The sequence below is a fragment of the Actinomadura geliboluensis genome (genome assembly GCF_005889745.1).
GTDB classification, from domain to species: domain Bacteria; phylum Actinomycetota; class Actinomycetes; order Streptosporangiales; family Streptosporangiaceae; genus Spirillospora; species Spirillospora geliboluensis.
Window position 1 is genome coordinate 1 of the sequence record NZ_VCKZ01000008.1, and the last position, 55,148, is coordinate 55,148.

General features: G+C 73.6%; 54 protein-coding genes. 17 read left to right on the plus strand and 37 right to left on the minus strand.

The features are described from left to right. Positions 1–980, plus strand: a 980-nt coding sequence (locus ETD96_RS02540; RefSeq protein WP_420884729.1) for an Lhr family helicase, incomplete at its 5' end; no start/stop codon positions are given. Positions 981–1,029: 49 nt separating this feature from the next. On the opposite strand, the gene secA2 is transcribed toward ETD96_RS02540, so the two are convergent. After that, positions 1,030–3,351, minus strand: a complete 2,322-nt coding sequence (gene secA2 / locus ETD96_RS02545) for an accessory Sec system translocase SecA2 (RefSeq protein WP_138633482.1) — start codon at positions 3,349–3,351, stop codon at positions 1,030–1,032. A gap of 240 nt (positions 3,352–3,591) precedes the next feature. Here secA2 and ETD96_RS47435 point away from each other — a divergent pair, with 240 nt between their 5' ends. Then, on the plus strand, positions 3,592–3,726 hold the full coding sequence (locus ETD96_RS47435; RefSeq protein ID WP_268843210.1) for a hypothetical protein: 135 nt from the start codon (positions 3,592–3,594) through the stop codon (positions 3,724–3,726). Between the two features lie 88 nt (positions 3,727–3,814). Here ETD96_RS47435 and ETD96_RS02550 read toward each other — a convergent pair whose 3' ends face one another. After that, the gene (locus ETD96_RS02550; protein ID WP_138633365.1) at positions 3,815–5,041 is read right to left on the minus strand and encodes an ROK family transcriptional regulator; all 1,227 of its coding nucleotides are present in this window, start codon (positions 5,039–5,041) and stop codon (positions 3,815–3,817) included. Positions 5,042–5,294: 253 nt separating this feature from the next. Between ETD96_RS02550 and ETD96_RS02555 the strand changes: the two genes are divergently transcribed. The 7 genes from ETD96_RS02555 (at position 5,295) to ETD96_RS02585 (ending at position 12,293) form a co-directional block, all read left to right on the plus strand. Then, complete coding sequence (locus ETD96_RS02555; protein ID WP_138633368.1) at positions 5,295–6,566, plus strand: extracellular solute-binding protein; 1,272 nt, start codon at positions 5,295–5,297, stop codon at positions 6,564–6,566. A gap of 21 nt (positions 6,567–6,587) precedes the next feature. Then, complete coding sequence (locus ETD96_RS02560; protein ID WP_138633370.1) at positions 6,588–7,559, plus strand: carbohydrate ABC transporter permease; 972 nt, start codon at positions 6,588–6,590, stop codon at positions 7,557–7,559. Further along, positions 7,556–8,398 (plus strand): carbohydrate ABC transporter permease, encoded by an 843-nt coding sequence (locus ETD96_RS02565; RefSeq protein ID WP_171068821.1) that lies wholly within the window; start codon positions 7,556–7,558, stop codon positions 8,396–8,398. The genes ETD96_RS02560 and ETD96_RS02565 overlap by 4 nt, the downstream gene beginning before the upstream one ends. Then, a complete protein-coding gene (locus ETD96_RS02570) occupies positions 8,395–9,861 on the plus strand; it encodes a glycoside hydrolase family 3 protein (protein WP_240807137.1) in 1,467 nt (488 codons plus the stop codon). The genes ETD96_RS02565 and ETD96_RS02570 overlap by 4 nt, the downstream gene beginning before the upstream one ends. A gap of 120 nt (positions 9,862–9,981) precedes the next feature. Continuing rightward, positions 9,982–10,446, plus strand: coding sequence for an RrF2 family transcriptional regulator (locus ETD96_RS02575; RefSeq protein WP_138633373.1), 465 nt, complete (start codon positions 9,982–9,984; stop codon positions 10,444–10,446). Positions 10,447–10,449: 3 nt separating this feature from the next. Beyond that, positions 10,450–11,232: a DNA-formamidopyrimidine glycosylase family protein gene (locus ETD96_RS02580; protein WP_138633376.1), complete on the plus strand. Its 783-nt coding sequence runs from the start codon at positions 10,450–10,452 to the stop codon at positions 11,230–11,232. A gap of 170 nt (positions 11,233–11,402) precedes the next feature. Then, the gene (locus tag ETD96_RS02585) at positions 11,403–12,293 is read left to right on the plus strand and encodes a LysR family transcriptional regulator (RefSeq protein ID WP_138633379.1); all 891 of its coding nucleotides are present in this window, start codon (positions 11,403–11,405) and stop codon (positions 12,291–12,293) included. A gap of 120 nt (positions 12,294–12,413) precedes the next feature. Here ETD96_RS02585 and ETD96_RS02590 read toward each other — a convergent pair whose 3' ends face one another. The 4 genes from ETD96_RS02590 to ETD96_RS02605 form a co-directional block, all read right to left on the minus strand. Beyond that, positions 12,414–12,881, minus strand: coding sequence for a Dps family protein (locus tag ETD96_RS02590; protein ID WP_138633382.1), 468 nt, complete (start codon positions 12,879–12,881; stop codon positions 12,414–12,416). Between the two features lie 130 nt (positions 12,882–13,011). Next, entirely contained in the window at positions 13,012–13,365 is a 354-nt protein-coding gene (locus tag ETD96_RS02595; RefSeq protein ID WP_138633385.1) for a helix-turn-helix domain-containing protein, read from the minus strand. 111 nt (positions 13,366–13,476) lie between these two features. After that, positions 13,477–14,772: a CinA family nicotinamide mononucleotide deamidase-related protein gene (locus tag ETD96_RS02600; protein WP_138633388.1), complete on the minus strand. Its 1,296-nt coding sequence runs from the start codon at positions 14,770–14,772 to the stop codon at positions 13,477–13,479. A gap of 487 nt (positions 14,773–15,259) precedes the next feature. Continuing rightward, positions 15,260–15,772, minus strand: a complete 513-nt coding sequence (locus ETD96_RS02605; RefSeq protein WP_138633391.1) for a DUF1990 family protein — start codon at positions 15,770–15,772, stop codon at positions 15,260–15,262. Between the two features lie 87 nt (positions 15,773–15,859). Between ETD96_RS02605 and ETD96_RS02610 the strand changes: the two genes are divergently transcribed. Further along, positions 15,860–16,645 (plus strand): MOSC domain-containing protein, encoded by a 786-nt coding sequence (locus ETD96_RS02610; protein WP_138633394.1) that lies wholly within the window; start codon positions 15,860–15,862, stop codon positions 16,643–16,645. A gap of 3 nt (positions 16,646–16,648) precedes the next feature. Here the strand turns inward: ETD96_RS02610 and ETD96_RS02615 are convergent, their stop codons facing one another. From ETD96_RS02615 to ETD96_RS02650, 8 genes are all read right to left on the minus strand, one after another. After that, a complete protein-coding gene (locus ETD96_RS02615; RefSeq protein WP_138633397.1) occupies positions 16,649–17,239 on the minus strand; it encodes a CDP-alcohol phosphatidyltransferase family protein in 591 nt (196 codons plus the stop codon). Next, complete coding sequence (gene rimO, locus ETD96_RS02620; RefSeq protein ID WP_138633399.1) at positions 17,236–18,648, minus strand: 30S ribosomal protein S12 methylthiotransferase RimO; 1,413 nt, start codon at positions 18,646–18,648, stop codon at positions 17,236–17,238. Before rimO ends, ETD96_RS02615 begins: the two co-directional genes overlap by 4 nt. Positions 18,649–18,726: 78 nt before the next feature. Then, the gene (locus tag ETD96_RS02625) at positions 18,727–19,479 is read right to left on the minus strand and encodes a helix-turn-helix domain-containing protein (RefSeq protein ID WP_138633402.1); all 753 of its coding nucleotides are present in this window, start codon (positions 19,477–19,479) and stop codon (positions 18,727–18,729) included. Between the two features lie 139 nt (positions 19,480–19,618). Beyond that, on the minus strand, positions 19,619–22,285 hold the full coding sequence (locus ETD96_RS02630) for a DNA translocase FtsK (protein WP_138633405.1): 2,667 nt from the start codon (positions 22,283–22,285) through the stop codon (positions 19,619–19,621). A 122-nt stretch (positions 22,286–22,407) separates the two neighbouring features. Beyond that, positions 22,408–24,093: a ribonuclease J gene (locus tag ETD96_RS02635; protein ID WP_138633408.1), complete on the minus strand. Its 1,686-nt coding sequence runs from the start codon at positions 24,091–24,093 to the stop codon at positions 22,408–22,410. After that, positions 24,090–25,028, minus strand: a complete 939-nt coding sequence (gene dapA, locus ETD96_RS02640; RefSeq protein ID WP_138633410.1) for a 4-hydroxy-tetrahydrodipicolinate synthase — start codon at positions 25,026–25,028, stop codon at positions 24,090–24,092. The genes ETD96_RS02635 and dapA overlap by 4 nt, the downstream gene beginning before the upstream one ends. Before the next feature lie 155 nt (positions 25,029–25,183). After that, positions 25,184–25,405: a hypothetical protein gene (locus ETD96_RS02645; protein WP_138633413.1), complete on the minus strand. Its 222-nt coding sequence runs from the start codon at positions 25,403–25,405 to the stop codon at positions 25,184–25,186. A gap of 138 nt (positions 25,406–25,543) precedes the next feature. After that, on the minus strand, positions 25,544–26,599 hold the full coding sequence (locus tag ETD96_RS02650; protein WP_240807139.1) for a glycoside hydrolase family 18 protein: 1,056 nt from the start codon (positions 26,597–26,599) through the stop codon (positions 25,544–25,546). 217 nt (positions 26,600–26,816) lie between these two features. Between ETD96_RS02650 and ETD96_RS02655 the strand changes: the two genes are divergently transcribed. Continuing rightward, positions 26,817–27,023 (plus strand): hypothetical protein, encoded by a 207-nt coding sequence (locus ETD96_RS02655; RefSeq protein WP_138633416.1) that lies wholly within the window; start codon positions 26,817–26,819, stop codon positions 27,021–27,023. Here the strand turns inward: ETD96_RS02655 and ETD96_RS02660 are convergent. Beyond that, positions 27,013–27,933: a DMT family transporter gene (locus tag ETD96_RS02660; protein WP_138633418.1), complete on the minus strand. Its 921-nt coding sequence runs from the start codon at positions 27,931–27,933 to the stop codon at positions 27,013–27,015. The two genes, ETD96_RS02655 and ETD96_RS02660, sit on opposite strands and share 11 nt — an antisense overlap. On the opposite strand from ETD96_RS02660, the gene ETD96_RS02665 reads away from it, so the two are divergent. Beyond that, positions 27,932–29,323 (plus strand): aminotransferase-like domain-containing protein, encoded by a 1,392-nt coding sequence (locus ETD96_RS02665; RefSeq protein WP_138633421.1) that lies wholly within the window; start codon positions 27,932–27,934, stop codon positions 29,321–29,323. The genes ETD96_RS02660 and ETD96_RS02665 overlap by 2 nt on opposite strands. A 48-nt stretch (positions 29,324–29,371) precedes the next feature. Here ETD96_RS02665 and ETD96_RS02670 read toward each other — a convergent pair whose 3' ends face one another. Next, positions 29,372–29,731, minus strand: a complete 360-nt coding sequence (locus ETD96_RS02670) for a VOC family protein (RefSeq protein ID WP_171068822.1) — start codon at positions 29,729–29,731, stop codon at positions 29,372–29,374. Continuing rightward, a complete protein-coding gene (locus ETD96_RS02675) occupies positions 29,728–30,006 on the minus strand; it encodes a hypothetical protein (protein WP_138633424.1) in 279 nt (92 codons plus the stop codon). Before ETD96_RS02675 ends, ETD96_RS02670 begins: the two co-directional genes overlap by 4 nt. A 124-nt stretch (positions 30,007–30,130) precedes the next feature. Between ETD96_RS02675 and ETD96_RS02680 the strand changes: the two genes are divergently transcribed. From ETD96_RS02680 to ETD96_RS02695, 4 genes are all read left to right on the plus strand, one after another. Then, on the plus strand, positions 30,131–30,688 hold the full coding sequence (locus ETD96_RS02680) for a CGNR zinc finger domain-containing protein (protein WP_138633427.1): 558 nt from the start codon (positions 30,131–30,133) through the stop codon (positions 30,686–30,688). A 39-nt stretch (positions 30,689–30,727) separates the two neighbouring features. Beyond that, complete coding sequence (locus ETD96_RS02685; protein ID WP_138633430.1) at positions 30,728–31,267, plus strand: GNAT family N-acetyltransferase; 540 nt, start codon at positions 30,728–30,730, stop codon at positions 31,265–31,267. Between the two features lie 81 nt (positions 31,268–31,348). Further along, a complete protein-coding gene (locus tag ETD96_RS02690) occupies positions 31,349–33,001 on the plus strand; it encodes an MFS transporter (RefSeq protein WP_240807140.1) in 1,653 nt (550 codons plus the stop codon). A 34-nt stretch (positions 33,002–33,035) separates the two neighbouring features. Beyond that, positions 33,036–33,902, plus strand: a complete 867-nt coding sequence (locus ETD96_RS02695; RefSeq protein ID WP_138633433.1) for a 1,4-dihydroxy-2-naphthoate polyprenyltransferase — start codon at positions 33,036–33,038, stop codon at positions 33,900–33,902. Here ETD96_RS02695 and ETD96_RS02700 read toward each other — a convergent pair. Both ETD96_RS02700 and ETD96_RS02705 read right to left on the minus strand, forming a co-directional pair. After that, a complete protein-coding gene (locus tag ETD96_RS02700; RefSeq protein WP_138633436.1) occupies positions 33,866–34,876 on the minus strand; it encodes a hypothetical protein in 1,011 nt (336 codons plus the stop codon). The two genes, ETD96_RS02695 and ETD96_RS02700, sit on opposite strands and share 37 nt — an antisense overlap. 74 nt (positions 34,877–34,950) lie before the next feature. Next, positions 34,951–35,625, minus strand: coding sequence for a uracil-DNA glycosylase (locus tag ETD96_RS02705; protein WP_138633439.1), 675 nt, complete (start codon positions 35,623–35,625; stop codon positions 34,951–34,953). A 113-nt stretch (positions 35,626–35,738) separates the two neighbouring features. Here ETD96_RS02705 and modA point away from each other — a divergent pair, with 113 nt between their 5' ends. After that, complete coding sequence (modA, locus tag ETD96_RS02710; RefSeq protein WP_138633442.1) at positions 35,739–36,518, plus strand: molybdate ABC transporter substrate-binding protein; 780 nt, start codon at positions 35,739–35,741, stop codon at positions 36,516–36,518. Positions 36,519–36,534: 16 nt separating this feature from the next. Here modA and ETD96_RS02715 read toward each other — a convergent pair whose 3' ends face one another. From ETD96_RS02715 to rimP, 18 genes are all read right to left on the minus strand, one after another. After that, positions 36,535–37,374: an SCO6745 family protein gene (locus tag ETD96_RS02715; protein WP_138633445.1), complete on the minus strand. Its 840-nt coding sequence runs from the start codon at positions 37,372–37,374 to the stop codon at positions 36,535–36,537. Positions 37,375–37,478: 104 nt separating this feature from the next. Then, entirely contained in the window at positions 37,479–38,015 is a 537-nt protein-coding gene (locus tag ETD96_RS02720) for a transglutaminase-like domain-containing protein (protein ID WP_138633447.1), read from the minus strand. After that, positions 38,015–38,752 carry a 4-hydroxy-tetrahydrodipicolinate reductase gene (dapB, locus tag ETD96_RS02725; protein ID WP_138633450.1) on the minus strand — a complete coding sequence of 246 codons (738 nt, stop codon included), beginning with the start codon at positions 38,750–38,752 and terminating at the stop codon, positions 38,015–38,017. Before dapB ends, ETD96_RS02720 begins: the two co-directional genes overlap by 1 nt. 37 nt (positions 38,753–38,789) lie before the next feature. Further along, the gene (locus tag ETD96_RS02730; RefSeq protein WP_138633453.1) at positions 38,790–39,413 is read right to left on the minus strand and encodes an FMN-dependent NADH-azoreductase; all 624 of its coding nucleotides are present in this window, start codon (positions 39,411–39,413) and stop codon (positions 38,790–38,792) included. Between the two features lie 90 nt (positions 39,414–39,503). Further along, positions 39,504–39,875, minus strand: a complete 372-nt coding sequence (locus ETD96_RS02735) for a phage holin family protein (protein WP_138633456.1) — start codon at positions 39,873–39,875, stop codon at positions 39,504–39,506. Between the two features lie 93 nt (positions 39,876–39,968). Continuing rightward, positions 39,969–41,288: a M16 family metallopeptidase gene (locus ETD96_RS02740; protein WP_138633459.1), complete on the minus strand. Its 1,320-nt coding sequence runs from the start codon at positions 41,286–41,288 to the stop codon at positions 39,969–39,971. A 91-nt stretch (positions 41,289–41,379) separates the two neighbouring features. Beyond that, on the minus strand, positions 41,380–43,725 hold the full coding sequence (locus tag ETD96_RS02745) for a polyribonucleotide nucleotidyltransferase (protein WP_420884730.1): 2,346 nt from the start codon (positions 43,723–43,725) through the stop codon (positions 41,380–41,382). Between the two features lie 282 nt (positions 43,726–44,007). Further along, positions 44,008–44,277 carry a 30S ribosomal protein S15 gene (rpsO, locus tag ETD96_RS02750; protein WP_021599383.1) on the minus strand — a complete coding sequence of 90 codons (270 nt, stop codon included), beginning with the start codon at positions 44,275–44,277 and terminating at the stop codon, positions 44,008–44,010. A 223-nt stretch (positions 44,278–44,500) separates the two neighbouring features. Continuing rightward, on the minus strand, positions 44,501–45,445 hold the full coding sequence (locus ETD96_RS02755; RefSeq protein WP_138633462.1) for a bifunctional riboflavin kinase/FAD synthetase: 945 nt from the start codon (positions 45,443–45,445) through the stop codon (positions 44,501–44,503). A 96-nt stretch (positions 45,446–45,541) separates the two neighbouring features. Next, positions 45,542–46,210, minus strand: a complete 669-nt coding sequence (gene trhA / locus ETD96_RS02760) for a PAQR family membrane homeostasis protein TrhA (RefSeq protein ID WP_240807142.1) — start codon at positions 46,208–46,210, stop codon at positions 45,542–45,544. Between the two features lie 168 nt (positions 46,211–46,378). Beyond that, positions 46,379–47,251 carry a tRNA pseudouridine(55) synthase TruB gene (gene truB, locus ETD96_RS02765; RefSeq protein WP_138633465.1) on the minus strand — a complete coding sequence of 291 codons (873 nt, stop codon included), beginning with the start codon at positions 47,249–47,251 and terminating at the stop codon, positions 46,379–46,381. A gap of 15 nt (positions 47,252–47,266) precedes the next feature. Next, positions 47,267–48,427 carry a DHH family phosphoesterase gene (locus tag ETD96_RS02770; RefSeq protein WP_240807144.1) on the minus strand — a complete coding sequence of 387 codons (1,161 nt, stop codon included), beginning with the start codon at positions 48,425–48,427 and terminating at the stop codon, positions 47,267–47,269. Continuing rightward, positions 48,424–48,906 carry a 30S ribosome-binding factor RbfA gene (gene rbfA, locus ETD96_RS02775; RefSeq protein WP_138633469.1) on the minus strand — a complete coding sequence of 161 codons (483 nt, stop codon included), beginning with the start codon at positions 48,904–48,906 and terminating at the stop codon, positions 48,424–48,426. Before rbfA ends, ETD96_RS02770 begins: the two co-directional genes overlap by 4 nt. A 260-nt stretch (positions 48,907–49,166) precedes the next feature. Further along, a complete protein-coding gene (locus tag ETD96_RS02780; protein ID WP_138633510.1) occupies positions 49,167–49,463 on the minus strand; it encodes a DUF503 domain-containing protein in 297 nt (98 codons plus the stop codon). 224 nt (positions 49,464–49,687) lie between these two features. Continuing rightward, positions 49,688–52,747, minus strand: coding sequence for a translation initiation factor IF-2 (gene infB, locus ETD96_RS02785; protein ID WP_138633473.1), 3,060 nt, complete (start codon positions 52,745–52,747; stop codon positions 49,688–49,690). 108 nt (positions 52,748–52,855) lie between these two features. Then, on the minus strand, positions 52,856–53,197 hold the full coding sequence (locus ETD96_RS02790) for a YlxR family protein (protein WP_338072529.1): 342 nt from the start codon (positions 53,195–53,197) through the stop codon (positions 52,856–52,858). Then, positions 53,163–54,212, minus strand: a complete 1,050-nt coding sequence (gene nusA / locus ETD96_RS02795; protein ID WP_138633513.1) for a transcription termination factor NusA — start codon at positions 54,210–54,212, stop codon at positions 53,163–53,165. The genes ETD96_RS02790 and nusA overlap by 35 nt, the downstream gene beginning before the upstream one ends. Before the next feature lie 25 nt (positions 54,213–54,237). Further along, positions 54,238–54,849, minus strand: a complete 612-nt coding sequence (gene rimP / locus ETD96_RS02800; protein WP_138633479.1) for a ribosome maturation factor RimP — start codon at positions 54,847–54,849, stop codon at positions 54,238–54,240. Positions 54,850–55,148 lie beyond the last annotated feature (299 nt).

The following is a 55,148-nucleotide window of genomic DNA, read 5'->3' on the forward strand; positions in this document are numbered from 1 at the left end:
TCACCCTGACGCCCGTGCACCAGGCGGTCCTGGACGCCCTCGGCGACGGCGGCGCCCACTTCTTCCGCACGCTGTCCGACCGGGTGAACGCGGACGTCACCGCGGGCGACGCCGACCTCGTCACCGCCGTGTGGGACCTCGTGTGGTCCGGGCACCTCACCAACGACACGATGGCGCCGCTGCGGGCCGCGCTGGGGTCCGGCCGCCCGACGCACCGGTCCCGGACGACGCGGCGCGGCCGGCCCGTGCTGCCGTCCCGGACGGGCCCGCCGACGGTCGCCGGGCGCTGGTGGCCGCTCCCCGCGCGGGAGGCCACCGCGACGCTGCGCTCGCACGCCCTCGCCGAGGCGCTCCTGGAGCGGTACGGCATCGTCATCCGCGGCGCCGTCGCCGCCGAGCGCACCCCCGGCGGCTTCTCCGCCGTCTACCCGGTGCTGCGCGCGTTCGAGGAGACGGGCCGCTGCCGCCGCGGCTACTTCGTGGAGGGCCTGGGCGCCGCCCAGTTCGCCCTGCCGGGCGCCGTCGACCGCCTCCGCGCGCTCCGCCCGTCGTCCGCTCCCCCGGACGACATCTCCGCGCTCTGGGAGACGCCCCGCAGACCCGACGTCCGCGCCCTCGTGCTGGCCGCCGCCGACCCCGCCAACCCGTACGGGGCGGCGCTGCCGTGGCCGGGGCGCGACGACGAGGTCGCGAGCGGCCACAAGCCGGGCCGCAAGGCGGGCGCGCTGGTGGTGCTCGTCGAGGGCCGCCTCGTCCTCTACGTCGAGCGCGGCGGCCGCACCCTGCTCACCTGGGACGACGACCCGGACGTCCTGCAGCCGGCGGTGGACGCGCTGGCGCTGGCCGTCCGCGAGGGGGCCCTCGGCAAGCTGACCGTCGAGCGCGCCGACGGCGAGTCGATCAACGACTCCCCGCTGGCCGCCGCCCTGGAGTCGGCGGGCTTCCACCCGACCCCCAGGGGCCTGCGCCTGCGCACCTGACCCCGGATCGGCATCGCGCCCGCCCCGGCGGTCCGGGTCGCCGGCTCGGTCAGCGGCGGCGCTTGAACATGGCGATCAGGCCGCGGAGGGCGCGCTCGTCCATGGAGCCGAACGGGTTGTCGTGGACGAGGTAGGTCCAGGTCGCGGAGGGGCGTTTCAGGCCGGCGGCGTCGAGGTCGATGCCGTCCTCGGTGGCGGTGAGGCCCTCGAAGGCGGCGACGGCCCGCGCGCGGGCGTCGCCGAGGAGGCGCTTGCCCGCCGGGACGGCCTCCCGGTTGAACTCCACCAGCGGGTCGAGGCCGCGGCCGAGGGAGCGCAGGTGGATGCCCTCGCGCAGGTCGGCGAGGAAGGCCAGGTGCTCGGCCCAGCAGCGGTCCAGCTGGTAGAGGACGATCTGGCGGGCGGCGGCGGCCACCGCGTCGGCGCCGGCGGTCTTGGTGAGCTCGGCGTGCTTCGCGGGCGCGGCGTCGGCCATCGCGCGGTCGGCGGCGTCGCCGTTCAGGACGGCGTCGCGTTCGGTGAGCAGCTCGCGGCGCTGCAGCCCGATGAGGTGGTTGTAGCGCCAGGTGTTGCGGTGCAGTTCGAGGTCGACGCCTTCGGCGACGCGCTGGGCGTGGCCGACGATCCAGTGGGCGCCCTTGTCGGTGATCAGCCCGTCGTCGCCCGCCGGGGCCCTGCTCGTCTCGTCGGGGGCGTAGCGGGTGACGAGGTCGTCCTGGAGGCTGGTGAAGAAGACCGAGGCGCCGGGGTCGCCCTGCCGGCCGGCGCGGCCGCGGAGCTGGCCGTCCAGGCGGCTGCTGTGGTAGCGGCCGGTGCCGATGACGAGCAGGCCGCCCGCCTCGGCGACCCGGTCGTGGTCGGCACCGGCCGCGTCGGCGGGCGCGGTGCCGGGCGCGGCGGACGGGCTGCCGCCGAGGCGGATGTCGGTGCCGCGGCCCGCCATCTGGGTGGAGACGGTGATCGCGCCGTACGCGCCCGCCTCGGCGATGATCGCGGCCTCCTCGGCGTCGTTCTTGGCGTTGAGCACGACCCGGTCGAGCCCGGCGCGGGCGAGGCTGCGGGCGAGCCGCTCGGACTCGGCGACGTCGCCGGTGCCGACCAGGACCGGGCGCCCGGCGGCGTGCGCGGCGGCGATCTCCTCGACGATCGCGACCTCCTTGTCGGCGGCGGTCGCGTAGAGCCGGTCGGGCCGGTCGTCGCGGACGCAGGGCCGGTTCGGCGGGACCACCGCGATCTGCAGCCCGTAGAACTCGGTGAGCTGGCCGGACACGGCCATCGCGGTGCCGGTCATGCCGCACCGGACGGGGTAGCGGCCGATCAGCTCCTGCACGGTGATCGAGTCGAGGATCTCGCCGCTCGGGGACGCTTCGAGGGCCTCCTTCGCCTCGACCGCGGCCTGCAGGCCGTCCGGCCAGCGCTGCAGCAGCGCGACCCGGCCGCGCGACTCGCTGATCAGCTTCACGGCGCCGTCGCGGACGATGTAGTCCACGTCGCGGTGCAGCAGGACCTCGGCGTGCAGGGCGACGTTGACGGCGGTGAGGGTGCGCAGGTTCTCGGGGGCGTACAGGTCGAGGCCGAGGACGCGCTCCACCTCGCGGGTCCCGGCGGCGGTGAGCTGGACGTTGCGCGCCTCGTCGTCGGTGGCGTAGTGCAGGCCGGGGCGCAGCCGCCGGGCGAGGTCGGCGTACCGGGGGTCGGCGGCGTCGAGGTCGGCGGCCCCGGCGAGGACGAGCGGCACCATGGCCTCGTCCACGAGCACCGAGTCGGCCTCGTCGATCAGCGCGACGGACGGCGCGGGCAGCACGGCGTCGCCGGCGTCGGTGACGAGCCGGTCCCGGAGGAGGTCGAACCCGACCTCGCTGACCGGTGCGTACGTCACGTCGGCCCGGTAGGCGGCCCGGCGCTCGTCCGGCGTGGACGACTGGCCGACCCAGGCGACCGTCACGCCCAGCATCGCGTAGAGCGGGCCCATCCACTCGGCGTCGCGGCGGGCCAGGTAGTCGTTGACCGACATCGCGTGGACCCGGCGGCCGCGCAGCGCGTACCCGGCGGCGGCGAGGGCCCCGGACAGGGTCTTGCCCTCGCCGGTGGCCATCTCGGCGACGTGCCCGGACAGCAGCGCGAGCGTCCCGATCAGCTGGACGTCGTACGGGCGCTCCCCGAGCGTCCGGCGGGCGGCCTCCCGGCCGAGGGCGCACAGCTCCGCGAGGTCCTCCTTCTCGCGGAGGGCGGCCGCGGCCGCGGTCAGCTCGCTGTCGGACAGCTCCCGGACCCGCGCCTCGCGGGCGCCCGCCTGCTCCACCAGGGCGCGGAAGGGCGCCAGGTCGACGCTGCCGGGCTTCTGGACGAGCCGCCGCAGCCGGTCACGCAGCGCCACGGCGGGCCCCTGGTTCTTCGCTCACGGTTCCCCCAACGGCGGGTACGGGACGGTCGTTCCCCTCCATGATCCCAGGGGAACCCCGCCCGCGGACCAGGGTGATCTCCACTGTTGGTCTGACCTCGAATTCATTCCTCGGACGGATCCCGCGGCCCCCTCTCCTTTGAGAGCATGAGGGCATCACGGGGTTTGCGGTGGCCGAGGGGAAGCGCCACCGCGGAACGGGGTTTCGCCATGACACCTACGGCTCGGAAGGCCGCCGCGCTCCGGCGCAAGAGACAGATCATCAGCCAGACCGTCATCGACCGCGCGCTGAACGACCCGCGGCGCCACAAGGAGGCCGCCGTCGCGGCGGCGGCCGCCAAGTAGGCCCCGAACAGGCCGTAACGCGAAGTGCCCCCGCCGGAAGGCGGGGGCACTTCGCGTTACGCACTTCGCGTTTCACCGGAGCGCGCCGCTAGGACGCGCCGTCCGCCGAGAACACGTCGTCGCGGGCCTGCTGCAGCGCCGCGTACAGGGCGCCGCGCAGCACGGGGTTGCCCTCGACCTCGGTGACGGCGACCTCGGGGCGGGTCGGGCTGATCCGGCCGACGATCCGCTCGATGCGGGTGGCGAGGGGCCGCCCGCCGGCCCGGCCGAGGCTGCCCGACAGCACGACGAGCCCCGGGTCCAGCACGATGTTGACCGAGGTGACGCCGTAGGAGATTCGGTTGGCGAGCGCGTCCAGGAACGCGCCGCCGAGCGCCTCGTCGGCGGCGGCCGCGCTGACGCAGTCGAACGCGGTGGCCTCGGTGATCCCGTGCTCGTGGGCGAGGGCGCGGACCGCGTCCGCGCCGACCAGCGCGCCGTAGCCGCCGGCGAGCGTGGGGATGCCCCAGGTCGTCGACTCGGTGACGCCCTGCTCGTCGCGCGGGCCGCGGCGGGCGGCGCCGAGCGGCAGCGGCGCGCCGGGCACCGGCAGGTAGCCGATCTCCCCGGCGCCGCCCCACCGGCCGCGGTGCAGCCGGCCGCCGAGCATGACCGACAGGCCCATGCCGCGGTCGAACCACATCAGCGCGAAGTCGTCGGCGTCCCGCGCCGAGCCGTAGGCCCGCTCGGCGATCGCGGCGAGGTTGACGTCGTTCTCTATGGTCACCGGCCGGCGCAGGTCGGTCTTCAGCGCGGCGAGGACGCCCTCGTGCCAGGACGGCAGGTCGAAGGAGAACTGGACGTCGCCGGAGCGGGGGTCGACGACGCCGGGCGTCCCGATGACGAAGGCGCTCAGCTTCGACACCGCGACCTTGGCGGAGCGGCACGCCTTGACGACGGCGTTGTGCACGACCTTCACCGGCTCGTCGGCGCCGTTCGGGTCGACGGTCACCTGGGCGGTGAGCTGCCCGGTGATGTCGGCGACGCCGGCGGTGACGCCGTCCGGCCCCACTTCCAGCCCGGCGACGTAGGCGCTGGACGGGACGACGGCGTACAGGGCGGCGTTGGGCCCGCGCCCTCCGGCCTGCTCACCGACGACCGAGACCAGCCCGCGCTCCTCCAGTCTCGACAACAGCTGGGATGCGGTTACCTTCGATAGCCCGGTGTGCTCGCCGATCTGCGCACGGGTCAGCGGGCCCTGCTCGACGAGCAGGTCCAGCGCCGCGCGGTCGTTGAGCTCACGCAGCAGCCTCGGCGTTCCCGGGCGTCTGGCCATGCCGGCCCCCTCGATGTCTCAATCCGCTAACGAGCAGTTTTGTTTAGGAAAGTTTCTTGTTAGTTTACGCCCAAGCGCCGACCGGTCCGGTACCCCGGACCGGGGGCGCGCGCAGTGCGCGGACTGGCGAGCAGGGCGCCCGCGAGCGATGCGAACGCGAGGTGGGCATGGCCAGGACCCTAAAGGGTCCGGGCCGTCTCCCTCGCACGCAGGCCATAAGGCCGCGCGAGGCGATGCCGGAAAGGAACCCCCAGTGAAGTACATCAAGGTTGCGGCCGCGGCGGCCGCGATCGCCCTGGCCGCCACGGCCTGCGGCGGCGACGGCGACAAGAAGGACGAGGCCGGCGCGGGCAAGGACCCGGCGCAGCTCAAGGTCTGGATGATGGGCGAGGGCACGCCCGAGCAGACCAAGTTCCTCGACACGGTCGAGACCGAGTTCAAGCAGAAGCACCCGAACACCGACGTCCAGATCAAGTACGTCCCCTGGCCGCAGGTCGCCACCACCTTCCAGAAGGCGGCGGCGGGCGGTGAGGGCCCGGACGTCACCGAGCTCGGCAACACCGACGTCCAGTCCCACATCGAGCAGGGCAGCCTGGCCGAGGTCACCGACGAGTTCAACGGCTGGGCCGACGGCAAGACCCTGAACAAGACGGCGCTCGAGAACGACACCTCGAACGGCAAGATCTACGCGGTGCCGTGGTACGGCGGCGTCCGCGGCGTCTGGTACCGCACCGACTGGTTCCAGGAGCTCGGCATCCAGCCGCCGAAGAGCTGGGCCGACCTGACCGCGGCGGCCAAGAAGGTGCAGGACTCCAAGAAGGTGCCCGGCATCGGCATCCCGAGCGACCAGACCAACGCCCTGCTGAGCTTCATCTGGGGCAACAACGGCGAGGTCGCGGTCAAGGAGGGGAGCGCCTGGAAGGGCCAGCTCGACCAGCCCGCGGCGGTCGAGGCGGCCACGTTCTACGCCGGCCTCGTCGCCACCGAGAAGGTCGCGCCCGAGAAGTACATCGGCAAGAACGAGCTGGAGGGCCCGCAGCGCGACTTCGCGCTCGGCAAGCTCGGCATGTACATCGACGGCAGCTGGGCGCTCAAGGAGATGAAGAAGATCTCCGAGAAGGACGCCGACAAGTGGGGCGTCTTCCCCATCCCGAGCAAGGCCGGCGGCAACGCCCCGGTCATGGCGGGCGGCTCCGACGTCGCCGTCTGGAAGGACAGCAAGGCCAAGAAGGCGGCGTTCGACTACATCACCGTCCTGAACAACGCCAAGAACGCCAAGGCGTGGGCCGACTACAGCGGCTTCTCGTCCATGCGGTCGGACGTGAAGTTCTCCGACCCCAAGCTGGAGGTCTTCACCGACATCGCCGGCAACACCAAGTTCCCGCCGATCGGCGCCGGCTGGGCCGAGTTCGAGCAGGCCAAGAAGGTGCTGCCGAACACGGTCAAGGCGATCATGCAGGGCAAGAACGCCGACGAGGAGATGAAGAAGGCGAACGAGCAGGCCAACACGCTGCTGAACCCGTAGTCCAGGCTGATCGGAACGTCCATGCTCGACACCGCCCCCGCGGTGGGCAGAGCGCCCGGCCGGAGGTCCTCCGGCCGGGCGCGGCCCCGCCGCCGGCCCCGCCTCGGGCCCTACCTGCTGATCGCGCCGACCGTGCTCGTGATCGCCGTCCTGATGTTCTGGCCGATGATCCAGATCGGGGTCATGTCGTTCCAGAAGGTCGGCAACCGCCAGCTGCGCGGCGAACCGGCCGAGCAGGTGGGGACCGAGAACTTCGACAAGATCCTCAATGACCCGTTCTTCTGGCAGACCCTCCGGCACACGGTGCTGTTCGCCGTCGTCGCGGTGAGCCTGACGCTCCTCGTCGGGACGCTCGTGGGCCTGCTGCTCAACAAGCTCGGCAAGAAGATGTCGGGCTTCGTCGCCGGCGGCGTCATGGTCGCGTGGGCGACCCCGCCGGTCACCGCCGCGATCATCTTCAGCTGGCTGTTCGGCACCACCGGCGGCCTGGTCAACTGGTGCCTGGACCTGCTGCCGGACTTCCTGGTCGGCGGCGGCTGGGCCGACCACAACTGGTTCGCCACCCCGCTGTCCACCTACACCGTGCTGACCGTCTGCGTCGTGTGGCAGGCGTGCCCGTTCGTCGCCGTGTCCGTCCTGGCCGGGCTGAAGAGCGTGCCCGGCGAGCTGTACGAGGCGGCGCGGGTGGACGGCTCCGGCCCGTGGCGGACGTTCTGGAGCATCACCTACCCGATGCTCAAGCCCATCTTCATGGTGCTGCTCGTCATGTCGATCATCTGGGACTTCAAGGTCTTCACCCAGCTGTTCATCATGTCCGGGCTGGCGAACCGGGACGCGTTCAACCTGTCGCTCTACGCCTACTCCGAGGCGTTCGGGTCGCTGAATCCGAAGCTCGGCATGGGCTCGGCGATCGCGCTCGTGCTCACGTTCATCCTGCTCATCGTCACCGCCCTGTACGTGCGGGTCATGGTCCGACAGGGAGAGACGCGATGAAGCCCTCGCTGCCGCGCAGGATCCTGCTGAACGGGACGGGGATCCTCGTCTTCCTCATCGCGGTGTTCCCGGTCTTCTGGATGGCGTCCACCGCGTTCAAGCCGAACACCGAGATCTTCAGCACGACGCCGAAGCCGCTCCCCGCCCATCCGACGCTGGACCACTTCGACCTGGTGCTGAACGGCGGCATCGCCGAGGTCTCCTTCTGGGAGTACTTCCGCAACAGCGCGGTGCTCGCCCTCATCACCGTCCTCGCGTCCGGGCTGCTCGCGCTGATGGCGGCCACCGCCGTCGCCCGGTTCCGCTTCCGGTTCCGGACGACCTTCCTGGTCATGCTGCTGGTGGTGCAGATGGTGCCGCTGGAGGCGCTGGTCATCCCGCTGTTCCTCGACCTGAAGCAGCTCGACCTGCTCAACAGCCTCGGCGGGCTCGCGCTCGTCTACATCGGCTTCGCCGTGCCGTTCGCCATCTGGATGCTGCGCGGCTTCGTCGCCGCGGTGCCGCGCGAGCTGGAGGAGGCCGCCGAGATCGACGGCGCCGGCCCGGTCCGGACCTTCTTCACGGTCCTGCTCCCGCTGGTCGCGCCCGGACTCGTCGCGACCAGCATCTTCTCGTTCATCACCGCCTGGAACGAGTTCATCTTCGCCTACACGTTCCTGGAAGACCAGGACAAGTACACCCTGCCGATCATGCTGCAGTTCTTCTTCGGCCGCAGCGGCAACGCCTGGGGGCCCATCATGGCAGCGTCCACGCTGCTCACCATTCCCGTCATCGCCTTCTTCCTGCTCGTCCAGCGCCGCATGGTGTCCGGCCTCACCGCCGGGGCGGTGAAGGGGTGACGACCGACGACATCGCGACCACGGCGGAGATCGCCCGGCTGGCGCGGGGCACGCTGCTCCCGTCGTTCCCCGGGCCGACCGCGCCGCGCTGGCTGCTGGACGAGCTGGAGGGCGGCCTCGCCGGCGTCACGCTGTTCGCCCTCACCGGCAACGTGCCGAGCCCGGAGTCGCTGGCCGCGCTCACCGCGCAGATGCGCAAGGCCGGGAACCCGTTCGTCACGATCGACGAGGAGGGCGGCGACGTCACCCGGCTGGGCGGCCACGCGACCGGCAGCCCCTACCCCGGCAACGCCGCGCTCGGCGCCGTGGACGACCCCGAGCTGACCCGCCGCGTCTACCGCTCCCTCGGCGCCGAGCTGGCCGAGGTCGGCGTGAACTTCAACTTCGCGCCGTCGGTGGACGTCAACACCGCCGACGACAACCCCGTGATCGGGACCCGCTCGTTCGGCTCCGACCCCGAGCTGGTCGCCCGGCACGCCGCCGCGGCCGTCACCGGGACGCAGGAGGCGGGCGTCGCGGCCTGCGCCAAGCACTTCCCCGGGCACGGCGCGACGGTGGACGACTCGCACCTGTCGGTGCCGCTCGTCGACGCCGACCTGGAGCTGCTGGACCGCCGCGAGCTGGTCCCGTTCCGGGCCGCGATCGCCGCCGGCACCCGGGCGGTGATGACCGGCCACCTCAACCTGCCCGCGATCACCGCGGGCACGCCCGCCACGCTGTCGCACGCCGCGATCACCGGGCTGCTCCGCGACCACCTCGGCTACCAGGGCGTGATCGTCACCGACGCGCTCGACATGGAGGGCGCGAGCGGCGCGATCGGCATCCCGGAGGCGTCCGTGCGGGCGCTCATCGCGGGCGCCGACCTGCTCTGCCTCGGCCCCAAGGAGGGCGCCGAGACCGTCGAGGCGACCCTCGCCGCGATCGACGAGGCGGTGCGGACGGGGCGGCTGCCGGTCGCGCGGCTGGCGGCGGCGGCCGAGCGCACCGCGCTGCTGCGGGACTGGCTGGCCGAGCCCGTCCCCGCCGCGGTGGACCGCGCGGCCGGCCTCGCGGCGGCGCGCCGCGCCGTGCGGGTAACGGGAGCGCTCCCAGGCTGGGACGGCCCGCCGCTGGTCGTGGAGACGGAGTCGTCCGGCAACATCGCCGTCGGCCCGACCCCGTGGGGCCTGCACCCGTGGGCGCCGGACGCCGTCCGGACCGACGGCGCGGACGGGGCCGCGGACCGCGTCCTGGACCGTGCCAAGGGGCGCGGCCTGGTCGTCGTCCTGCGCGACGCGCACCGGCACGCCCGGCAGCGCGCGCTCGCCACGGCGCTGCTGACCGCCCGTCCCGACACGGTCGTGGTCGAGATGGGGCTGCCCGTCTGGCGCCCCGGATCGGCCGTCTACCTCGCCACCTACGGCGCCGCCGCGGCCAACGCCCAGGCCGCCGCGGAACTCCTCGGCCTCGCCCCGGCCGGCTGAGCCCGCGGCGCGCCCGCCGGACAAGGAGCCCGGTTCCGGCGGGCGCGCCGCGTTCCACCCGCGGGCCCGCACCACCCCCGCGGGGCCCGAGTGGTTCGTCCGACAAGGGATAATGCGTACATGCGATTGTCCGCCCGGGTCGACTACGCGCTGCGTGCCGCCGCCGAGCTGGCGGTCGCCGGGAGCCACCCGGTGACCGCGGTACAGCTCGCCGAGGCCCAGCAGATCCCGCCCAAATTCCTCGAGAACATCCTCGGCCAGCTGCGCCGGTCCGGCCTCGTCCGGAGCCAGCGCGGCCCCGAGGGCGGCTACTGGCTGGCGCGGCCCGCCGAGCGGATCTCCCTCGCCGACATCATCCGCGCCATCGACGGGCCGCTGCTCGGCGTCCGGGGCGAGCGCCCCGAGCACGTCGGGTACGAGGGGCCGGCGCGCTCCCTGCAGGAGGTGTGGATCGCGCTGCGCGCCAGCGAGCGCGCCATCCTGGAGCAGGTCACGCTCGCGCACATCGCGGCCGGGGAGCTGCCCGCCGCCGTCCAGAAGCTCACCGAGGACCCGTCCGCCTGGGAGAGCCCCTCGCTGATCTGAGCCATGCCGGAGGGCGACGTCGTCTGGTGGACGGCCCGGCGGTTGCGCGAGGCGCTCGCCGGGCGGGTGCTGACGCGCTCGGACTTCCGCGTCCCCCGGCTCGCCACGGCCGACCTGCGCGGCCGGACGGTGCTGGAGTCGGTCTCGCGGGGCAAGCACCTGCTCACCCGCGTCGAGGGCGGGCTCACCGTGCACACGCACCTGCTGATGGAGGGGCGCTGGCAGATCCGCCGCGCCGGGCCGCCGCCCCGCGACCACCGGGTCCGGCTGGTGCTGGCGAACGCGCAGTGGCAGGCGGTCGGCTACTCGCTCGGCCTCGTCGAGCTGCTGCGCACCGCCGAGGAGGACACGGCGGTCGGCCACCTCGGACCCGACCTGCTCGACCCGTCGTGGGGCCCGGAGCCGGCCGCGGAGGCCGCGGCTCGGCTCGGCGAGCAGCCCGGCCGGGCCGTCGGCGAGGCGCTGCTCGACCAGACGCGGCTCGCCGGGATCGGCAACGTCTACAAGGCCGAGGTCCTGTTCCTGCGGGGCGTCAACCCGTGGACGCCTATACGGGACGTTCCCGACCTCCCGGCGCTCGTGGAGCTGTCTCACCGGCTCCTGGACGCCAACAAGGAGCGGCACGGCCACATCACCACCGGCGACCGGGGCCGCGGGCGGGAGCACTGGGTGTACGGGCGCGCCGGGCGCCCCTGCCGGCGCTGCGGGACGCGCATCGAGCGCGCGGAGCAGGCCGGGGAGCGGGTCACGTTCTGGTGCCCGCGCTGCCAGCCCGCCGCGGGCTAGCGGGCCGGGGAGGTCCGGGCGGTCGACGCCCGCCCGGAGCCCGGGCCCCGGGCGGGTCGCCGCTTGACCGGGTCGCCGGATCCTGCGCCCGTAGGAAGATCTTCGATCGGTGACCGTTCTAAGTCAATTCTCGGGTTTCCTTATCGATCTCCCAGCTCTAGCTTTGGCACATGACCCTGGACGACCTCCGCGTGTTCACCGCCGTCTGCGCGGCCGGCAACCTCAGCGCGGTGGCGCGCGACCTGTCGTGCAGCCAGTCGGCCGTCAGCCAGCACGTGAAGCGGCTGGAACGGGAGACAGGGCTCGTCCTGCTGGAGCGGCGTCCGCGCGGCGTGGTGCCCACCCGGGCCGGGCGCATCCTGCACCGGGCGGCGACGGACGGCCTGGCGGGCCTGGACGCCGCACTGCGCCACCTGGACGACCTGCGCCGCGGCGTCGGCGGCACCGTCCGGGTCGCGACCGGCGCCACGACCGTCCGGCACTTCATGGCGGCGGGGGTGGCGGCGTTCCGCGCGCGGCACCCCGAGGCGGCCCTGCAGTTCGAGACGGCGGGATCCAGCCGGCGCTGCCTGGGTGCCGTCCGCTCCCACACGGCCGACCTGGCCTGGGTGACGATCGGCCCGGCGCTGGAGGGCGTGGAGCAGCGCGCCGCCTACGAGCTGCCGTGGATGCTCGCCGTCCACACGGGCGACCCGCTGGCGGAGCGGACGTCGATCGCGCTGGACGACCTGGCCGGGATCCGGCACATCGAGCTGCCCGCGCACTCCACGTCGCGCGTCCACCTGGAGATGCACCTCGAACGGCACGGCGTCCGGCTGGCGTCCACCACGAGCGTCGCCGACTGGGACACCGCGCTGCTGCTCGCCGAACTCGGGCTGGGGCACGCGATCCTGCCCGCGCTGCCGGGCTGGGGGCGGGGCACCGGGGACGTCCGGCTGGTCCCGGTCCCGGACCTGCCGCCGCTCGCCGCCGGCTGGGCCGCGCGCAGCTGGGACGCCCTCAGCCCGCTCGCCGTCGAGTTCGCCGACACCGTCCTGGCCCATCTGCGCGGCGGCACGTGACGTCCGGGCGCGGAAAGGCCCCGGCACCCGCCGGGAGGGCGGGTGCCGGGGCCACAGCGCGGCCGGGACCGCTTCGCGCCGGGATCGCGGCGGCGCGACGCCGAACCGGTCGCCGCTCGGTCAGGTCTGGGCCTGGAACATCCAGTGCTGCTTCTCGAGCTCGGCGGTGATGCCGATGAGCAGGTCCTGGGTCACCTGGTCGGGCTCGTCGGTCGCGGCGATGCGCTCCCGGAACCGCCCGATGATCTGCGCAAGCGTGTCGGTCACCGCGGCGACGACCTTGTCGTCGTCCAGGTACCCGGCCTCCAGCTGCGGGAGCTGCGTGCGGTCGGCGACCGTGCGGGCGCGGCCGTCGGGGTTCACGCCGATCGCCACGGCGCGCTCGGCCACGTCGTCCTGGCCGGTGCGCGCGAGGGCGACCACCTCGTCCAGGTGCTCGTGGACGACCTTGAAGTTGCGCCCGGTCAGGTTCCAGTGCGCCTGCTTGGCCACCAGGGACAGGTCGATGAGGTCGATGAGCGAGCCCTGCAGGGCCTCCCCCACGACCTTGGCGGCCTCGTCCGAAAGCGGGCTCTTGACCCTCGCCATTATCGGGCTCCTTCCGCGTCGTTACGGTTATCCGCTACAACACGGGAAGATCCCCGGGAATGCCGCGTTCATGCGTGAGACCGCGCACACCCGCGGCCCCGGGTCGGGCATGAACGCCGCGCGGGCCGGGTCAGGCCGCGACCATGTCGGCGCGGAACTCCCCGGTGATCTCCTCCGGCGTCTCCGGAATGCTCTCGGCCGGAATGCGCTCGTGCTCGGGCGCGCCCGCCATGACGGGCTCGTGCTGCAGCTCGGCGAGGGCGAGCTGATCCGCGACCTCCCGCAGCACGTGCGACAGCGGGACGCCCAGTGCTTTGCAGATCGAGGAGAGCAGCTCCGAGGAGGCTTCCTTCTGACCCCGCTCGACCTCGGAGAGATAGCCGAGTGACACCCGCGCCGCCGCGGACACCTCACGGAGGGTGCGTCCCTGGCGCAGCCGCAGCTGCCGCAGTACGTCACCGAGCAGCTGGCGAAGCAGGACCATCGTCTCGCTCCCTCCCTCAGTTCGGACCATCTGCCGGTTCCACCGTACCCGCCTTGACGGCGGCCATGGCAGACCGTTGATTTCGTGTTCGCTCGGAACGTAACGCTGTAATCAGTCCCGGTCTTCCCGATCTGCCTGAGCCTCCTCGCTCTCCTCCGCGGCGTCAAGCCCCAGCAGCACGCGTCTCAGCAGCTCAAGGGCGTGCACGACGGTCATCCGCCGGAGCACCGCGCGGGTCTCCGGGCCGGGGCCGGGCACGGGGAGTTTCGGACTGACCACAGTTCGCGAATCGCCGGGTCCGGCCACGCCGATATAGACCGTTCCCACCGGATGGCCGTCCTGCGGCTCGGGGCCCGCGACACCGGTCACCGCGACCCCGTAGGTCGCGCCGAGCGCGTCGCGGACGCCCGCGGCCATCGCGGCGGCGACGTCCGGGTGGACGGCCCCGTGCTCGGCGAGCAGTTCCGCCGGGACGCCGAGCAGCCGGTGCTTGGTCTCCGTCGCGTACGTCACCATGCCGCCCGCGAAGGTGGCGGACGAGCCCGGCATCGCGGTCAGCTCCGCGCCGATGAGCCCGCCGGTCAGCGACTCGGCGGCGGCGACGGTGGCGCCGCGCTCGGCGAGCAGCCGGTGGACGACCCGGTCCAGCGTCTCGTCCTCGGCGCCGTAGACCGCCGTGCCGAGGAGCGCGCGGACGCGGGCCTCCACGTCCGCGAGCCGGCGGGCGGCGTCCGGGCCGGCCACGGTGATCCGGATCTTCACCTCGGCCGGGTCGGGCAGGTACGCCAGGCGCACCCCGTCCATCGCCTCGACCTCGGCGAGCCGCGTCGCGACGACCGACTCCCACAGCCGGGCGGTGCGCAGCGTGCGGCGCGCGACGGCGGGCAGGCCCGCGATCCGGGCGAGCTCCGGCAGCACGGTCTCGTCCATGATCGTGTGCATCTCGAACGGGACGCCGGGCAGCGCGTAGACGACCCCGCCGGGCAGCTCGACGCGCAGGCCGGGCGCCGAGCCCGCCGAGTTGGCGAGCACCCCCGCCCCCTTCGGGACGTCGGCCATCCGCAGCGCCATCGGGCGCAGCTCGCGGCCGGCGCGGGCGCTCCGCTCGCGCAGCCGCGCCTCCAGGTCGGGGTCGCGGACGAGCGGCACCCCGGCCGCCGCGGCGAGCGCGTCCCGGGTGAGGTCGTCGTAGGTGGGGCCGAGGCCGCCGGTGGTGATCACCGCGTCGGCCCGGCCGAGCGCCGCCTCGACCGCCGCGACGATCACCTCGAGCTCGTCGCCGACGACGACGCTGCGGGTCACCTCGACGCCGTGGTCGGCCAGCCGCCGGCCCAGCCACGCCGCGTTGCCGTTGACCGTGTCGCCGAGGAGCAGCTCGTCCCCGACGGTGAGCAGTTCGACTCGCATGGGCGCTCCCGTCCTCGCCGCCGGCCGCCCGATCGCGGCCGCGGGCGAGTCGAATCTACCGGCGCGGGCCCGGCGGGGGCGCGGGCCGGTGCGGGTCCGCGACGACCCCGGTGCGCCACCGGTTCACCGTGAAAAACGGCCGAATGAGGACGCAAGCGACATAGCCCCGTTCAACCGCCGCAACCCGCTTATCCCTTTTCCGTCGCGCCGCGAAAGGAACGGCCGCGCTTCGGCCGCCCGGACGCGACCCCCGCGTCACTGCGCGCGGCCGGGACGGGCACCCGGGCGCGCATCGTCGCCGCACGTCAATGCCCCGGCCGGCCCGACAAACCCGGGACGCGCAGGTCACATTGTGAGTCAAAACTCATTTGATCGATTCGTCCCGCCGGGCGCGGGCAGGGATAATCGCATTGCGTGGCGCCCGCGCGACCGGGGCCGCGGGACCACGACCGGGGTGGGCGTGGCCTCGCGGCCCCACGCGCGGGCGTCACGGCCGCGACAGGCGGCGCAGCACGGCACCGCAGCGGCGGACGTACATCCGCTGGAACACCCGCACGAGCGGGCCCGCCAGCCGCGCCGGGGCCGTCGCGGCGCGGCTGAACAGGGTGACCGTCAGCCACACGTCGTCCTCCTCGTCCCGGTGCACGACGAACGACTCCTCCCCCGACAGCGGATGGCCCGGCAGCGTCCCGTACGCCCAGCCCGCGTAGCGCTCCTCCTCCCGCGTCCACACGATCCGGCACGGCGCGGCCACCCGCAGCGGTCCGACGCCGAGCCGGACGACGACGCTCACCCCGGGCGCCGCGCGCCCGGCGGAGGCGTCCACCCGGGCGGGGAGCGCCCGGTGCATCCAGAACTCCATGACCGCGTCCGCCGCGTTCTGGAACGCCGCCGCGCCGTGCCCGACCGGCACGCGCTCGCGCAGGTGCCGGTACCCCGCCGGCCGTTCCGCGTCCCGCGTCGCGCCCACCTCGGCGTACGTGAAGTCCCCTGCGGTCACGGCCCCTCGCTCCCAAGCTGACGAATCGCCGTCAAGTATCGCCGTTCCCCTGTCCGCCGCGGGCGCGGGGCACGTACCGTCCCGAACATGATCGCCATCGTGGCCGCACTGAACGTCTTCCCCGTCAAGAGCGCCGGCGGCGTCGCGCTCGCCGAGGCCGAGCTGACGCCGAACGGGCTGCGGCACGACCGCGAGTTCATGCTCGTCCGCCCGGACGGGCGGCACCTCTCGCAGCGGGAGATCCCCGAACTCGCCCTGCTCCGGCCCGACTTCGACGGCGTCAAGCTCACCGTCTCCAGCCCGCTCGCGGACATGCCGCTGGTGTGCGAGGCGGTGGACGGCCCGGCGCTCGACGTCACCGTCCACAAGCGCCCCTGCCAGGGCGTCGACCAGGGCGACGAGGCGGCCCGCTGGTTCTCGGCCGCGCTCGGCACCCCGTGCCGCCTCGTCCGGTTCACCGGCACGCGGCCCACCCTGACCGGCGGCGGCACGCTCACCTTCGCCGACGGCTACCCGGTCTCCGTCCTGTCCGCCGAGTCGCTGGACGACCTCAACCGGCGGGTCGAGGACCCCCTGCAGATGGCCCGGTTCCGGCCCAACATCGTCCTGCGCGGCCTCGGCCCGTACGGGGAGGACGCCGCCACCCGGCTGCGCAGCGGCACGGCCGAGATCGAGCTGGTCCGGCCGACGGGCCGCTGCGTGATCATCAACACCGACCAGGAGACGGCCCGCCGCGCGCCAGGACCGCTCCGCGCGCTCGCCCGCTACCGCACCGCCCGCTTCGACGGCGCCCGCGAGATCATGTTCGGCCGCCTCGGCGTCCCCCGCGCGACGGGTGTCCTGCGCGTCGGCGACGAACTGGCGGTCTCCTAGCGGTCAGGACGCCGCGGGCGCGCGGCGCAGCCGCCACGCCCGGACGAGGTAGTCGACCCCGGTCACCACCGTGACCGCGAGGGCGGCGCCCATCGTCAGCCACCGCACATAGTCGAGCGGGCCGGGCAGGATGTAGAAGCCGATGGCGATGACCTGCAGCATCGTCTTCAGCTTCCCGCCCTTGCTGGCCGGGATCACGCCGTGCCGGATCACGACGAAGCGCAGCACCGTGATGCCGATCTCGCGGACCATGATGACGGCCGTCACCCACCACCACAGCTCCCCCATCGCCGACAGGCTGACCAGCGCGGCGCCGGTGAGCGCCTTGTCGGCGATCGGGTCGGCGATCTTGCCGAAGTCGGTGACCAGGCCGCGGGCCCGCGCGATGTCGCCGTCGATCTTGTCGGTGATCGAGGCGGCGGCGAACACCGCGAACGCGGCGAGCCGCCAGCCGGTGCCGTCCAGGAACAGCAGCCACACGAACAGCGGGACGAGCGCGATCCGGACCATCGTCAGCGCGTTGGCGATGTTCCAGACGCCCGCCTGCGGCGGGTCGGGCGCGCCCGCGACCGGTTCCGTGGCGCCGGCGGTCATGCGATGTCCGCGATCAGGTCCACGCCGTCGCTGCCGATGACGCGCGCCTCCACGATCTCGCCCAGCGCGAGGCCGTCGCCGCGCACGAGGACCGTCCCGTCCACCTCCGGCGCCTGGTGCTCGGCGCGGCCCTCGAACCCGCCGCCGTCGGCCTTCTCCTCCAGCAGGACGCGGACCGTGGAGCCGATCCGGTCCTCGGCGCGCTGGGACGTCAGCTCCTCGGCCAGCTCCGACAGCTCCTCGACGCGGCGGGCGACCTCGTCCGGGTCGAGCTTGCCGTCGAGGTCCGCGGCCTCCGTGCCGTCCTCGTCGGAGTAGCCGAACACGCCGACCGCGTCCAGCCGCGCGGCGGACAGGAACTCCGCCAGCTCCTCGAAGTCGTCCTCGGTCTCACCGGGGAAGCCGACGATGAAGTTGGACCGCACGCCCGCCTCCGGGGCCAGCTCGCGGATCTGGCCGAGCAGCCCGAGGAACCGCTCCCGGTCGCCGAACCGCCGCATCGACCGCAGCACCGGGCCGCTCGCGTGCTGGAACGACATGTCGAAGTAGGGCGCGACGCCCGGCGTGCCGCAGATCGCCTCGATGAGCCCCGGGCGGGTCTCGGCGGGCTGCAGGTAGCTGACCCGGACCCGCTCGATCCCGTCCACGGCGGCGAGGCCCGGCAGCAGCTTCTCCAGCGCGCGCAGGTCGCCGAGGTCCTTGCCGTAGGACGTCGAGTTCTCGCTGACGAGGACCAGCTCGCGGACGCCGTGCCCGGCGAGCCAGCGCGCCTCCTCCAGCACCTCCGCCGGCGGCCGCGACACGTACGCGCCGCGGAACGCGGGGATCGCGCAGAACGTGCAGCGCCGGTCGCAGCCGGACGCCAGCTTCAGCGGCGCCACCGGACCGCCGCCGAGCCGCCGCCGCAGCACCCGCGGGCCGGACGCGGGCGCCACCCCGGCCGGCAGGTCCGCCGGCGCGCCGTGCCCCGGGACCGCCACCGCGGACGCCGACCGCTCCACCGGGCTGATCGGCAGCAGCGTGCGGCGGTCGCGCGGGGTGTGCGCGTCGCGCCGGCGGCCAGCCATGACGTCGTCGAGCCGCTCCCCGATGCCGGCGTAGTCGTCGAACCCGAGGACGGCGTCGGCCTCCGGCAGGGCCTCCGCCAGCTCCCTGCCGTACCGCTCGGCCATGCACCCGGCCGCGACGACCTTGGCGCCGGAGTCGTGCGCGGCCAGCAGCGTGTCGATGGAGTCCTTCTTGGCGGCCTCGATGAACCCGCAGGTGTTGACGACGACCACGTCCGCGCCGTCGGCGCCCTCGGTCAGGTCCCAGCCCGCGTCCTCGATGCGCGCGGCGAGCTCCTCGGAATCGACCTCGTTGCGGGCGCAGCCGAGCGTGATGAGCGAGACCTTGCGGCGAGTGGACATGCCCCTAAAGGTAATGGGCCCGGGCGACTTCGCGCGCCAGCGGGGTCGGGGCGCGCCGCCGCGTCCGCGCACCCGCGCTCAGGCGTGCTCGGGGTCGTTGCGGTCGAAGCTGAGCCGCTGCACGCCCTTGCCCTTGCCCGGCGAGCCGATGTCCTTGCCGTTGACGGTCAGGTTGACGCTGCCGCCGACGCCGACCACCAGCTTGACCTTCTTCTTGGCGGTGAAGTCCTTCTCGTCGCCCTTGTGCAGGGTGCCGATGAACAGCGTCTCGCCCTTGTCGCCGATGACGTTCAGCCAGGTCGTGCGCTTGGCCTGGACGCGCACGTCGACCTTGGTGCGCGGCGCCTCCGCGACCGGCGCGCCGCTCTTCGGCGGCGCGGACGACGGGGCGTGCGCGGACGGCGCCGGCGTCCCGGCGACCTGCCGGGCGGTGCGCTCCTCGCCGCCGCCGCGGTGCCCGACCACCTGCACGACGCCGTAGATGACGACGAGGGCGAGCGCGAGCGCCATCGCGGCGCTCCAGTTCGGCGCCTTGCGCTCGCGGAACGCGACGGGCTGCTCCGGCTCGAACGCCGAGACCGCCGACACCGGCTGCGGGGCGCCGCCGTGCGCGGCGTCGAACTCGGCGACGAGCGGCTCGGGGTCGATGCCGATGACCCGCGAGATGCTGCGGATGTGGCCGCGGGCGTAGAAGTTGCCGCCGCACAGCGAGAAGTCGTCGGCCTCCATGCCGCGGATCACGGTCTCCCGGATCCGGGTCTGGAGACTGACCTGTGTCACCGAGAGACCGGCCCGCTGACGCTCCTCCGCCAAGGTCTCACCGATGCTCACCTCGGGCCTCCTTCGGGGGCGCTCGCGGCCGATCTTCCGGGACACCAGTCTAGGAACGGCCATGCCCGATCGGCGACAGCCGACACGTTCGAAACAGGGCAAGATTTCGCATCATTCCGCAATGCCCCGTCCTCTCCGGTCAGCCGCCGCCGCGCAGTTCCGCGAGCACGCCGGGGAGGTCGTCCGGCTTGGCCAGCACGTCCCGCGCCTTGGATCCCTCGCTCGGCCCGACGATGTCGCGGCTCTCCATCAGGTCCATCAGCCGGCCGGCCTTGGCGAAGCCGACGCGGAGCTTGCGCTGGAGCATCGACGTCGACCCGAACTGGGTCGACACGACCAGCTCGATCGCCTGGACGAGCAGGTCCATGTCGTCGCCGATCTCCTCGTCGATCTCCTTCTTCGGCTTGTTCGCCTCGGCGACGTCCTCCCGGTAGTTCGCCTCCATCTGCCCCTTGCAGTGGTCGACGATCCCGTGGATCTCCTTCTCCGCGACGTAGGCGTTCTGCAGGCGCATGGGCTTGCTCGCGCCCATCGGCAGGAACAGCGCGTCGCCCTGCCCGACGAGCTTCTCCGCGCCCGGCTGGTCGAGGATGACGCGGCTGTCGGACAGCGAGGACGTCGCGAACGCCAGCCGGGACGGCACGTTCGCCTTGATGAGCCCGGTGACGACGTCCACCGACGGCCGCTGCGTCGCGAGCACCAGGTGGATGCCGGCGGCGCGCGCGAGCTGGGTGATGCGGACGACCGAGTCCTCGACGTCGCGGGGCGCGACCATCATCAGGTCGGCCAGCTCGTCCACGATGACGAGCATGTATGGGTACGGGGTGTAGACGCGCTCGCTGCCGGGCGGCGGCTTGAGCTTGCCCGCCTTGACCGCCTTGTTGAAGTCGTCGATGTGCCGGTACCCGGACGCGGCCAGGTCGTCGTAGCGGCGGTCCATCTCGCCGACGACCCATTCGAGGGCCTCGGCGGCCTTCTTCGGGTTGGTGATGATCGGCGTGATCAGGTGCGGGATGCCCTGGTACATCGTCAGCTCGACCCGCTTGGGGTCGACGAGGATCATCCGCACCTCGTCAGGCGTGGCGCGCATCAGGATCGAGGTGATGAGCCCGTTGATGCACGTCGACTTGCCCGCGCCGGTGGCGCCCGCGATGAGGATGTGCGGCATCTTCGCCAGGTTCGCCACGACCGTGCGGCCCTCGACGTCCTTGCCGAGCCCGACGATCATCGGGTGGTGCTCGTTGGTCGCGGCGGGCGAGCGCAGCACGTCGCCGAGGCTGACGATGTCCTTGTCGGTGTTGGGGATCTCCACCCCGATCGCCGACTTGCCGGGGATCGGGGAGATGATCCGCACGTCGGCGCTCTTCACCGCGTAGGCGATGTTCTTGGTCAGCGCGGTGACCTTCTCGACCTTCACCGCCGGGCCCAGCTCGATCTCGTACCGGGTGATCGTCGGGCCCCGGGTGAACCCGGTGACCTGCGCGTCGATGTCGAACTGCTCCAGCACGCCGGTCAGCGCGTTCACGACCGTGTCGTTGGCCTTCGTCCGCGGCTTGGACACGCTGCCGGGCCGCAGCGCCGACGGGTCGGGCAGCACGTAGATCTCGCCGGACGACGACAGCGGCAGCTGCTCGGACCGGCGCGGCGCGGGCGTCGGGTCGGGCACCTCGTGGGGCGCGTCCGCGGCCGCGGCAGGGTCGGCGGCGTGCTCGTCGGCGGTCTCGTCCGCCGCCCCGTCCATCGTCCCGTCCATCGCCTCGTCGTCGAGGGGCGGCGCGGGCGGCGGCACGTCGGCGCCGAACGGGTCGGGCTCGAACAGCTCGTCGGCGAGGTCGCGGCGCGGCCGGGCGGCCTTCTTCGGCTCGTCCTCCAGCAGCGGCGTGTCGTAGGGCCGGGAGTGCTCGCCGACCTCCAGCTCGCCGTCGCCGTCCTCGGTCTCGGGCTTCTTCTTGCGGCGCCGCTTCTTCGGCGCCTCCGCGTCCTCGCCCGCGGTCGCGGACGGGTGCTCCGGGCGGCCCTGCAGCGTCGCCATCGCCCACAGGTCGGCGACCCGCTCGGGGACCTTCGCGATCGGCGTCGCGGTGACGACCAGCAGCCCGAACCCGGACAGGAGCAGCAGCAGCGGCACGGCCACCCAGCCGCTGAGCGCCGCGTCCAGCGGCGCCGACACCAGCCAGCCGACGACGCCGCCGGACTCGCGGACGCCGTCCATGTCGTCCGCCGGGGACGGGACCCCGGCGGCGATGTGCAGGATGCCGAGCACGCCGACGCCGAGCGCGGTGATGCCGATGACGACGCGGCCGGTGTCCTCGTGCTGCTCGGGGTGGCGCAGCGTCCGCCACGCCAGCAGCGCCAGCAGGACGGGCAGCGCCATCGCCAGGATGCCGATCCCGCCGCGCACGACCTTCTCCAGCGCGATCGTGACGACGCCGTCCGGCCGGAACCAGGTCACCGAGGCCAGCACGATCGAGGAGCCGAGCAGCGCCAGCCCGAGGCCGTCGCGCCGGTGCTCGGGGTCGAGGTTGCGGGCCCCGTGCCCGTAGGCGCGGAAGACCGACCCGACCGCGACGGCGGCGAGCAGGTACAGCTTGAACAGCAGCTTGAAGAACCCGAGGACGGCCTGGGAGATCGGATCGGGCTTCTGCGGGGGGCGCCCCCGCCCCGAGCCGCGGCCGCTCTTGGCGGTGCCGCCCTTGGCGGCGCCGCTCGTTCGCTTCCGGGGGGTCGAACCTGCGGGCTTGCGAGCCGCACTGCCCCCCGTGCGCGAGGAGGAGGTCTTCGCGCCCCCGGACGCACGTGTGGCCATGGTTATGAGAGTAACCAAGGACCCTCGGGGTTCCCGGGATGGCGCGGGGGCGTGTTGGGAATCGGACGGCCGCGGGGCTCCCCGCCCGGAGGCGGTGCCCCGCGGCCGTCCGCCGCGGTCCGCTAGACCTCCACGACCACCGGGACGATCATCGGGCGGCGGCGGTAGTTGTCGCTCACCCACTTGCCGACGGTGCGCCGGATGAGCTGGCTCATCTGGTGCAGGTCGTTGACCCCGTCGCCGGCGGCGTCCCGCAGCACGCCCTCGATCCGCTCGATGATCTCGTCGAAGTCCTCGTTGACGATGCCGGCGCCGCGGGCGTGCACCTCCGGCCCGGCGACGATCTTGCCGGACGTCGAGTCGATGCCGACGACGATGGAGACGAACCCCTCCTCGCCGAGGATGCGCCGGTCCTTCAGCGAGGTCTCGGTGATCTCGCCGACCGACAGGCCGTCCACGTACACGTACCCGGCGGGGACGGCGCCGACGATCTTGGCGCGCCCGTCCACCAGGTCGACGACGACGCCGTCCTCGGCGATGACGACGCCCTCCTCCGGGACGCCGGTGAGCGCGGCCAGCTTGGCGTGCGCGCGCAGGTGCCGCCACTCGCCGTGGATCGGGACGAAGTTGGCGGGCTTCGTCACGTTCAGCACGTACAGCAGCTCCCCGGCGGAGGCGTGCCCGGACACGTGCACGAGCGCGTTGCCCTTGTGCACGACGCGGGCGCCCCAGCGGGTCAGGCCGTTGATGACGCGGTTGACCGCGTTCTCATTGCCGGGGATCAGCGAGGACGCCAGCATGACGGTGTCGCCCTCGGTGATGCGGATCGAGTGGTCGCGGTTCGCCATCCGCGACAGCGCCGACATCGGCTCGCCCTGCGACCCGGTGCACACCAGCACCAGCCGGTCGGCGGGGATGTCGTCCAGGTCCCGCTGCTCGACCATGATGCCGTCGGGCACGTTGAGGTAGCCGAGTTCGCGCGCGACGCCCATGTTGCGGACCATGGACCGGCCGATGAAGCAGACCTTGCGGCCGTTGGCGACGGCGGCGTCCAGGACCTGCTGCACGCGGTGGATGTGGGAGGCGAAGCAGGCGACGATGAGCCGCTCCTTCGCGGTGCGGAACACCTCGTCCACGACCGGGCCGATGTTGCGCTCGCTGGTGACGAACCCGGGCACCTCGGCGTTGGTCGAGTCGGCCATCAGCAGGTCGACGCCCTCGGCGCCGAGCCGGGCGAAGCCGGGCAGGTCGGTGAGCCGGCCGTCCAGCGGGAGCTGGTCCATCTTGAAGTCGCCGGTGTGCAGGACGAGCCCGGCGGGGGTGCGGACGGCCACGGCGAGCGCGTCCGGGATGGAGTGGTTGACGGCGAGGAACTCGCAGTCGAACGGCCCGAAGACGCGGCGCTCGCCCTCCACGACCACGTCGGTGACCGGTTTGATGCGGTGCTCGGTGAGCTTGGCCTCCAGCAGCGCGAGCGTGAGCTTGGAGCCGACGAGGGGGATGTCGCGGCGTTCGCGCAGCAGGTAGGGGACGGCGCCGATGTGGTCTTCGTGGCCGTGCGTGAGGACGACCGCCTCGACGTCGTCGAGGCGGTCCCTGATGTATTCGAAGTCGGGCAGGATCAGGTCGACGCCGGGCTGCTCGGTCTCGGGGAACAGCACGCCGCAGTCGACGATGAGCAGGCGTCCGCCGTACTCGAACACCGTCATGTTGCGGCCGATCTCCCCCAGCCCGCCGAGCGCGACGATGCGCAGCCCGCCCTCGGGCGGCGCGGGCGGGTCCGACAGCTCCGGGTGAGGATGACTCACCGGGCGACCTCCGGCATGGCGACCTCAGGCACTTTGACTCCCCCTATCGTGAGGTCTTCTCGCAGGCGCGCCGCGAACTCCGGCGTAGCCTCCACCAGCGGCGCGCGGAGCGCGCCGCCTCCGGGAAGGCCGAGCAGGTTCAGCGCTGCCTTGACGGCGATGGCGCCCTGCGTTCGGGTCATGATGGCGGTGACCACGGGCAGCAGCCGCCGGTGGATCTCCAGCGCCCGCCCGTGCTCACCGGCGCGGTATGCGTCGATCATCTCATGGAGTTCGACGCCGACGACATGTCCGACCACGCTGACGAACCCCGCCGCGCCGACCGACAGCCAGGGCAGGTTGAGGTTGTCGTCGCCGGAGTACCAGACCAGGTCGGTCGCGGCCATCACCCGCGACGCGCCGAACAGGTCGCCCTTGGCGTCCTTGACGGCGATGATCCGCGGGTGGTCGGCGAGCTGGACGAGCGTGTCGTTCTCGATCGGCACCCCGGCGCGCCCCGGGATGTCGTACAGCATGCAGGGCAGGCCCGTCGCGTCGGCCACGGCGGTGAAGTGGCGGACGAGGCCCTCCTGCGGGGGCTTGTTGTAGTAGGGCGTGACCACGAGCAGCCCGTGCGCGCCGGCGGCCTCGGCCTGCCGGGCGAGTTTCAGGGTGTGCTCGGTGTGGTTCGTCCCGGCACCGGCGACGATCACGGCGCGGTCGCCGACCGCCTCGATGACCGCGCGCAGAAGCTTGCTCTTCTCGTCGTCGCTCGTCGTGGGCGACTCGCCCGTCGTCCCGTTGACGACGAGGCCGTCGTGGCGCCGCTCGTCGACCAGGTGGGTCGCGAGGCGCGCGGCGCCGTCGTAGTCGACGCCGCCGTCGGGCAGGAACGGGGTGACCATGGCGGTCAGCATCCGTCCAAACGGAGCGTCAGTCGTTGTGCTGGGTGCCATGCAACGAACGGTACCGTTCCGGCCGTTCCTCTTGGACCCGCAGGTCGTACATAACGTCGCCCGAAAAAGGGAGAAGCCGCCGCCACACGCTCGGGGGTACGCGTGGCGGCGGCTCCCACCTCCACATCGTGGCACGCAAAAGCGGCGTTACGGGGTCAGTCCGGCCACTTCCCGGACTCGATCGCATAACGTGACCCCGTGGTCATCTCGTGCAACCGGACACGCAGCTCCTCGACGTCGGGAGTGCGCACGAGATCGTTGCCGCGGACGGCCCACCAGAGGCCGGACCCGCCCCGCCCGATCCGCCAGCCGGCGAACTCGGCCGACAGCTCGCCGATCCGGTCGGCGTCGCGCCGCGCGGTCCACTGAGCTCCCATGGCCTCGCCCTCGCTTCCTTTGCCGTCCGCTGGTCTCTGCTTGACTTCCGCACCGGGCAATACCCCGGGAGATGAAGGGCTACCCAACCCTTTCTACCTGCACGTTCAAGCGAACGGAAACGTCGCGGGCCGGGTTTCTCAACCGCTAACACTTCCTGTCCCCCGGGGCAGCCAGGTGGAACGGAAGTGGGCCCACTCGCCGGGCTCGGTCGTCCAGCCCGCGTACACGCCGACGCCGTACGGGCGCTTGGGCGCGCGCTCCAGCTGGTCGAGGCCGCGCCGGACGCCGCGCAGCGCGACCGGCAGGTGCTCCGCCCAGTCCATCAGGGGGCGGTAAGTGGGGACGCCGATGAACACGGACGTGCGGTCGCCGATGAGCTCCAGCGTCGCCCGGGTGTGCCGGGCGTAGTGCCATCCGGCGAGGGCCTCGGTCGGCAGCGACACGTCGTAGGTCATGATCGCGACCTGGTCGGCGCGGTCGGCGACCGCGCGCAGGAACTCCTTGGTCGGGCGCGGTGGGTAGTGCACCGCGCCCGTGCGCGGGATCAGCGCCTTGTAGACGGGCTGCAGGCCGTCGAAGAGCGTCGGCTGCTCCAGCGCCACCGACAGCAGCCTGCCGCGCGAGCGGGTCAGCTCGCGGGTGCGGTCCATGAGCGCCATGAACGCGTCGTCGTCGGGGTAGATCGGCTCGAAGTCGTAGTGGATGCCGTCGAAGCCGAGGTCCAGGAAGGCCGCGTCGGTCTCCAGGACCCTCTCCCGGACGGCCGCGTCGTCGAGGTCGATGGCGCCCTTGCCCTCCACCGCGCGGATCTGCCCCAGGTACGCCTGCGCGCGGACGCCGGGCGCGTACTTCCGCATCGCCTGGATGAGCTGCCGCGCGTAGCGGTACTTCGCGGCGGGCACCGTCCCGTCCGCCTCGAACGGGCCCGTGTGGAAGAACACGTCGCTGATGTGGTTGCGCTTCAGCAGGTCCCCGAGCGCGCGGTACTCGGCGTCGGTGTGCGGCTCCCCCACCCACTGGTGCCGGGCCCACAGCCCGTTCAGCTCGGTGCCCCGCGCCTCCGGCTCGGGCTGCCACCAGACCCAGGCGCCGGCGAAGACGAGCGCCGCGATGCCGAGCACGTAGGCCGCCGCCCACCCGGTCCAGCGCACCAGACCGCCCAGAGCACCCGTAACCCGCCCTTTACGCTTCATCACGTAATGATCTCGGATCCGCGGGGTGCTTCGGACGCCCCGTACCAGCGATCCCCCATGAAACGATCACGGTTGGGACGTGATCGCGCGCCGCGCGCTCCAGCCGTTGACATCCGGGGAATCCTGTGGTGACGAGGCGACTCAGCGGTGTCGCCCGTCGTCCCGACGGGGAGCCGCCCCGATCCTCACCGTCCGTCCGGATGGAGGTCGAACCGGCATGCGAGTACCACCGGAGCATGTGCCGCCGGAGCAGGTGTCCCCCGAGCACGGGCAGCCGCGGCCCCTGATCAGCACGCGGGCCCTAGTGATCATCATCGTGGCGATCGGCGCGGCGGTCCTGACCGCCGCCGCCCCGCGGTTCGCGATCCCGATCGGCGTCGGCGTCGGCGTCGTGACGCTGCTGGCCCAGATCGTCAAGGACTGATCCGCACGCGGGCGCGCTGGGTGAGCGCCACGCAGACCAGCACGGCGACGGCGGCCAGCGCGGTCGCGGCGTCGACCGCCTCGCCGAGCAGGAGCCCGGACCAGAGCAGGGTCAGCATCGGCTGCGCGAGCTGCACCTGGCCGCCGCGCGCGATCCCGGCCCGCGCGAGGCCCTCGTACCAGGCGAAGAAGCCCAGGTAGGCGGAGACGGCGGCGACGTAGCCGAAACCGAGCACGGCGCGTCCCGTCCACACGGGATCGGTCGCGGCGAGCAGCCATCCGGTGACCGGGACGGTGATCGGCGCGGCCAGCAGCAGCGCCCAGGAGATCACGCGCCAGCCGGGCATGTCCCGGGCCAGCCGCCCGCCCTCGGTGTACCCGGCGGCGGCGGCCACGAGGGCGCCGAACAGCAGCAGGTCGGCGGGGGTGAAGTGGCCGCCGCCGCGGACCGCGGTGAAGCCGGTGACGCAGGCGGTGCCCGCCGCGCCCGCGAGCCAGAACGCCCCGGAGGGCCGCTCCCCCGCGCGCAGCACGCCGCACACGGCGGTGGCGGCGGGCAGCAGCCCGACCACGACGGCCGCGTGCGCGGAGGAGGCGCCCTGGTCGAGCGCGAGCGTGGACAGCACCGGGAACCCGAACACCACCCCGGCGGCGGCGACCGCGAGCCCGGCCCACTGGTCGCGGCGCGGCGGGCGGGCGCGCACCGCCAGCAGCGCGACGGCGGCGAGGGCGGCCGCGGCGGCGGAGCGGCCGACGCCGACCAGGTACGGGTCGAGCCCGTCCAGCGCGAAGACCGTGCCCGGGAGGGTGAACGAGAAGGCCAGGACGCCGAGCGCGGCGAGCCGGAGACCCGCTCCGCGGGGGGCGTCCGCTATCGGCGCGGTGACAGTAGCGCTATCCTTAGTCTTCATGAAAGACGATAGCAGTGTGGCGGCGCTCGCCGACGCGCTGCGCGCCGACGTCCGCCGCATGAACCCCGGCGAGCGGCTGCCGTCGAGCCGTGCGCTGGTGGAGCGGCACCGGGTCAGTCCGGTCACGGTGTCGCGGGCCCTCGGGCAGCTGTCCGCCGAGGGGCTGGTGGTGACGCGTCCGGGTAGCGGTGCGTTCGCCGCCGAGCGCCACCGGCCCGCCGCCGAGCCCGCCGACTTCGGCTGGCAGGCGGTGACGCTCGGCGACCGCGCCGTCGACCCGTCCGGCGTGTCGTGGCTGCTCACCCCGCCGCCCGACGGCGTGGTGCCGCTCAGCGGCGGCTACCCGCACCCCGCGCTGCAGCCGGTCCGGGCGCTCGCCACGGCGGCGGCGCGGGCCGCCCGGCGCCCGGACGCCTGGGCGATGCCGCCGATCGGCGGGCTGCCGGAGCTGCGCGCCTGGTTCGCCCGGACGATCGGCGGCGCCGTCACCCCCGCCGACGTGCTGATCACCAGCGGCGGCCAGCAGTCGCTGACGACGGTGCTGCGGGCGCTGCTGCCGCCCGGCGCGCCCCTGCTGGTGGAGTCGCCGACCTACCTCGGCGTGCTGTCGGTCGCGCGGGCGAGCGGGCTGCACCCGGTGCCGGTCCCGATGGACGCGGACGGGATCCGCCCCGACCTGCTCGCCGAGGCGTTCGCGCTGAGCGGCGCGCGCGTCCTGTACTGCCAGCCGGCCTTCCACAACCCGACCGGGGCGGTGCTGAGCGCCGAGCGGCGCGCGCGGGTGCTGGACGTGGCCCGGGCGGCGGGCGCCTTCGTGGTGGAGGACGACTTCGCCCGGCACCTCGGCATCGTCCCGCCCTCGCCGCCGCTGATCGCCGACGACGCCGACGGCCGCGTCGTGCACATCGCGTCGCTGACGAAGGCGACCGCGCCCAGCCTGCGGATCGCGGCGGTGGCCGCCCGGGGGCCGGTGGCCGCGCGGATCCGCGCGACGCAGCTCGTCGAGGAGTTCTTCCCGGCCCGGCCGCTCCAGGAGACGCTGCTCGAACTCGTCAGCTCGCCGGGCTGGCCGCGCCATCTGCGGGCCGTCCGTGCGGCGCTGCCGGTGCGCCGGGACGCGCTGCTCGGCGCGCTCGCCCGCGATCTGCCGGAGCTGCGGGTGAACCGCCCGGCGGGCGGCCTGCACGTGTGGGCCCGGCTGCCGGACGGCGCCGACGACGCGGCCGTGGCCGAGGCCGCGCTGCGCGCCGGGGTCCTGGTCAGCGCGGGCCGACCGTTCTTCCCCGCCGAGGCCCCCGCCCCGTACCTGCGGCTCAGCTACGGGACGGCGGCCGGGGAGCCGGAGCTGGCCGAGGGCGTGCGCCGCCTCGCGACCGTCCTCGGGTCGTGAGCCGGCGCCGGCCGGCCGGGCGCGGGCGGCCCGGCCGGCGGCGCGCGATCAGGCCGTGCAGAGGCAGAACTCGTTGCCCTCGGGGTCGTGCCAGACCTGGAAGGGCCGCTCCGGGTTGCCCATCGGCTCCCCGTCCGGGACGGCGCCGAGCCGCCGCGCCCGCTCCCCCGCCGCGCGGATGTCGGGCACGTCCAGGTCGAGGTGCAGCCGGTTCTTGACCGCCTTGCCCTCGGGGACGAGCTGGAACGCCAGCACCGGCCCCTCCCCGGCGAGCGGCTCCAGGTCGAGCCAGTCGTCCTCGCGCGAGGTCGTCTTCATGCCGAGCAGCCCGCCCCAGAAGGCGGCCATGGCGTCGAGGTCGGCGCAGTCGAAGACGAGCGTGGTCACCTTCGGGGTCACATCGGTCATCGGAATCCTCCGGCGGTTCGCGGGACGTGGGCTGAGCGGGCGGCCGCGCGGCGGCAGCCGGGCGCCGGCCGGGACGGCGGGACGGGGCGGCGCCGGGCGGTGAACCGCTCCGGCACGCCGCCGAGCAGCCAGCGGCGGATCCGGGCGGCGCGCTCGGCGTCGCGGGCGCGGGCCTTCAGCCGCGCCTCCACGAGGTCGGCGTGCAGCCGTGCGAACTCGCGCTCCGCCCAGGCGTGCCGCATGGCGAGGCCGGCCAGGTACGGCAGCAGGTTCATCTCGTCCTCCTGACGTTGACACCATCTAAACCGTAACGCCGGTGTCGCCACCATGCAACCGGTCAAACAGGAATGACGGTGTCGAAACTCGGATAGAGTTCTCCTTGGACGAGCAGGAGAAGTCATGACCGACGCGCACCCCGCACCAGACCCCGCGCTGCTGCTGGCGGACTTCGTCAACACGCTCGACATCGACTCCGCGGCCGACGGGATCGCCGCGCCCGCCGGCCTCGCCGCGTGGCTGGCCGAACGGGACCTCGTGCCCGCGGGCACGGCGACCGGCGACGCCGACGTGCACGCCGCGACCGTGCTCCGCGAGGGGCTCCGCGAGGCCATGGCCGCGCACCACGGGCCGCTGCAGGCCGACTTCCCCGCCGGCCTGGACGGCGCCCTCGCCGCCCTCCCGCTGCGGATCTCGCTCGCCGGGCCGCGCCCCGCGCTCGTCCCGCTCGACCCGCCCGGGACGGCCGCCGCCGGCCTCGCCCGCGTCGCCGCCGCGATCATGGACGCGGTCGCCGCCGGGACGTGGCCGCGGCTGAAGGTCTGCCAGGAGGACACCTGCCGCTGGGCGTTCCTCGACACGTCCAAGAACCGCTCCCGCGCCTGGTGCTCGATGCGCGTCTGCGGCAACCGCACCAAGACCCGCGCCTACCGGGCTCGCCGCCGCCCCGCGGCTCGCTAGGGTGGGCGGCGGATTTCCGAGCGAGGACGGGGGGACGGCATGGCCGATGTGGGGGTGCGGCCCGCGCGCCGCGCGGACGCGGCCGCCGTCGCCGCCATCCAGGTGCGGGCGTGGCGGCACGGGTACCGCGAGCTGCTGCCCGCCGGCGTCCTCGACCGGGTGACCGCGCCCGACGCCGTCGAGGCGTGGCGGGAGCGATGGGCGGAGGCGGCCGCCGCGCCGCCGAGCCCCCGGCACCGGCTGCTGGTCGCGGTGGCGTCCGACCTGGTCGTGGGGTTCGCCGCGCACGGCCCCGCCGAGGACGCCGACCTCGACGCCGCCGCCACCGCGGAGCTGATCACGCTGCTGGTCGACCCGCCGCACGCCCGCGCCGGGCACGGCAGCCGGCTGCTCGCCGCGACCGCCGACCTGCTCCGCGAGGACGGCTTCACCACCCTCGTCAGCTGGGTCTTCGAGGACGACGAGGTCACCCGGACGTTCCTCGGCTCGGCCGGCTGGGCCCCCGACGGCACGGCCCGCACGCTCGAGATGGGCGAGCCCGTCCGGCAGATCCGGCTGCACACCGACATCAGCGCCTGACGGGCGCGCGCCGCGCCCGTCCCCGCCCGCTAACCAGGGGTCGGTGAGGTGCACCCGCCGCCCCGCAATATCTTTGAGGTCGTGCCCGAGTCCCTCTCCCTGACACCGCCGCGCCCCGCCGCGGCCGTGCCCGCCGTCCGGCACCGCCGACTCGTGATGGCCGTCATCAGCCTCGGCGTCTCGCTGATCATCGTGGACGCCACGATCGTCGGCGTGCTGCTCCCCCGGATCGTCGCGGACCTGGGCCTCACCACCACCGACGCCGAATGGGTCACCTCCGTCTACGCGCTGGTGTTCGCGGCGCTGCTGATCCCGTTCGGGCGGGCCGGCGACCTGTTCGGGCGGCGCCGCATGTTCGTGCTCGGCACCGCGGTGTTCGCGGCGGCGAGCGTCGCCGCCGCGCTCGCCGGGGACGGGTCCGGCCTGATCGGCGCGCGGGCGCTGCAGGGCGTCGGCGCCTCGATGGTCATGCCGGCCGCGCTGTCCACGCTGAACACGGTCTTCACCGGGCGGGACCGGGCCGTCGCGTTCGGCATCTGGGGCTCGATGATCAGCGGCATGGCCGCGCTCGGCCCGCTGCTCGGCGGCGCCGTCGCGGCCGGCGGCGGCTGGCGCTGGGCGTTCGGCATCAACCTGCCGCTCGGCGCCGTGCTCATCGCCGCGGCGCTGCGGCTGATGCCGGAGACCCGGCGGCCGGGCGGCGGGAGCGCCCGCCGCGAGATCGACTGGCCGGGCGGGCTGCTGTCCGCGCTCGGGCTCGGCGCCCTCGTCTGCGGGATCATCGAGGGGCAGACCTACGGCTGGTGGGCCGCGACGCGCCCGTTCTCGCTGGCCGGGTTCCACTGGCCGGAGACGGGCCTGTCGCCCGTCCCGGTGGTCCTCGCGCTCGGCGCGGTCCTCCTGGCCGCACTGGTCGTCGTGGAGCGGTCCAGGGCGGCGGCCGGGCGGCCGGTGATGCTCGACATGTCCCTGTTCCGCATCCCGAACTTCCGGCGCGGCAACCTGGCGTCCGCCCTCATCAACGTCGGCGAGCTGGGGCTGCTGTTCGTCCTCCCGCTGTTCCTGCTGGGCGTGCACGGCACCGGCCCGCTGCAGATCAGCATCGCGATCCTGCCGCTCGCGGTCGGCGCGTTCCTGTCCGGCGGGTACGCGGGCCGGCTCGCGAACAGGCGCGGCGCGCACCGGGTCGTCCAGGCCGGCATGGTCCTGGAGGTCGCCGCGGTGCTCGGGCTGGCCCTCACCGTGTCGGCGACGACCGGCGGGCTCGGGCTCGCGCCCTGGATGCTGCTGTACGGGATCGGCCTCGGCCTCACGTCGGCGCAGCTGACGAACGTGTCCCTCGCGGACGTCCCGCCGGAGCAGTCCGGGCAGGCGTCCGGCACCCAGTCGACGGCCCGGCAGGTCGGCGCGGCCCTCGGCATCGCCGCGATCGGGACGGTGTTCGCCACCGGCCTCGGGCACGCGATGGCCGACCGGCTGGCCGCGGAGTCCGCGCTGCCGCCCGCGCGGCAGGCCGCGATGGCGCACGACCTGCGGGAGAGCGCCGGCACCTACGGCCGCGACCTGCACGCCGCCCCCGGACTGGCGGCGGAGGCCCGCGCGGCCGACGCCAGCCTCGCCGCCGCCACCCGGCACGCGGCCCTCACCACGGCGGCGATCCTCGCGCTCGGGCTCGCCGCGTCGCTGCGGCTGCGCCCGAGCGGTGATCCCCGTCGGGGAGAATCGAAGCGGTAGTCCCCCTGTCGTCCAACGAGAACAAGCGGTAACTGTGGCCACGCTCTCCCAATGGGTCGCCGGATCCCGGCCCCGCACCCTGCCCGCGTCCCTCGTTCCCGTCGTCGTCGGCACCGGCGTCGCGGTCGGCGAGGGCCAGCCCGTCTGGTGGCGCGCCGCCCTCGCCGGGTTCGTCGCCCTCGTCCTGCAGATCGGGGTGAACTACTCCAACGACTACAGCGACGGCATCCGCGGCACCGACGAGGACCGCGTCGGGCCGCTCCGCCTCGTCGGGTCGAAGGCCGCCCCGCCGAAGCAGGTCCTCGCCGCCGCGCTCGGCTGCTTCCTCGCCGCCGCGGTCGCCGGGCTCGTGCTCGCCGCCGTGACGACCTGGTGGCTGCTGCTGGTCGGCGCGGTCGCGATCCTCGCCGCCTGGTTCTACACCGGCGGCAAGACGCCCTACGGCTACCGCGCCCTGGGCGAGGTGTCGGTGTTCGTGTTCTTCGGCCTCGTCGCCGTCGTCGGGACGGTGTACGTCCAGGTCGAGGCGCTGCCGTGGGAGGCGTGGGCGGCGGCGGTCCCGATCGGGCTGCTGGCCTGCGCGCTGCTCGTCGCCAACAACCTGCGCGACATCCCGACCGACCGGGAGTCGGGCAAGCGGACCCTCGCCGTGCTGCTCGGCGGCCCCTGGACCCGCATCCTGTACGCGGCGTGCGCCGCGCTGCCGTTCATGTTCGCGCTGGTGCTGGCCGCGCCGCACCCGTGGGCGCTGCTCGCGCTGCTCGCCGCGCCGCTGTCGCTGCCGCCGACGCAGAAGGTGCTGAACGGCGCGGCCGGCCCCGCCCTGATCCCCGTGCTGGGCGAGACCGGCCGGCTCCAGATCGCCTACGGCGCGCTGCTCGCGATCGGCCTCGCGCTCTGACGCTCGGTGAGCAGCGCCGCGCCCGCGACCCCCATGAGGAGCCCGGCGAACAGCCCGGCGAGCGCGGTGAGGTTCGCCCCCACGGTCGTGTCGGACGCCAGCATGCCGGGCTGGCCGAGCGTCACCATGAGCATGTAGAGCGACCACGCGAACGTGGTGGCCGCGCCGACCCAGGCGAAGGCCAGCGGGACGACGAACCGCGCCGGGCGGCCGCGGCGCTGGACGAGCGCGAGCAGGGCGGCGGCGCCGGCGAGCGCCAGCACGCCCCACACGCCGTCGCTCAGGTGCTGGGTCAGGTTCCGGTCGGAGAGTTCGGCCTTGCGGAGCCCCGCCGTCCCGCCGAACGCCCAGAAGAGGTGGACGGAGGCGAAGACCGCCGCGAACACGCTCGCCGTGCCCGTCAGCAGCACCTGTAGCTGGTGGGTCGCGCCCTTGGGGACGTCCTGCGTGCGGATGGTGAAGACGTCCGTCCACCGGTCCCGCGCGTACAGGACGAAGGCCGCGAGCAGGCCGAGCCCCTGCCCGGTGAAGCCCGCGTAGACGACGCCGTAGACCCAGCCCTGGAGCGCGTTGTCACCGACCGACAGCGAATCGGGCGCGAAGACGGCCTGCAGCAGCGTGCCCAGCGGAACGGAGAGGACGATCGGCGCGAGCAGCCCGACCGCGATCCAGATGGGCGCCAGCACCAGCCACGCCGGGATGCGCCGGCCCCACCGGAACGTGAACGCCAGCGCGACCAGCACGGCCATCGCGTCCATGACCATGGTGACCGCGTTGCCGACGTAGAGCGCGGAGTCCCGCGCCGCCTCGGTGTCGTTCCAGCCGGCCGTGCTGCCGGCCAGCCACGCGATCTTGATGGTGAGGTAGGGGACGCACGCGGCGATCGTCGCGGCGCAGACGGCCAGGCGCAGGCGGCCCGGCCCGCCGCGCGCGGCCCGCGTCCGCCCGGTGAGCACATGAGCTGTAACGGTCATGCCCACGACGATGCCGCGGGCGGCCGCCGCGCACCTCCCGCCGCCGGGGGAACCGGCTCCCCCGCCGGATGGAGCTACCCCCAGCTGATCTCGGCCAGGCCCGCGTCGACGAGGGCCTTGTTGACCGCGCTGAACGGGCGCGTCCCGAAGAACTTCTTCGCGCTGAGCGGGCTCGGGTGCGCCGACTCGATCACGGTGTGCTGCGGCCCGGTGATCAGGCGGGCCTTCTTGCGGGCGTAGGCGCCCCAGAGCACGAACACGACCCGCTCGCTCTTGTCGTTCAGCGCGCGGATCGCGGCGTCGGTGAAGTCCTCCCAGCCCTTGCCGGCGTGCGAGCCCGCCTCGCCCGCGCGGACGGTCAGCACCGCGTTCAGCAGCAGCACGCCCTGGTCGGCCCAGCGGGTGAGGTCGCCGGACGCCGCCACCGGGACGTCGAGGTCGGCGGCCAGCTCCTTGTAGATGTTGCGCAGCGACGGCGGCAGCCGCACCCCGTCCCGGACGCTGAAGCTGAGCCCGTGCGCCTGGCCGGGGCCGTGGTAGGGGTCCTGCCCGAGGATCAGCACCCGGGTGCCGTCGAACGAGCAGTGCCCGAACGCGTTGAACAGGTCGTCGCGCGGCGGGTAGACGGTCTGCGCGGCGTACTCCCCCGCGACGAACGCGCCCAGCGCGGCGGTGGCGATCGGGTCGAGCAGCGGGTCGAGCCGCTCCCGCCAGTCGCCGGGCAGCAGTTCCATCAGGTCGAGGGACATCGTCGGGCCTCCGAGAACGTGATCACCAGTTGCCGCAAACATTAGTGCGCGCCACTGACACGCCAGGGCCGAATCACGGGTGCGCAAAGGACCCGACCTTAGGATGAGGCCATATGCCCCATTCCCCCCGTAGGCGGCGCCTCCGCGCGTCCGTGCTGCTCGCCGCGCTCGCCGTGCCCGCCCTCGGCGCGGGCTGCGGCGGCCCGTCCGGGCCGGTGACGCTGACCGTCCTCGCCACCTCCGCCCTGACCGAGGTCTTCGGCGAGATGGGCGCGGCCTACCACCAGGAGCACCCCGGCGTGAAGCTGCGGTTCGTGTTCGGCGGCTCCCCGGAGATCGTCGACCGCCTGTCGGACCACGCCCCCGCCGACGCCCTGGTGACCGCCGACCGGGCCGCTCTGGAGGAGGCCGCCGACCACCTGGCGGGACGCCCCCGGATCGTCACGCACGACACGCTCACGATCGCGGTCGGCCCCGGCAACCCCAAGCGCATCCGGGGGCTCAGCGACCTGCGGCGCCCGGGGCTGCGCGTGGTGGTCGGCGCGGGCTCGGTCCCGGTGGGCCGCTACACCCGCCAGGCCCTCGCGAAGTCGGCGCTGACCGTGCACTGGAACTCCGAGGAGATCGGCTCCCGGGCCGTCCTGGACCAGGTCCGCTCCGGGGAGGCCGACGCGGGGATCGTCTACATCACCGACCTGCGCTCGGCGGGGGTGGCGGCGAGCAGCGTCGCCATCCCGGCGGAGCAGAACGTCATCGCCGCCTTCCCCGCCGCGCCCCTCCTGGACTCCGAGCACCCCGAGGAGGCGGCGGCGTTCGTCACGTGGCTGCTCAAGCCCACCGCGCAGAAGCTCTTCCACAAGTACGGCTTCCCCAACCCCGTCTCGCCCCGCTGAGCCCCCGCGGCGGGCGCTAGCCGACGCGGGGCAGGCCGATCGGGTTGGGGAAGGGCATCTCGCCCGCCGCCGCCTTCGCCGCCGGGACGAGCGACGCGCGGAGCGCCTCCGGGTCGGCCAGGACGCCGTACGGGCGCGCGGCCAGTACGTCGGTGCGCCGCTCGATCCGGTCCTTGAGCGCCCGGCCCTCGTCCGTGGCCTCCCCGCCGGCCACGAGGCCGCGCCGGGCCAGCGCGCCGGCCGCCGCGTCCCACTCCTCGGGCGACCACCCCCGGCTCTGCTGCAGCCGCTCCGCCGGGACGACGCCGACGGCGGACGCCAGCACGTTCGCCTCCAGGCCGCTCAGCCCCTCGGCGGCGAGCAGGGCGACGTGCCCGTCGCCGCGATGCTCGCGCAGCGCCGTGGCCGCCTGCCAGAGCGCCTCCACGGGATCCTCGGGGACGTCCAGGTCCCGGTTGGCCGCGAACAGCGCGCGGCCCCCCGGATCGGCGGCGAGGACGGCCTCGCGCAGGAGCGGCGCGGCCCGCACCGCGACGTCCTCGATCGCGGGAAAGACCCGCCGCAGCGTGCGCGCCGCCGCCGCGCCCCGCACGCGCAGGATGCTCTCCGGCGACGCGAAGCTCCACGCGTCGGGCACGGCCCGCCGCACCCGCGCCGGATGGAAGCCGAAGAACACCGCCTCGACCGCCCCCGCCGGCACCGCCCCGAGCGGTGCTGCCCGGCTGCCGAAGTAGCCCATCCAGAAGCCCTTGAGCCCGACGTCCTTGTTGGCCGCCAGGCACTCCTCGGCGAAGTACGTCACCGCGTGTAGCGGCTCGATGACCTTCCACATGTCCCGCGCGAGCGTCGCATCCATCCGGCGAACGCTAAGCCGCCGCGACGGCCCGCACAACCCCGCCGGTGCTCAGGACCGGGTCGGTCGCGGTGCCGTCGTGCGCGGGGGTCGTCCGGGGCGCGGGTTCAGTGGAGCGGGCCGGTGAGGACCTCGGGCGCGCGCATGGCCTTGAGGCCCTCCAGGACCGACTCCGGCGGTTCCGCGTAGACCGTGGGGAGCACCGGGTCGCCGGGGAACGCCAGGCGGTGCTCGGACGGGGAGAACTGGACGTCGATGCCCGGCTTGTTGCCCCGGGGGTCGAGCAGGACCCAGCGGTCGTCCACCAGGGCGGCGGTGAGGCCGTGCAGGAAGCCGGACGACTCCTGGTAGCACAGGCCCGCCTGGACGCCGCCCGCGCGCAGCAGGGCGACGTAGGCGTGGGCCTTGGCGTAGCAGAGGCCGGTCCGCTGCTCCAGGACGTCGGAGGCCCGCCAGACGACGCGCGGGTCGCCGCCGTCCATCGAGTGGACGACCTTGTCGCGGACGTGGTCGAACGCGGCGTGGGCGTAGGCGATGTCGTCGCCGGTGCGCAGCTCGGCGGCGATCGACTGGACGAGCGGGTGCTCGATGTCGATCGCCTCGGACGCGCCGAGGTAGTCCCAGGGCTGGGCGGCGAAGTCCATCACAGGCCGAGCAGCGTCTCGATGCCGAGGGTGAGGCGGTCCAGCTCGGGGACCTTGCGGACGGCGAGCAGCACGCCCGGCATGAAGGACTCGCGGTTCATCGCGTCGTGCCGGATCGTGAACAGCTCGCCGTGGCCGCCGAGGACGACCTCCTGGTGGGCGACGGCGCCGGACATGCGGACCGCGTGCACGCGCACGCCGTCCACGTCGGCGCCGCGGGCGCCCGCGACCTCGGAGACGGTCGCGTCCGGGGACGCGCCCACCCCGGCCTCCGCGCGGGCGGCGGCGACCAGCTCGGCGGTGCGGTAGGCGGTGCCGGACGGGGCGTCGGCCTTGTTCGGGTGGTGCGTCTCGACGATCTCGACGGACTCGAAGAACGGCGCGGCCTGCTGGGCGAAGTGCATCATCAGGACCGCGCCGATCCCGAAGTTCGGGGCGATGAGGACGTTCCCCGACGAGTCGTCGGTCAGCCAGGAGCGGACCGTGTCGAGGCGGGAGGGGTCGAACCCGGTGGTGCCGACGACGGCGTGCAGGCCGCGCTCCACGCACCACCTGAGGTTGTCCATGACGACGCCGGGGTGGGTGAAGTCGACGACGACCTCGGCGGCCGTGAGCGCGTCGAGCGCGTCGCCCTGGTCGACGGCCGCGACGAGCTCCATGTCGCCGGCCCCCTGCACGGCACGGCACACCTCGGCGCCCATCCGGCCCTGCGCGCCCAGCACCCCGACCTTTGTCACGTGTTCCTCCCGGTTGGCGTCCCGCCCGAGCCTATCGTCAGAAGCGCTTGCCCAGCTCGCGCGCCTCGGCGTGGGCGGCGCGGCGCCCGGTCTCGGCGTCGGCCGTGGCGAGGTTGGGGCGGAACTCGACGGTGCTGAGGTCGGTGACCCCCGTCCAGCGCAGCCAGCCCTCCAGGAAGGGCGCCTGGTGGTCGCGGCCGAACGCGGGCGGGCGGCCCTCCCCGTAGACGGCGCTCGTGTACACGATGGCGGCCTTCTTGCCGTGGAGGAGCCCGCTGTAGCCCTTCTCGGGGTCGAACGCGAACACCCAGCCGGGCTGGGAGACCACGTCGATGAACTGCTTGAGGACGTACGGCACGCTGGAGTTCCACATCGGGACGCTGAACAGGTAGCGGTCGTAGGAGTCGTAGCGCTCGAAGGCGGCGCGGGCGGCCCGCCACGCGGCGGCCTGGTCCCCGGACGGGTCGCCTCCGGCGAGCACGGTCATCTTGGCGCCGGCGCCGGCCGGGCCGAACGCGGGGAGGGTGCCGTCCCACAGGTCGAAGTGGTCGACGGTGTCGCCGTGGACCTCGCGGTAGGCGTCCAGGAAGGACTCCGCGATCGCCAGGGACTCGGACTCGGCGCCTCGGGGGGACGCGGAGATGTGCAGCAGGCGGGACATGAGGGGGTTCCTCTCGACGGAAAGCACACGGACCGCAGTCCGGTTACCCTGAGAACGGTAACGGACTCCGGTCCGGTTAACAAGCCTCCGTCAGTCGTCGGCGACGAACAGGTTGAGCAGCCAGCTCACGACGCCGATGATGATCGCTCCCCAGAACGCCGGCCAGAACCACTCCACATGGAAGGGCAGCCCGAGCTCGCCCGCGATCCAGCTCGTCAGCATGAGCAGCCCCGCGTTCACCAGCAGCGCGAACAGCCCGAGGGTCAGCACGTAGAAGGCGCAGCCCAGCACCTGGATCACGGGCTTCAGCACGGCGTTGACCACACCGAAGATCACGGCGACGCCCAGCAGCGTGAGCACGCGCTCGGTCGTGCTCCCCGCGGTGAGCTCGACGCCGTCGAGGGCCGCCTCCGCGACCCACAGCGCGATCGCGGCGATGACCACCCTGATGAGGATCTTCACGCGGCCCGGTCTACCCCGGGCGCGCCGATCCCTAACGGATCACGCGGCCCTCGCGAGTCACGAGGGTCACGCGGGTCACGAGAGTCGCGCGGGTCACGCGCTGAAGTCGCGGTCGCCGACCGGGCCGATCACGGTGAGGGCCTGCGGGCCCGCCAGCACCTCGCGGGCGATGGCGCGGACGTCGTCGAGGGTCACGGCCTCGATGCGGGCCAGCACCTCGTCCACCGGCAGCAGCGACTCGTAGACCAGCTCGCTCTTGCCGATGCGGCTCATGCGGGAGCCGGTGTCCTCCAGGCCGAGCACCATGGCGCCGCGCAGCTGCCCCTTCCCGCGCTCCAGCTCCTCGGCGGTCAGGCACTCCTCGGCGGCCCGGCCCAGCTCGTCCCGGCAGATCGACAGGACCTCCTCGGCCTTGGCGGGCTGGCAGCCCGCGTAGACGCCGAAGATGCCGGAGTCGGCGTACTGCGCGGTGTAGCTGTAGACCGAGTAGGCGAGGCCCCGCTTCTCCCGGATCTCCTGGAACAGGCGGGACGACATGCCGCCGCCGAGCGCGGCGTTCAGCACGCCGAGCGCGAACCGGCGGTCGTCGGTGCGCGACACCCCGGCCCCGCCGAGGATGATGTGCGCCTGCTCGGTGTCCTTGTCGATCACCACGCTGCGCGGGTCGACCGGCGCGGGCGTGCCGTCCAGGCGCGGCGCGGCGGGCTCGGCGTCACCGGTCAGGTGCTCGGCGAACGCCTCCGACACCAGCCGCACGACCTCGTCGTGGTCGATGTTCCCGGCGACCGACACCACCAGCTTGGACGGGACGTAGTGCTCCCGGTAGTAGCCGTGGATGCGGTCCCGCGACAGGGCGTTGATCGAGTCCTCGCTGCCGAGGATGGGGCGGCCGAGCGGGGTGTCGCCGTACAGCGCTGTGGAGAACTCGTCGTGGATGAGGTCGCCGGGGTCGTCGTCGCGCATGTGGATCTCTTCGAGGATCACCCCGCGCTCGGCCTCGACGTCCTCGGGCCGGTTGACCGAGTCGGCCACCATGTCCGACACGACGTCCACGGCGAGCGGCAGGTCGGCGTCCAGCACCCGCGCGTAGTAGCAGGTGTACTCCTTGGCGGTGAACGCGTTGAGGTCGCCGCCGACCGCGTCGACCGCCGCGGAGATCTCCAGCGCCGACCGCCGCCGCGTCCCCTTGAACAGCACGTGCTCCAGGTAGTGGCTGGCCCCCGCGTCGGCGGGCGCCTCGTCGCGGGAACCGACCGCCGACCAGATCCCGAACGCGGCGGACCGCACGGTCGGCATCGTCTCGGTGATGATCCGCAGCCCGCCGGGCAGCACGGTGCGGCGCACCGCGCCGGCCCCGTCGGTGTGGATCGTGGTGGTGGTGCCGGGCTCCTGCGCCCGCGCCGGCAGCGTCACGTGTCGCTCACATTCCGGTCGATGGAAGGTCGGAGAAAGCGGCCGACCGGCACGCCCCCGCCGAGGGCGTGCCGGTCGGTCGTCGCACGGGTCAGGAGTTGCGCTGGCCGGACTCGTCACCGCGGCGGGTGCGGCGGCGGCGCGGGCGGCGGTCGCCCTCGTCGCGGCGCTCCCGGCGCTCGCCGGAGTCGCCGTCGTCCGCGGCGGCCGGGGCCTCGCCGTCACCGGCGTCGCCCTTCTCCGCGGCCTCCCGCTCGATCACCTCGACCGGCACCAGCGACAGCTTGCCGCGCTGGTCGATCTCGGTGACCTCGACCTGGATCTTCTCGCCGACGCCCATCACGTCCTCGACGTTCTCGATCCGGGCGCCGCCGTGCAGCTTGCGGATCTGCGAGACGTGCAGCAGGCCGTCCTTGCCGGGCAGCAGCGACACGAACGCGCCGAACGTGGTGGTCTTGACGACGGTGCCGAGGAACCGCTCGCCGACCTCCGGCATGTGCGGGTTCGCGATCGAGTTGATCGCCTGCCGGGCGGCCTCGGCGGACGGCCCGTCGGTGGCGCCGACGTAGATGGTGCCGTCGTCCTCGATCGTGATGTCGGCGCCGGTGTCGTCCTGGATCGAGTTGATCATCTTGCCCTTGGGGCCGATGACCTCGCCGATCTTGTCGACCGGGACCTTGATCGTGATGATCCGCGGCGCGTTCGGGCTCATCTCGGCGGGCGCCTCGATGGCCTCCTGCATCACGTCCAGGATCGCCAGGCGGGCGCCCTTGGCCTGCTTCAGCGCGGCGGCCAGCACCGAGGCGGGGATGCCGTCGAGCTTGGTGTCGAGCTGCAGCGCGGTGATCAGGTCGCGGGTGCCGGCGACCTTGAAGTCCATGTCGCCGAACGCGTCCTCGGCGCCGAGGATGTCGGTGAGCGTGACGTACTCGTCGCCCTCGTTGATCAGGCCCATCGCGATGCCCGCCACCATCTGCTTGAGCGGGACGCCCGCGTCCAGCAGCGACATGGTGGACGCGCAGACCGAGCCCATCGAGGTGGAGCCGTTGGAGCCGAGCGCCTCCGACACCTGCCGGATCGCGTACGGGAACTCCTCGCGCGACGGCAGCACCGGGATCAGCGCGCGCTCGGCGAGCGCGCCGTGCCCGATCTCGCGCCGCTTCGGCGAGCCGACCCGGCCGGTCTCACCGGTCGAGTACGGCGGGAAGTTGTAGTTGTGCATGTAGCGCTTGGTGCGCTCGGGGTTCAGCGTGTCGATCGTCTGCTCCATGCGGAGCATGTTCAGCGTCGTCACGCCGAGGATCTGGGTCTCGCCGCGCTCGAACAGCGCCGAGCCGTGCACGCGCGGGACGACGTGCGCCTCCGCGGTGAGCTGGCGGATGTCCTTCAGCCCGCGGCCGTCCATGCGCAGCCCCTCGCGGATGACCCGCTCGCGGACCAGCTTCTTGGTGACGGCGCGGTAGGCGGCGGAGATCTCCTTCTCGCGCCCCTCGAACTGCTCGGCGAGCTTCTCGGCGGCGGCCGCCTTGATCTCGTCGAGCCGGGTCTCGCGCTCCTGCTTGCCGGCGATGGTGAGCGCCTGCGCCAGGTCGCCGCTGACGGCGTCGGTGACGGCGGTGAGCACGTCGTCCTGGTAGTCCAGGAAGATCGGGTACTCGGCGGTCTCCTTGGCCGCGACGGCCGCGAGGTCGCTCTGCGCCTTGCAGAGCACCTTGATGAACGGCTTGGCCGCCTCCAGTCCCTCGGCGACGGTCTCCTCCGTCGGGGCGGTGGCGCCCTCGCCGACCAGCTTGAGCGTGTCGCGGGTGGACTCCGCCTCGACCATCATGATCGCGACGTCGCCGTCCGCCAGCACGCGGCCGGCGACGACCATGTCGAAGGTGGCGCGCTCCAGCTCGGGGTGGGTGGGGAAGCCGACCCACTGGCCGTCGATCAGCGCGACGCGGACACCGCCGATCGGGCCGGAGAACGGCAGCCCGGCCAGCTGGGTGGACATCGAGGCGGCGTTGATCGCCACGACGTCGTACAGGTGGTCGGGGTGCAGCGCCATGATCGTCTCGACGATCTGGATCTCGTTGCGCAGGCCCTTGGTGAACGACGGGCGCAGCGGCCGGTCGATCAGCCGGCAGGTGAGGATCGCGTCCTCGGAGGGCCGGCCCTCGCGGCGGAAGAACGAGCCGGGGATGCGCCCGGCCGCGTACATCCGCTCCTCGACGTCCACGGTCAGCGGGAAGAAGTCCAGGTTGTCCTTGGGCTTCTTGGACGCGGTGGTCGCCGACAGCACCATCGTCTCGTCGTCGAGGTAGGCGACGGCCGAGCCCGCCGCCTGCCGGGCCAGCCGGCCCGTCTCGAAGCGGATGGTACGGGTGCCGAAGGCGCCGTTGTCGATCACGGCCTCGGTGCTCTGCGCTCCGTCGATGCGCACGGCTTCTGTCACGGGAAACCTCCTCAGGGTTCCATGTCGGTCCTCGCGGCCGTTTCCCGTGGCTTGTCACGCTGCCGGTCTTCGATCGAAGCACCCGGATCGAGATCCCCCGCCGGTGCGGCGGAACGGATCCGGAAGCCACTACCGAGGACCGGCCCGCACCAGCGGTGTCCGCGAGGCTTGTCTGCAGTTGTGCGGCCGGGGCCTGGGCGGGCCCGGCGGCCGGATACCGGTCGGCGGCCGCCGACCGGTAAAAGGAAGGGAGTGGCCCGCGCGGGCCACTCCCTCAGCGTGCTAGCGGCGCAGGCCGAGTCGCTCGATCAGCTGCCGGTAGCGGTTGATGTCCTTGTTGCTCAGGTACTTCAGGAGGCGGCGGCGACGGCCGACCAGCAGCAGCAGTCCGCGGCGGCTGTGGTGGTCGTGCTTGTGCTCCTTGAGGTGCTCGGTCAGATCGTTGATGCGGCGCGTCAGCAGCGCGACCTGGACCTCCGGGGATCCGGTGTCACCCTCAGTGGTCGCGTACTCGGCGATGATCTGGTTCTTCGTGGCGGTGTCGAGCGACACGTGGCTCCTTCGATGGGATCGTCACCCGCAGATCCGGGCCCGGAGGGCGCACGGGTCCGCATGGTGCGTTTCAGAGGGTGGCAAGCCGCATGAGGGTGCAGCTCGCCGCGCCGGGGCCCTTCCCGGCGACTATTCACCGTACCATGCCGGAAACCCACGCAGTCACGAAGCGAGAACCGGTGTTGTCGCAGGGTACGCGGCGGAAACGCGGGCTCCGCCCGGGTCACTCGGAGGTGATCTCCCTGGCGCGGTCCACGTCCCGGCGCATCTCCTCGATCAGCGCGTCGATCGAGTCGAACTTCAGGGTGTCGCGGATGCGGGCGGTGAAGTCCACGGCCATGTGCTCGCCGTACAGGTCGAGGTCGTCGCGGTCCAGCGCGTACGCCTCGACGGTCCGCTCCCCCGCGCCCTCGAACGTCGGGTTCGTCCCGATGGAGATCGCGGCGGGCCAGCGGAAGTCCGGGTAGCGCTCGGAGTCGCAGACCAGCCAGCCGCCGTAGACGCCGTCGGCCGGGATCGCGGTGTTCGCCGCCGTCTCCAGGTTCGCCGTCGGGAACCCGAGCGCGCGGCCGCGCCGGTGGCCGCGCACCACGATGCCCTCCACGCGGTGCGGCCGGCCGAGCGCCCGCGCCGCCGCCCCGACGTCGCCCGCGTCGAGCCGGCCCCGGATGTAGGTGGAGGAGATCGTGCCGCCGTTCGCCACGAGCGGCATGCCCTCGGCGGTGAAGTCGTACTTCTCGCCGAGCTCGCGCAGCAGCGCGACGTCTCCCTTGGCCTTGTGGCCGAAGCGGAAGTCCTCGCCGACGATCACGTGGGCGGCGTGCAGCCGGTCGACCAGGACCGACTGCACGAACTCGTCCGGCGGCACCTTGGACAGCTCAAGGGTGAACGGGACGACCGCGACCGCGTCCGTGCCGAGCCCCTCCAGCAGCTCCACGCGCCGCCGGGTGGTGGCGAGCAGCGGCGGATGGGTGCCCGGCCGGACGACCTCGTCGGGGTGCGGGTCGAACGTGATGACCACCGAGCGCAGGCCGCGGCGCCGGGCCTCCTCGGCCGCGGCGCCGACGATCCGCTGATGGCCGCGGTGCACCCCGTCGAACACCCCGATGGTGATCACTGAACGGCCCCAGTCCGCGGGAACCTCGTCGAGGCCATTCCAACGCCGCACCATTCTCTCCCTGCGTAGGGCATGCCTGCCGGTATTCTCCTGCCGCCCTCAAGAGTGCCATGACGGGGGCCGCGAGGTCGCACCCAGGGGTACCCGTCAGCCGGACTGGTAGACGACCAGCGACACCGCGATGTACTGCAGGACGTAGGCGGCGAGCGTGCAGGCGTGGAACACCTCGTGGAAGCCGAACCAGCGCGGCGACGGGTCGGGGCGGCGCAGCCCGTAGACGACGCCTCCGACGCTGTAGCAGATCCCGCCGGCCGCGACCAGCACGCACGCGGCGGTGCCGGCGCCGTCCAGGAACTGCGGCAGGAAGAACACCGCGACCCAGCCGAGGACGATGTAGAGGGTCACGTAGAGGGCGCGCGGGGCGCCGATCCAGGCGGTGCGGAAGACGACGCCCGCGACGGCGCCCGTCCAGACGGTGATGAGGACGGCGAGCCGCACGCCGCCGTCCAGGGCGACGACCGCGAAGGGGGTGTACGTCCCCGCGATGATCAGGTAGATGTTGGCATGGTCGAACCGGCGCAGCACCTCGATCAGCCGGTGCGACTGCTGCCGGTGGTACGTCCCCGAGATCCCGAACAGCATCCCCGATGTCGCCACGTACACCGCCGACGCGAGCCGCGCGTGGACGCTCGGGCCGAGCGCCACCAGCACGAGCCCGGCGACCAGCACCGCGGGGAACGCGCCGAGGTGCAGCCAGCCGCGCAGCCGCGGCCGGGTGGGGGACGCCACCGGGGGGTGGTCCTTCACAGTGGTCACGGACACCTCCTGCCTCAGTAACTTACGCTCTCGTAGGTTACGCGCCCGTAGGTTTTCGCGCAGCACTTTCACCCGGTGATGCGCACCACGGGTGTATTGCCCGGGTCCGGGTCCGGGTAGAGCGCGTACGGGTAAAGGCCCGAAGGCTAGAAGGTCGTTCCAGGTGGGTCAGGGGACGAAGACGGCGAGGGGCTTGGCCTGCCCGCCCCGCTCCTCGACGAGGGCGAGCAGCGTCCCGTCCGGCGCGAAGACGCCCACCGGCCCCGGGCCCAGCCCGGCCGCCGGCAGCCGCCCGCCGTGCGCGACCTTGCGGGCGTCGTCGGCCGAGACGTCCCGGCGCGGGAACACCGCGGCGACCGCCTCGCCCATCGGCAGGATCTCCGGCTTCTCCGCGAACTGGTCGAGGGTCCGCGCCATGGCCAGGTCGTAGGGCCCGACCCGGGTGCGGCGCAGCGCCGTCAGATGGCCGCCGCAGCCGAGGGACGCGCCGAGGTCGCGGGCCAGCGCCCGGATGTAGGTGCCGGACGAGCAGGCGACCGACGCGTCCACGTCGATCAGGTCGCCCTCGCGCCGCACGTCGGTGACCGTGAACGAGTGCACGGTCACGGGGCGGGCCGCGAGCGCCACGTCCTCGCCCTTGCGGGCCATCTTGTACGCCCGCTCGCCGTTCACCTTGATCGCGCTGACCTGCGGCGGGACCTGCTGGATCGGCCCGGTCAGCGCCGCGACGCCCGCGCGCAGCGCCTCGTCGGCCACGGACGCGGCGGACGCCGTCGCGGTGATCTCGCCCTCCGCGTCGTCGGTGTTGGTCGACTGCCCGAGGCGGATCGTCGCGTCGTACCCCTTCTCCGTCAGCGCGAGGTGGCCGAGGAGGCGGGTGGCCTTGCCGACGCCGAGCACGAGCACGCCCGTCGCCATCGGGTCGAGCGTGCCCGCGTGCCCGACCCGCCGGGTCTTCGCCAGCCGCCGCATCTTCCCGACGACGTCGTGCGACGTCCAGCCGGCGGGCTTGTCCACGATGACGAGTCCCGAGTTGTCCACGCGCGCTCCGAAAGGTCAGTCGTCGGGGTCACCGGGCACGCGCAGCGCCGCGCGCAGCCGGTCGATGATGGCGGCGGGCTCCCCGCCCATGGTGAACGCGGCGGCCGTGCGGTGCCCGCCGCCGCCGAGCTCCACGCAGGCGCGGCCGACGTCGATCGCGCCCTTGGAGCGGGTGGAGACGTACCACTCGCCCCGGTCGTTCTCCTTGCACACCACCGCGACCTCGGCCTCGTCGGTGCGCCTGAGCTGGTCGATGACCCCTTCGAGCTGGTCGTACTCGACGTCGCGGGCGGCCCGGTCGGAGCGGGCGATCGTCGTCCAGACCAGGCCGAGGCCGGCCGCCGCGTCGCGCTCCAGCCGGGCCCGCGCCAGCGCGCCCGCGAGCACCTGCAGGTAGCCGAACGGGGCCCGGTCCCACAGCTCGCGGCTGACCGCGTCGGGCCGGACGCCCGCCGTCAGCAGCCGCCCCGCGAGGTTGTGCACCTCCGGGGTCGTGCACGGGTACTTGAACGACCCGGTGTCGCTGGCGAGCCCCGCGTACAGGCCCTGCGCGATGTCGCGGTCGAGCGGGACGCCGAGCCGGCGGATCAGCTCCTCCACCAGCACCGCGGTGGCCGCGGCGTCCGGGTCGACGAGCCGCACGCCCCCGAACCCGGTGTTGGACGCGTGGTGGTCGACGACGACCAGCGCGCCGGCCCGGTCCGCGTGCCCGGCGAGGCCGCCGAGCCGCGCCCGGCCGGCCGCGTCCAGGGAGATCATCAGCTCCGGGGCGGCGGGCACCCGGGCGGGCTCCACCAGCAGCTCCTGCCCCGGCAGGAAGCGCAGGATCGCCGGGACCGTGAACGGCTCCCCGAACGAGGCCACGCACCGCTTGCCGAGCGCGCGGAGCGCCTGCGCGAGCGCCAGCATGGAGCCGAGCGCGTCGCCGTCCGGCGCCACATGGCAGACGAGGCAGATCTCCTCCGCCGCGCGGATCAGCTGGACCGCGCGGTCCCACTCCAGGTCGGCGGCCGGTGCGGCGGGCGCGGCCGGTGCGGCGGGGCCGCGCACTCCGCCGCCCCCGCCGCGCGGCACGATGTCATGGCCGCCCGCGGCGTGGCCGTCCGCGTCGTGCAGCCGGCACTCCTCCGGCCCCCCGGAGGCCGCAGCCTCCGCGCGGCCCTCGGGGCCGTTCACGAGGACGGGGGCCGGGAACGGCCGTCCTCGTCGTCGGCGTCCTCGTCGAGGTCGTCGTCGGCGGCGGGCTCCCGGTACGGGTTCGCCTCACCGGCCGGGGACGCGTCCTGCGCGGCGCGCGCGACCTCGGCGTCCCTGGCGCGGGCCTTGGCCAGCAGGTCGTCGATGTGAGCCGCGTTCTCCATCAGGGAGTCCATGACGAAGGTGATGCTGGGCGTGTGCCGGACGCCCGTCTTCCTGCCCACCTCCGACCTGATGACGCCCTTCGCGCTCTCCAGCGCGGCGGCCGTCTCGGCGCGCTCGCCGTCCGACCCGTACACCGTGTAGTAGACGGTCGCGTCGCGCAGGTCGTTGGTGATGCGGGTGTCCGTCACGGTCACGAAGCCGAGCCGCGGATCCTTGATCCGCCTCTCCAGCATCTCGGCCACGATCTGCTGGATGCGGTCGGCGAGCTTGCGCGCCCGAGCTGCGTCCACCATGATCGCACTCCCTTTCTATGGTCTGCCGACCCCTCTGTGGTCCGGCGCCGGCACCGAAGTTCCATTGTGGGGGCACTCCCCCACCCCCCGACCGGGAAGACCGAACGCCGTCCGGTTCATTGTGGGGGACGACCGTCCTCCACTCCGCCGGCGCTCCGTTGCGGACGCCGTCCGGTTCATTGTGGGGGACGACCCCCACACCCTCGAACGGAGACTGAACGTCGTCCTCCACTCCGCTGGCGCTCCGTTGCGGACGCCGTTCAGTCCTCGTCGTGGAAGATCCGCTGGCGGGCGGACAGCAGTTCGATCTCCGGCCGTCCGGCCACCAGGCGTTCGCACTGGTCGAGCACCTGGGTGCAGTTGGCGGCCGAGCCCGAGACCACCGCCACCCCGATCTCCGCCCTGCGGTGCAGGTCGTTGCCGCCGGTCTCGGCGACGGCCACCGCCGGGAAGTGCTTGTGCACCTCGGCGATGATGGGCCGGACGACGGACCGCTTCTGCTTCAGCGAGCGGACGTCCCCCAGCAGCAGGTCGAGTGTCAGCGCACCCACGTACACCTGGTCGATCACCTCGGGATCTGTCTGGTTGGAACGACGGGGATCACCCGCCGTGTTCCCGGCCCGCGCCGCCGGGCGGCGGACGGGGCCGGACATGCAGGACGCCAGGCTAGAAGATCCGCCTGGCGTCCTGTCATCCGATTTAACGATCACATCGGCGACGAGCCGGCCGCCGCCCGGCCCGCGCCCGCAGGGGCGGAGCCGGGCGGACGGGCCGCCGGGCCTCAGACGCGGGGCTTCTCCCGCATCTCGAAGCACTCGATGACGTCGCCGAGCTTGATGTCGTTGTAACCGACGCCGATGCCGCACTCGAAGCCCTCGCGGACCTCGGTCGCGTCGTCCTTGAAGCGGCGCAGCGACGACACCGTGAGGTTGTCGGCGACCACGACGCCGTCGCGGACGAGGCGGGCCTTGGCGTTGCGCTGGATGATCCCCGAGGTGACCATCGAGCCGGCCACGTTGCCGATCCGCGGCACCTTGAAGATCTCGCGGACCTCCGCGGTGCCGAGCTGGGCCTCCTCGAACTCCGGCTTGAGCATGCCCTTGAGGGCCGCCTCGATCTCCTCGATCGCCTGGTAGATGATCGAGTAGTACCGGATGTCGACGCCCTCGCGGTCGGCCAGCTCCTGCGCGTTGCGCTCCGGCCGCACGTTGAAGCCGATGATGACCGCGCCCTCCTCGGACGCCAGCGACAGGTTGACGTCGTCCTGCGTGATCGCGCCGACACCGCGGCGGATGATCCGCAGGCTGACCTCGTCGCCCACGTCGATCTTGAGGAGCGAGTCCTCCAGCGCCTCGACGGAACCCGACACGTCGCCCTTGAGGATGAGCAGCAGCTCCTGCCGCTTGCCCTCCTGGAAGTCCTTGAACAGTTCTTCCAGGGAGCTGCTCTTGCGACTCTTGAGCAGCTCGGCGTTGCGCTTGCGCGCCACCCGCTTGTCGGCGATCTGCCGGGCGATCCGGTCGTCGTCGACGACCAGGAAGTTGTCGCCCGCGCCGGGCACGGCCGCGAGGCCGAGCACCATCACCGGACGGGACGGGCCCGCCTCCTCGAGGTTGTTGCCGTTCTCGTCGAGCATCGCCCGGACGCGGCCGTTGGCCACGCCGCAGACGATCGAGTCGCCGACCCGGAGCGTGCCGCGCTGCACCAGCACGGTCGCCACGGCGCCCCGGCCCTTGTCCAGGTGGGCCTCGATGGCCGAGCCCTGGGCGGGCATGTCGGGGTTGGCCTTCAGGTCGAGCTCGGCGTCGGCGGTCAGGATGATCGCCTCCAGCAGCCCGTCGATGTTGGTGCCCTGCTTGGCGGACACGTCGACGAACTGCGTCGAACCGCCGAACTCCTCGGCGACCAGGCCGTACTCGGTCAGCTGCGCGCGCACCCGGTTCGGGTCCGCGCCCTCGACGTCGATCTTGTTGACCGCGACGACGATCGGGACCCCGGCCGCGGTGGCGTGGTCGATCGCCTCGGTGGTCTGCGGCTTGACGCCGTCGTCCGCGGCGACCACCAGCACCACCAGGTCGGTGGTGTCGGCACCGCGGGCGCGCATGGCGGTGAACGCCTCGTGACCCGGGGTGTCGATGAAGGTGATCTTGCGGTCCTCGCCGTCGACCTCGGTCTCGACCTGGTAGGCGCCGATGTGCTGGGTGATGCCGCCGGCCTCGCCCGCCTGCACGTTGGCGTGCCGGACGGCGTCCAGCAGCTTGGTCTTACCGTGGTCGACGTGGCCCATGACGGTGACCACCGGCGGACGCGACTGGAGGTTCTCCTCGCCGCCCTCGTCCTCGCCGTACTCGATGTCGAACGACTCGAGCAGTGCGCGGTCCTCGTCCTCGGGGCTGACGACCTGGACGTCGAAGTCCAGCTCGAGCCCGAGCGCCATGAGGTCGTCGGGGTCGACCGACTGGGTCGCGGTGACCATCTTGCCGAGATGCATCATGATCGCGACGAGCGACGCCGGGTTGGCGCCGATCTTCTCGGCGAAGTCGGTCAGGGTCGCGCCCTGCGGCAGCCGGATCGTCTTGCCGTTGCCGCGGGGAGCCGAGACGCCGCCGGCGGCGGGCGCCTGCATGTTCTCGAACTCTTGACGACGCGCGCGCTTCGACTTGCGCCCGCGGGCCGGCCGGCCCCCGGGACGTCCGAACGCGCCCTGCGTGCCGCCGCGGCCGCGACCGCCGCCACCTGGGCGGGGACCGCCGAAGCCGCCGCCGGGACGACCGCCGCCGCCCGCGCGCGGGCCACCGAAGCCGCCGCCGCCACCACCGGGACGACCGCCGCCGCCGGGACCGCGACCGCCGCCACCGGGACGACCGCCGCCGCCACCCGGGCCGCGACCGCCGCCACCGCCGCCGGGACCGCCGCGCCCGGGGGCGCCGGCGGGCCGCGAGGACGGCATGTTCATCGGGCTCGGCCGCGGGCCGCCCGGCCGGGGCGGCATGCTGCCCGGGCTGGGCCGCGGGCCGCCCGCACCGGGCGCGCCGCTGCGGCCGCCGGGACGCGGGCCGCCGGCGGGGCCGCCGCCGGGACGGTCACCGCCCGGACGGTCGCCGCCCGGACGCGGACCGGGACGCGGGCCCGGCTTGGGCGCCTGGCCCATGCCGGTGTTGGTCGAGCTGAACGGGTTGTTCCCCGGACGCGGCCGGCCGCCGCCTCCGCCGCCCTGGCGCGGGCCGGGACGCGGGCCCGGCTTGGGCGCGCGGGGACCCGGCTTCGGACCGCCTGCACCGCCCGGACCGCCCGGACCGCCCGGACCGCTGGGCGCGCGGGTTCCGGCACCGGGACCGGCGGGACCGGACGCGGGCGGGGCGCTCGGGCCCTGCGCCGCGGGCGCGTTCACCGGCGTGCCCGGCGCCGGCGGGACCGCCGGACGCGGCGGGCCCGGCTTCGGGCCGCCGCCTGGGCCGCCCTGGCCACCCTGACCACCTGGACCGCCTGGACCGCCCTGGCCGCCGCCCGGTGCACCCGGGGCCGGCTTGGGCGTGGACGGGCGCGGCGCGGCCGGCCGAGGGGCCTGCTGCCGCGCGCCCTGAGAATCGGAGGCGCCGCCGGAGGGACCCGGACGCGGCGCGGGACGCGGACCCGAAGGTCGCTTCGGGGCTGCCCGCTTGTCCCCCTGCTTGGAGGACGAAGAATTTGAGAAGGCTTCCTTCAGCCTGCGTTCGACCGGCGCCTCGATCGTGGAGGACGCCGACCTGACGAACTCGCCCATCTCCTTGAGCTTGGCCATGACGACCTTGCTCTCTACACCGAACTCCTTGGCGAGTTCGTACACCCGGACCTTCGCCACTGCACTCCCTACTCGGTCCGGGGGTGCGGCCTCCGGACCGTCGCTAACTTGCCGTACTCATCGCGGCGTGCTCATCGAGCGCTCATAGCAATCTCGACCTGCTTCCGACTAGACGTCGCTTTCACTTCGGCCATCCTGCTGCCGCGCGGCGTGCACCGCAAGCCGTGCCCGCAGCGCACCACCGTCGAGCGGCCCCGGCAGGCGGAACGCCCGCGGGAACGCCCGACGCCGCTCTGCGAGCTCGAGACACCCCAGGTCGGGGTGCAGATGCGCACCCCGTCCCGGCAGCCGCCCGCGAGGATCGGGGACGATGACGCCCTCGACCACCACCAGGCGCAGCAAGCCGGACTTGGCCGTGCGAACCCGGCAGCCCACACACGTGCGAACAGGGGCCGCCCGGCCACGTTTCATGAGTCTACCGCGCCGAGGCGTCCGCGGGGCCTGTCGCATGCTCTCCTGACGTAGAAGATCCGGTTTGGCCGGGCTCGGCGGGTTCCGCGGGGGGCCGCACCGGCTCGGTGTCGGACCTGATGTCGATCCGCCAGCCGGTCAGCCGGGCGGCGAGCCGCGCGTTCTGCCCCTCCTTGCCGATGGCGAGGGACAGCTGGTAGTCGGGGACGATCACCCGGGCGACCCGGGCGTCGGCGTCGACGACCTCGACATGGGAAACCCGCGCGGGCGACAGCGCATTCCCGACGAGCTCCGCGGGGTCGTCCGACCAGTCGACGATGTCGATCTTCTCGCCGTGCAGCTCGGCCATCACGTTGCGGACCCGGCCGCCGAGCGGGCCGATGCACGCGCCCTTGGCGTTCACGCCGGACTTGCGCGAGCGCACCGCGATCTTGGTGCGGTGGCCGGCCTCGCGGGCGATCGCGGCGATCTCCACGGTGCCGTCGGCGATCTCCGGGACCTCCAGCGCGAACAGCTTGCGGACGAGGTTCGGGTGCGTGCGCGACAGCTGCACCGACGGGCCCCGGTGGCCCTTGCGGACCTGCACCACGTAGGCGCGCAGCCGCTCGCCGTGCTCGTAGCGCTCGCCGGGCACCTGCTCCTGCGGGGGCAGGACGGCCTCGATGCGGCCGAGGTCGACCAGCACGTTGCGCGGGTCCTTGCCCTGCTGGATGATGCCGCTGACGATGTCGCCCTCGCGGCCGGCGTACTCGCCGAAGGTCAGCTCGTCCTCGGCGTCGCGCAGCCGCTGCAGGATCACCTGCTTCGCGGTGGTCGCCGCGATGCGGCCGAAACCGGTCGGGGTGTCGTCGTACTCGCGGAGGTCGTTGCCCTCCTCGTCGGTCTCGGTCGCCCAGACGGTCACGTGCCCGCTCTGCCGGTCCAGCTCGACGCGCGCCTTCGGCGCCGCGCCCTCCGTCCGGTGGTAGGCGATCAGCAGGGCGTCTTCGATGGCCTTGACGGCCACGTCGAGCGAGATGTCCTTCTCGCTCTCCAGGCCCCGCAGGGCGGTCATGTCGATGTCCACGAGGTTCCCCCCTCTAGTCCGGCTCAGCCGGAGAACGCTTATCGTCGGCCGTCCGCTCCAGGGGTTTGAACTCCACCTGGACCCGGCCGCGCCCCAGCTCGTCCAGGCCGAACCTGCGCCGCGCGGTCTGCGTCCCGGCGCCCTTGCCGCGCCGCTTCTGGACGACGTCGATCTCGACGGCGGCGTCGTCGGCCGCGACCACGCGGCCCTCGACCTGCCCGCCCTCGGCCAGCGGCGCGACGACCAGCCGGCCGACGGCGCGGCGCCAGTGCCGCGGCTCGGTGAGGGGTCGGTCGACGCCGGGCGAGGTCACCTCCAGCACGTAGGGCGAGGTCCCCATCACGTCGGACTCGTCGAGCAGCCGGGAGGCGGCCTCGCTCACCCGGGCGACGGCGTCGAGGTCGACCCCGCCGTCCCCGTCCACCACGATCTTCACGAGGCGGCGGCGCCCGGCCGGGCGGACGTCGACCTCCTCCAGGTCGAGGCCGATCTCGGCCACGGCGGGCTCCACCAGCCGGGTCAGCCGGTCGATGGCCGTGTCGCGCGCGGGACGCGCGGAGGCGTCGGCGCGCCTGCCGGGACCGCGCCCGCCCTGAGCGCGGCCACCGCTGGACTCGACGCTCATGGGCCCTCCTCGTGTTCCCTCTGTTGTCACGCCTGCGATCGCGGATGTCACCGTTCGTCCGTCGACACCTCAAGGGTATCGACAGCCGGGGACCGCGTCGGTCTTTCCGGCGGCTCACCGGCGCGGCGGATATGGAATGCTTGAGCTGGCCCGATGGACGCGTCCGTATCCCGCGACCGCGACGGGCCTCCACCACCGTGCCACCGGGTGAGGAGACTCCCTTGCCGAACGCCCTGCCGCGCTCGCCCGAGGAGGCGATGTCGCGGCGCGCGCTGCTGCGGCGGGGGGCCGTGCTGGGC

Coding starts and splice junctions, on each gene's coding strand:
- ETD96_RS02700 (WP_138633436.1), bottom strand. CDS start 34,876: ATGACCGTTACAGCTCATGTGCTCACCGGGCGGACGCGGGCCGCGCGC.
- ETD96_RS02655 (WP_138633416.1), top strand. CDS start 26,817: ATGCGAGTACCACCGGAGCATGTGCCGCCGGAGCAGGTGTCCCCCGAG.
- ETD96_RS02675 (WP_138633424.1), bottom strand. CDS start 30,006: ATGAACCTGCTGCCGTACCTGGCCGGCCTCGCCATGCGGCACGCCTGG.
- rimP (WP_138633479.1), bottom strand. CDS start 54,849: ATGAGCGTCGAGTCCAGCGGTGGCCGCGCTCAGGGCGGGCGCGGTCCC.
- dapA (WP_138633410.1), bottom strand. CDS start 25,028: ATGGCACCCAGCACAACGACTGACGCTCCGTTTGGACGGATGCTGACC.
- ETD96_RS02610 (WP_138633394.1), top strand. CDS start 15,860: ATGATCGCCATCGTGGCCGCACTGAACGTCTTCCCCGTCAAGAGCGCC.
- ETD96_RS02595 (WP_138633385.1), bottom strand. CDS start 13,365: ATGGTCCTGCTTCGCCAGCTGCTCGGTGACGTACTGCGGCAGCTGCGG.
- ETD96_RS02550 (WP_138633365.1), bottom strand. CDS start 5,041: ATGGCCAGACGCCCGGGAACGCCGAGGCTGCTGCGTGAGCTCAACGAC.
- ETD96_RS02720 (WP_138633447.1), bottom strand. CDS start 38,015: ATGGACTTCGCCGCCCAGCCCTGGGACTACCTCGGCGCGTCCGAGGCG.
- ETD96_RS02645 (WP_138633413.1), bottom strand. CDS start 25,405: ATGGGAGCTCAGTGGACCGCGCGGCGCGACGCCGACCGGATCGGCGAG.
- ETD96_RS02650 (WP_240807139.1), bottom strand. CDS start 26,599: ATGAAGCGTAAAGGGCGGGTTACGGGTGCTCTGGGCGGTCTGGTGCGC.
- ETD96_RS02615 (WP_138633397.1), bottom strand. CDS start 17,239: ATGACCGCCGGCGCCACGGAACCGGTCGCGGGCGCGCCCGACCCGCCG.
- ETD96_RS02790 (WP_338072529.1), bottom strand. CDS start 53,197: ATGCGACAGGCCCCGCGGACGCCTCGGCGCGGTAGACTCATGAAACGT.
- ETD96_RS02600 (WP_138633388.1), bottom strand. CDS start 14,772: ATGCGAGTCGAACTGCTCACCGTCGGGGACGAGCTGCTCCTCGGCGAC.
- ETD96_RS02730 (WP_138633453.1), bottom strand. CDS start 39,413: ATGTCCCGCCTGCTGCACATCTCCGCGTCCCCCCGAGGCGCCGAGTCC.
- ETD96_RS02565 (WP_171068821.1), top strand. CDS start 7,556: ATGAAGCCCTCGCTGCCGCGCAGGATCCTGCTGAACGGGACGGGGATC.
- ETD96_RS02585 (WP_138633379.1), top strand. CDS start 11,403: ATGACCCTGGACGACCTCCGCGTGTTCACCGCCGTCTGCGCGGCCGGC.
- ETD96_RS02665 (WP_138633421.1), top strand. CDS start 27,932: ATGAAAGACGATAGCAGTGTGGCGGCGCTCGCCGACGCGCTGCGCGCC.
- ETD96_RS02705 (WP_138633439.1), bottom strand. CDS start 35,625: ATGTCCCTCGACCTGATGGAACTGCTGCCCGGCGACTGGCGGGAGCGG.
- ETD96_RS47435 (WP_268843210.1), top strand. CDS start 3,592: ATGACACCTACGGCTCGGAAGGCCGCCGCGCTCCGGCGCAAGAGACAG.
- modA (WP_138633442.1), top strand. CDS start 35,739: ATGCCCCATTCCCCCCGTAGGCGGCGCCTCCGCGCGTCCGTGCTGCTC.
- ETD96_RS02590 (WP_138633382.1), bottom strand. CDS start 12,881: ATGGCGAGGGTCAAGAGCCCGCTTTCGGACGAGGCCGCCAAGGTCGTG.
- ETD96_RS02580 (WP_138633376.1), top strand. CDS start 10,450: ATGCCGGAGGGCGACGTCGTCTGGTGGACGGCCCGGCGGTTGCGCGAG.
- ETD96_RS02680 (WP_138633427.1), top strand. CDS start 30,131: ATGACCGACGCGCACCCCGCACCAGACCCCGCGCTGCTGCTGGCGGAC.
- rimO (WP_138633399.1), bottom strand. CDS start 18,648: ATGTCCACTCGCCGCAAGGTCTCGCTCATCACGCTCGGCTGCGCCCGC.
- nusA (WP_138633513.1), bottom strand. CDS start 54,212: ATGACCGCCCTGCGGGGCCTGGAGAGCGAGAAGGACATCTCGCTCGAC.
- ETD96_RS02685 (WP_138633430.1), top strand. CDS start 30,728: ATGGCCGATGTGGGGGTGCGGCCCGCGCGCCGCGCGGACGCGGCCGCC.
- ETD96_RS02715 (WP_138633445.1), bottom strand. CDS start 37,374: ATGGATGCGACGCTCGCGCGGGACATGTGGAAGGTCATCGAGCCGCTA.
- ETD96_RS02660 (WP_138633418.1), bottom strand. CDS start 27,933: ATGAAGACTAAGGATAGCGCTACTGTCACCGCGCCGATAGCGGACGCC.
- ETD96_RS02575 (WP_138633373.1), top strand. CDS start 9,982: ATGCGATTGTCCGCCCGGGTCGACTACGCGCTGCGTGCCGCCGCCGAG.
- ETD96_RS02630 (WP_138633405.1), bottom strand. CDS start 22,285: ATGGCCACACGTGCGTCCGGGGGCGCGAAGACCTCCTCCTCGCGCACG.
- ETD96_RS02670 (WP_171068822.1), bottom strand. CDS start 29,731: ATGACCGATGTGACCCCGAAGGTGACCACGCTCGTCTTCGACTGCGCC.
- ETD96_RS02560 (WP_138633370.1), top strand. CDS start 6,588: ATGCTCGACACCGCCCCCGCGGTGGGCAGAGCGCCCGGCCGGAGGTCC.
- rbfA (WP_138633469.1), bottom strand. CDS start 48,906: ATGGTGGACGCAGCTCGGGCGCGCAAGCTCGCCGACCGCATCCAGCAG.